The 57,671-nt window shown below is 41.0% G+C and carries 50 protein-coding genes and 2 pseudogenes (1 of these 52 only partly in view); 29 read left to right on the forward strand and 23 right to left on the reverse strand.

All coding sequences use genetic code 11. The annotated features are described in order from the left end of the window. A protein-coding gene (locus HCR01_RS22045) for a ferrochelatase (protein ID WP_193198305.1) crosses the window boundary here: on the forward strand, positions 1–1,043 show its 3' portion. The gene continues 82 nt to the left of window position 1, outside the view; 1,043 of the gene's 1,125 nt are visible here — the last part of the coding sequence; its start codon lies beyond the left edge, outside the window; its stop codon occupies positions 1,041–1,043. 242 nt (positions 1,044–1,285) lie between these two features. Here the strand turns inward: HCR01_RS22045 and HCR01_RS22050 are convergent, their stop codons facing one another. Next, a complete protein-coding gene (locus HCR01_RS22050; RefSeq protein ID WP_193198213.1) occupies positions 1,286–1,831 on the reverse strand; it encodes an NADPH-dependent FMN reductase in 546 nt (181 codons plus the stop codon). Between the two features lie 416 nt (positions 1,832–2,247). On the opposite strand from HCR01_RS22050, the gene ftsH reads away from it, so the two are divergent. Then, the gene (ftsH, locus tag HCR01_RS22055; protein ID WP_320073155.1) at positions 2,248–4,164 is read left to right on the forward strand and encodes an ATP-dependent zinc metalloprotease FtsH; all 1,917 of its coding nucleotides are present in this window, start codon (positions 2,248–2,250) and stop codon (positions 4,162–4,164) included. A gap of 99 nt (positions 4,165–4,263) precedes the next feature. Here ftsH and HCR01_RS22060 read toward each other — a convergent pair whose 3' ends face one another. Together HCR01_RS22060 and HCR01_RS22065 are read right to left on the reverse strand one after the other, a co-directional pair. Continuing rightward, the gene (locus HCR01_RS22060) at positions 4,264–5,178 is read right to left on the reverse strand and encodes a hypothetical protein (RefSeq protein WP_193198215.1); all 915 of its coding nucleotides are present in this window, start codon (positions 5,176–5,178) and stop codon (positions 4,264–4,266) included. Positions 5,179–5,944: 766 nt separating this feature from the next. After that, positions 5,945–6,733 (reverse strand): M23 family metallopeptidase, encoded by a 789-nt coding sequence (locus HCR01_RS22065; protein WP_226889538.1) that lies wholly within the window; start codon positions 6,731–6,733, stop codon positions 5,945–5,947. Positions 6,734–7,288: 555 nt separating this feature from the next. Between HCR01_RS22065 and HCR01_RS22070 the strand changes: the two genes are divergently transcribed. Beyond that, positions 7,289–7,675 (forward strand): hypothetical protein, encoded by a 387-nt coding sequence (locus HCR01_RS22070; RefSeq protein ID WP_193198308.1) that lies wholly within the window; start codon positions 7,289–7,291, stop codon positions 7,673–7,675. Positions 7,676–7,873: 198 nt separating this feature from the next. Here HCR01_RS22070 and HCR01_RS22075 read toward each other — a convergent pair whose 3' ends face one another. Then, positions 7,874–9,175: a lipid-A-disaccharide synthase gene (locus HCR01_RS22075; RefSeq protein WP_193198217.1), complete on the reverse strand. Its 1,302-nt coding sequence runs from the start codon at positions 9,173–9,175 to the stop codon at positions 7,874–7,876. Between the two features lie 290 nt (positions 9,176–9,465). Between HCR01_RS22075 and HCR01_RS22080 the strand changes: the two genes are divergently transcribed. The 4 genes from HCR01_RS22080 (at position 9,466) to HCR01_RS38955 (ending at position 16,387) form a co-directional block, all read left to right on the forward strand. Further along, positions 9,466–13,452, forward strand: coding sequence for a magnesium chelatase subunit H (locus tag HCR01_RS22080; protein WP_193198218.1), 3,987 nt, complete (start codon positions 9,466–9,468; stop codon positions 13,450–13,452). A 470-nt stretch (positions 13,453–13,922) separates the two neighbouring features. Then, positions 13,923–15,668: an AIPR family protein gene (locus tag HCR01_RS22085; RefSeq protein WP_193198220.1), complete on the forward strand. Its 1,746-nt coding sequence runs from the start codon at positions 13,923–13,925 to the stop codon at positions 15,666–15,668. Between the two features lie 259 nt (positions 15,669–15,927). Then, positions 15,928–16,152, forward strand: coding sequence for an addiction module protein (locus HCR01_RS22090; RefSeq protein ID WP_193198222.1), 225 nt, complete (start codon positions 15,928–15,930; stop codon positions 16,150–16,152). Between the two features lie 55 nt (positions 16,153–16,207). Continuing rightward, entirely contained in the window at positions 16,208–16,387 is a 180-nt protein-coding gene (locus HCR01_RS38955) for a hypothetical protein (protein WP_226889539.1), read from the forward strand. 97 nt (positions 16,388–16,484) lie between these two features. Here HCR01_RS38955 and HCR01_RS40085 read toward each other — a convergent pair whose 3' ends face one another. From HCR01_RS40085 to HCR01_RS22130, 8 genes are all read right to left on the reverse strand, one after another. Continuing rightward, entirely contained in the window at positions 16,485–16,619 is a 135-nt protein-coding gene (locus HCR01_RS40085; RefSeq protein WP_264299933.1) for a hypothetical protein, read from the reverse strand. A 138-nt stretch (positions 16,620–16,757) separates the two neighbouring features. Beyond that, positions 16,758–17,498 (reverse strand): phytochelatin synthase family protein, encoded by a 741-nt coding sequence (locus HCR01_RS22100; protein WP_193198223.1) that lies wholly within the window; start codon positions 17,496–17,498, stop codon positions 16,758–16,760. A 168-nt stretch (positions 17,499–17,666) separates the two neighbouring features. Further along, on the reverse strand, positions 17,667–18,605 hold the full coding sequence (locus HCR01_RS22105; protein WP_193198225.1) for a glycine betaine ABC transporter substrate-binding protein: 939 nt from the start codon (positions 18,603–18,605) through the stop codon (positions 17,667–17,669). Between the two features lie 7 nt (positions 18,606–18,612). After that, positions 18,613–19,236 (reverse strand): ABC transporter permease, encoded by a 624-nt coding sequence (locus HCR01_RS22110; RefSeq protein ID WP_193198227.1) that lies wholly within the window; start codon positions 19,234–19,236, stop codon positions 18,613–18,615. Beyond that, a complete protein-coding gene (locus HCR01_RS22115; RefSeq protein WP_193198228.1) occupies positions 19,233–19,991 on the reverse strand; it encodes an ATP-binding cassette domain-containing protein in 759 nt (252 codons plus the stop codon). The genes HCR01_RS22110 and HCR01_RS22115 overlap by 4 nt, the downstream gene beginning before the upstream one ends. Positions 19,992–20,497: 506 nt before the next feature. Then, the gene (locus HCR01_RS22120) at positions 20,498–20,893 is read right to left on the reverse strand and encodes a hypothetical protein (protein WP_193198230.1); all 396 of its coding nucleotides are present in this window, start codon (positions 20,891–20,893) and stop codon (positions 20,498–20,500) included. Between the two features lie 431 nt (positions 20,894–21,324). Beyond that, entirely contained in the window at positions 21,325–22,011 is a 687-nt protein-coding gene (locus tag HCR01_RS22125; RefSeq protein WP_193198232.1) for a response regulator transcription factor, read from the reverse strand. A gap of 1 nt (position 22,012) precedes the next feature. After that, a complete protein-coding gene (locus HCR01_RS22130) occupies positions 22,013–23,116 on the reverse strand; it encodes a sensor histidine kinase (RefSeq protein WP_193198309.1) in 1,104 nt (367 codons plus the stop codon). Positions 23,117–23,541: 425 nt separating this feature from the next. Here HCR01_RS22130 and kdpA point away from each other — a divergent pair, with 425 nt between their 5' ends. The 4 genes from kdpA to kdpC are packed head-to-tail and all read left to right on the forward strand — an operon-like array spanning position 23,542 to position 28,248. Beyond that, positions 23,542–25,299, forward strand: coding sequence for a potassium-transporting ATPase subunit KdpA (gene kdpA, locus HCR01_RS22135; protein WP_193198234.1), 1,758 nt, complete (start codon positions 23,542–23,544; stop codon positions 25,297–25,299). 24 nt (positions 25,300–25,323) lie between these two features. Continuing rightward, positions 25,324–27,393, forward strand: a complete 2,070-nt coding sequence (kdpB, locus tag HCR01_RS22140; protein ID WP_193198236.1) for a potassium-transporting ATPase subunit KdpB — start codon at positions 25,324–25,326, stop codon at positions 27,391–27,393. Between the two features lie 21 nt (positions 27,394–27,414). Further along, positions 27,415–27,657, forward strand: a complete 243-nt coding sequence (locus HCR01_RS22145) for a potassium-transporting ATPase subunit F (protein ID WP_193198238.1) — start codon at positions 27,415–27,417, stop codon at positions 27,655–27,657. Further along, positions 27,658–28,248 carry a K(+)-transporting ATPase subunit C gene (gene kdpC / locus HCR01_RS22150; RefSeq protein WP_193198240.1) on the forward strand — a complete coding sequence of 197 codons (591 nt, stop codon included), beginning with the start codon at positions 27,658–27,660 and terminating at the stop codon, positions 28,246–28,248. A gap of 33 nt (positions 28,249–28,281) precedes the next feature. Here kdpC and HCR01_RS22155 read toward each other — a convergent pair whose 3' ends face one another. From HCR01_RS22155 to HCR01_RS22165, 3 genes are all read right to left on the reverse strand, one after another. Continuing rightward, positions 28,282–30,210, reverse strand: coding sequence for an ABC-F family ATP-binding cassette domain-containing protein (locus HCR01_RS22155; protein WP_193198241.1), 1,929 nt, complete (start codon positions 30,208–30,210; stop codon positions 28,282–28,284). 72 nt (positions 30,211–30,282) lie between these two features. Continuing rightward, on the reverse strand, positions 30,283–30,699 hold the full coding sequence (locus HCR01_RS22160) for a DUF1824 family protein (RefSeq protein ID WP_193198243.1): 417 nt from the start codon (positions 30,697–30,699) through the stop codon (positions 30,283–30,285). Positions 30,700–30,783: 84 nt separating this feature from the next. Next, positions 30,784–31,632, reverse strand: a complete 849-nt coding sequence (locus HCR01_RS22165; protein WP_193198244.1) for a prohibitin family protein — start codon at positions 31,630–31,632, stop codon at positions 30,784–30,786. Positions 31,633–31,823: 191 nt separating this feature from the next. On the opposite strand from HCR01_RS22165, the gene HCR01_RS22170 reads away from it, so the two are divergent. Both HCR01_RS22170 and HCR01_RS22175 read left to right on the forward strand, forming a co-directional pair. Further along, entirely contained in the window at positions 31,824–33,632 is a 1,809-nt protein-coding gene (locus HCR01_RS22170) for an ABC transporter ATP-binding protein (RefSeq protein WP_193198245.1), read from the forward strand. A gap of 39 nt (positions 33,633–33,671) precedes the next feature. After that, positions 33,672–34,100: a hypothetical protein gene (locus HCR01_RS22175; RefSeq protein WP_193198247.1), complete on the forward strand. Its 429-nt coding sequence runs from the start codon at positions 33,672–33,674 to the stop codon at positions 34,098–34,100. A 10-nt stretch (positions 34,101–34,110) separates the two neighbouring features. Here the strand turns inward: HCR01_RS22175 and HCR01_RS22180 are convergent, their stop codons facing one another. Beyond that, the gene (locus HCR01_RS22180) at positions 34,111–34,455 is read right to left on the reverse strand and encodes a hypothetical protein (protein WP_193198248.1); all 345 of its coding nucleotides are present in this window, start codon (positions 34,453–34,455) and stop codon (positions 34,111–34,113) included. A 24-nt stretch (positions 34,456–34,479) separates the two neighbouring features. Beyond that, on the reverse strand, positions 34,480–35,346 hold the full coding sequence (locus HCR01_RS22185) for a hypothetical protein (protein WP_193198249.1): 867 nt from the start codon (positions 35,344–35,346) through the stop codon (positions 34,480–34,482). 241 nt (positions 35,347–35,587) lie between these two features. Here HCR01_RS22185 and HCR01_RS40090 point away from each other — a divergent pair, with 241 nt between their 5' ends. Both HCR01_RS40090 and HCR01_RS22190 read left to right on the forward strand, forming a co-directional pair. Continuing rightward, a complete protein-coding gene (locus HCR01_RS40090; RefSeq protein WP_264299934.1) occupies positions 35,588–35,722 on the forward strand; it encodes a hypothetical protein in 135 nt (44 codons plus the stop codon). Between the two features lie 198 nt (positions 35,723–35,920). Next, a complete protein-coding gene (locus HCR01_RS22190) occupies positions 35,921–36,529 on the forward strand; it encodes an acyltransferase (protein ID WP_193198251.1) in 609 nt (202 codons plus the stop codon). 38 nt (positions 36,530–36,567) lie between these two features. Here the strand turns inward: HCR01_RS22190 and HCR01_RS22195 are convergent, their stop codons facing one another. Next, positions 36,568–37,950 carry a cytochrome P450 gene (locus HCR01_RS22195; RefSeq protein ID WP_193198253.1) on the reverse strand — a complete coding sequence of 461 codons (1,383 nt, stop codon included), beginning with the start codon at positions 37,948–37,950 and terminating at the stop codon, positions 36,568–36,570. 108 nt (positions 37,951–38,058) lie between these two features. On the opposite strand from HCR01_RS22195, the gene HCR01_RS22200 reads away from it, so the two are divergent. Together HCR01_RS22200 and HCR01_RS22205 are read left to right on the forward strand one after the other, a co-directional pair. Further along, positions 38,059–38,691 (forward strand): ParA family protein, encoded by a 633-nt coding sequence (locus HCR01_RS22200; protein WP_193198255.1) that lies wholly within the window; start codon positions 38,059–38,061, stop codon positions 38,689–38,691. Then, positions 38,691–39,407, forward strand: coding sequence for a hypothetical protein (locus HCR01_RS22205; protein ID WP_193198257.1), 717 nt, complete (start codon positions 38,691–38,693; stop codon positions 39,405–39,407). The genes HCR01_RS22200 and HCR01_RS22205 overlap by 1 nt, the downstream gene beginning before the upstream one ends. 44 nt (positions 39,408–39,451) lie before the next feature. Here HCR01_RS22205 and HCR01_RS22210 read toward each other — a convergent pair whose 3' ends face one another. Further along, positions 39,452–40,339: an alpha/beta fold hydrolase gene (locus HCR01_RS22210; protein ID WP_193198259.1), complete on the reverse strand. Its 888-nt coding sequence runs from the start codon at positions 40,337–40,339 to the stop codon at positions 39,452–39,454. Positions 40,340–40,648: 309 nt separating this feature from the next. Here HCR01_RS22210 and HCR01_RS22215 point away from each other — a divergent pair, with 309 nt between their 5' ends. The 8 genes and pseudogenes from HCR01_RS22215 to HCR01_RS22245 all read left to right on the forward strand — a co-directional run bounded on the left by HCR01_RS22215 (position 40,649) and on the right by HCR01_RS22245 (position 48,562). Further along, positions 40,649–40,960 (forward strand): carbon dioxide-concentrating mechanism protein CcmK, encoded by a 312-nt coding sequence (locus HCR01_RS22215; RefSeq protein ID WP_193198261.1) that lies wholly within the window; start codon positions 40,649–40,651, stop codon positions 40,958–40,960. A gap of 86 nt (positions 40,961–41,046) precedes the next feature. Beyond that, positions 41,047–41,394 carry a carbon dioxide-concentrating mechanism protein CcmK gene (locus tag HCR01_RS22220; protein WP_193198263.1) on the forward strand — a complete coding sequence of 116 codons (348 nt, stop codon included), beginning with the start codon at positions 41,047–41,049 and terminating at the stop codon, positions 41,392–41,394. A 1,360-nt stretch (positions 41,395–42,754) separates the two neighbouring features. Beyond that, positions 42,755–43,942: a HetZ-related protein 2 gene (locus tag HCR01_RS22225; protein ID WP_193198265.1), complete on the forward strand. Its 1,188-nt coding sequence runs from the start codon at positions 42,755–42,757 to the stop codon at positions 43,940–43,942. Positions 43,943–43,998: 56 nt separating this feature from the next. Further along, positions 43,999–44,148, forward strand: coding sequence for a hypothetical protein (locus HCR01_RS22230; RefSeq protein ID WP_193198267.1), 150 nt, complete (start codon positions 43,999–44,001; stop codon positions 44,146–44,148). A 332-nt stretch (positions 44,149–44,480) separates the two neighbouring features. Beyond that, positions 44,481–44,669: pseudogene (locus tag HCR01_RS40840) on the forward strand (hypothetical protein); the annotation flags it as partial. A 498-nt stretch (positions 44,670–45,167) separates the two neighbouring features. Next, positions 45,168–45,716: pseudogene (locus HCR01_RS40845) on the forward strand (pilus assembly protein PilB); the annotation flags it as partial. A 199-nt stretch (positions 45,717–45,915) separates the two neighbouring features. Next, on the forward strand, positions 45,916–46,599 hold the full coding sequence (locus HCR01_RS22240) for a Crp/Fnr family transcriptional regulator (RefSeq protein ID WP_193198270.1): 684 nt from the start codon (positions 45,916–45,918) through the stop codon (positions 46,597–46,599). A 181-nt stretch (positions 46,600–46,780) separates the two neighbouring features. Beyond that, a complete protein-coding gene (locus tag HCR01_RS22245) occupies positions 46,781–48,562 on the forward strand; it encodes a M61 family metallopeptidase (protein WP_193198272.1) in 1,782 nt (593 codons plus the stop codon). A gap of 93 nt (positions 48,563–48,655) precedes the next feature. Here the strand turns inward: HCR01_RS22245 and pyk are convergent, their stop codons facing one another. Continuing rightward, complete coding sequence (gene pyk / locus HCR01_RS22250; RefSeq protein WP_193198274.1) at positions 48,656–50,425, reverse strand: pyruvate kinase; 1,770 nt, start codon at positions 50,423–50,425, stop codon at positions 48,656–48,658. 462 nt (positions 50,426–50,887) lie between these two features. Between pyk and crtR the strand changes: the two genes are divergently transcribed. After that, positions 50,888–51,775: a beta-carotene hydroxylase gene (crtR, locus tag HCR01_RS22255; protein ID WP_193198276.1), complete on the forward strand. Its 888-nt coding sequence runs from the start codon at positions 50,888–50,890 to the stop codon at positions 51,773–51,775. A gap of 489 nt (positions 51,776–52,264) precedes the next feature. Here crtR and aroH read toward each other — a convergent pair whose 3' ends face one another. The 3 genes from aroH to HCR01_RS22275 form a co-directional block, all read right to left on the reverse strand. Next, complete coding sequence (gene aroH, locus HCR01_RS22265; protein WP_193198310.1) at positions 52,265–52,666, reverse strand: chorismate mutase; 402 nt, start codon at positions 52,664–52,666, stop codon at positions 52,265–52,267. 110 nt (positions 52,667–52,776) lie between these two features. After that, positions 52,777–53,598, reverse strand: a complete 822-nt coding sequence (gene sppA / locus HCR01_RS22270) for a signal peptide peptidase SppA (RefSeq protein WP_193198278.1) — start codon at positions 53,596–53,598, stop codon at positions 52,777–52,779. Positions 53,599–54,067: 469 nt separating this feature from the next. Beyond that, the gene (locus HCR01_RS22275) at positions 54,068–54,364 is read right to left on the reverse strand and encodes a hypothetical protein (RefSeq protein WP_193198280.1); all 297 of its coding nucleotides are present in this window, start codon (positions 54,362–54,364) and stop codon (positions 54,068–54,070) included. Between the two features lie 425 nt (positions 54,365–54,789). Between HCR01_RS22275 and HCR01_RS22280 the strand changes: the two genes are divergently transcribed. The 3 genes from HCR01_RS22280 (at position 54,790) to HCR01_RS22290 (ending at position 57,624) form a co-directional block, all read left to right on the forward strand. Next, a complete protein-coding gene (locus tag HCR01_RS22280) occupies positions 54,790–55,587 on the forward strand; it encodes an MlaE family lipid ABC transporter permease subunit (protein WP_193198282.1) in 798 nt (265 codons plus the stop codon). Positions 55,588–55,663: 76 nt separating this feature from the next. After that, positions 55,664–56,080 carry a DUF3119 family protein gene (locus HCR01_RS22285; RefSeq protein WP_193198284.1) on the forward strand — a complete coding sequence of 139 codons (417 nt, stop codon included), beginning with the start codon at positions 55,664–55,666 and terminating at the stop codon, positions 56,078–56,080. 254 nt (positions 56,081–56,334) lie between these two features. Then, positions 56,335–57,624, forward strand: a complete 1,290-nt coding sequence (locus HCR01_RS22290) for a DUF3086 domain-containing protein (RefSeq protein WP_193198287.1) — start codon at positions 56,335–56,337, stop codon at positions 57,622–57,624. The last annotated feature ends 47 nt before the right edge of the window (positions 57,625–57,671 follow it).

Below are 57,671 nucleotides of genomic sequence, written 5' to 3' on the forward strand. Positions count from 1 at the left end.
ATGGCGAAGTTGAAAGCTACGAAGACTTCGCTAACTATAACGAACAAGCTTTAAATCTACTCACAGCAAAATTTGCACCAGTACCAACCTGGGTTTATCCTCCCCTGGCAAAGCTTCTGGCGTTATTTGATCGCCATGAGTGGGGACACACACATCATGATTTTATTTCTCCACATAACGCCATATTTGAACAGCAACGCGCTGGGATCGAGAAGAATTTACAAGCAAAGTGGGGTGATGGTGTCCAAGTTTTCAAAGCCTTCAACTTTTGCGCCCCTTTTCTACCAAACCAAGTCTTGACAGAAATTAAAAGCCAAGGCTTTGATAAAGTTTTAATTTACCCGCTGTTAGTTGTCGATTCCATTTTTACCAGTGGTATTGCGATCGAGCAAGTTAACAACGCTCTTGCCGAGTTGGATGATGGTGAAGAACACTGGGTTAAAGGACTGCGCTATATTCCTTCTTTCTTCAACGAACCAGCCTATATCGATTTGATGGCTCATTTAGTTGAGGAGAAAATTAACGCTGATTTAGCAGCAACTTACCTACCTTCGCAAATCGGCATTGTGTTAATGAATCACGGCTGTCCTCACAAAGCCAAAGGATTCACCTCTGGAATTACCGAAAGTCAAGCGCTATATGATTTAGTACGGGATCAGTTGATCAACCGCTATCCTTTAATCTCGGTGGGTTGGCTCAATCATGATACACCCTTAATTGAATGGACAGTGCCAAACGCGGAGCAAGCTGCTAATAACCTCATTCAATTGGGTGCAAAAGTAGTTATATTTATGCCAATTGGTTTTGCCACAGAAAACCACGAAACTCTATTGGATGTACACCACATCATCCACGCTTTAGAGAAAAAGCATTCTGGTGTAAACTACGTGCAAATGGCTTGCGTTAACGACCATCCAGAGTTTTTAGAGATGGCTGCTGAATGGGCGAATGCTCACATTGCTGAGTTGAAGAATGAGCAAGCTGTGACAGTTAACCCCCAACTATCTGGGGGTCACCATCACCATCACCACCATCATCATTAAGTTGATTAGGGTAGACAAAGCTTTGTCTACCCTACGTTTATGGTGTACTCATCTTTTGATTGTTGTTGATCTAGAAAGTATTCCCTATCGCTTTGGGAACTTGGTTCAACCCTTAGCTGAGTGGATAGTTGATGATCACAAAGACAATAGCCTATGCAAAAGCTCCTCATGTCTTTGTTGCACCTTTACCAAGGCGTTTACTGAGTCTTCCAATAGAACCGCTCTGGCTGTTATTTCCTAAACTAATTCACACCCCGCAGCTTACGAGTGTTATCAACTAAGCTCTGAGCAAATTGATCAAATCTTTGAGAAAGTTTCTCATCTTTAAGTTTACCTTCAGGACTGAAAGCACCCCAAGCTTGTCCGATCGCAATTTGTTCTGGAATTACCCAGCCGTGTACCCAGCGAACGATTAGCCGTAGTTCATTCAAAGCGTTACTATTAGACTGACCACCCAACACGCTAATTAGTCCTGTCACTTTATCAGATAATTCCTCAAAGCTCATCAAATCTAAGGCATTTTTCAGGACACCACTAACGCCGCCATGATACTCAGGTGTCGCTAAAATTAACCCATCAGCGTGACTAACAGCATTTCGTAACCGCTGAACATCTGGGTACTCTGCATACTCTTTTTCACCATTGCAAAATGGTAGCTGCAACTGCCGCAAATCGAGAATTTCGATCTCTGCACCTAGGGCTTCTACACGTTGCGCTGCTACCTGCAAAGCGATCTGTGTGTAGGAGTTCGGCCTTAAACTACCACCAATACCAACAATTTTTACCATAATTAACCCACAAACTACTAACTAACTACTATCACCAGATTTTTTAAAAACGAAGTCATTACGACTATGTTTATCTTAACGATTTGTATCGTAATATGTCAAATTACAATTCACCGGAAAATTTTATGATTAACGTGTGAAGCGAATAGAAAAGAAAAAATTTTGTCACAATAGTTACTAAATGCCTAACCTAATAATGAGTGTTATACCAGGCTTGCTTGCTTGTCATCCCACTGAGGAGTATATTTATCCGAACTGATCGAGTTCATACCAGAACTGAGATAGATTTGGGAATGGTTTTGTATGGAAGTTAGACTAGATAAGAAAACTGTAATTTCCAGTTATTGGAATTTTTGCTAGAAGAATAGGCATAAAACCAGCCCTCAGCTTATGCCATCAGAAAAAAGGTAATTATTATGACAAATTTGGAAAAAAAGGCATTGATGAAACAGCGATGTCAAGCGACAAGCCGCTCCGCGTCTACGCCAAAACGCCTTGCTTGGGCTGGTGCGCTAGCAGCCAGTTTAATCATGTTGCCAGGTATGTTTGGAGATGCTCCCGCTTTTGCACAAAAAGCAGAGCGCGACTCTCTAAATTATGGCGAGTTGATCACAAAAGCGAAGGCAGGAGAAGTTAAAAGAGTAGAGTTGGACGAAACTGAACAAATAGCAAGGGTGTATCTACAGGGGCAAAAGCCGGATGCACAACCCCTAGAAGTAAGACTTTTGGCACAAAACACAGAGTTAATTAATATTCTTAAAGAAAAGAATGTTGATTTTGGTGAGGTTTCTTCTGCTAACAGTCGAGCTGCTGTAGGGCTATTGATCAACCTGATGTGGATTTTGCCACTTGTTGCTTTAATGTTATTGTTCCTCCGCCGCTCTACCAATGCCTCTAGCCAAGCGATGAACTTTGGCAAATCCAGAGCACGCTTCCAAATGGAGGCGAAAACTGGAGTGAAGTTTGAAGACGTAGCAGGAGTTGAAGAAGCGAAAGAAGAACTCGAAGAAGTCGTTACTTTTCTCAAGCAGCCAGAAAGATTTACCGCTGTAGGCGCACGTATTCCCAAGGGAGTGCTATTGATCGGCCCCCCTGGTACAGGTAAAACTCTCCTAGCAAAAGCGATCGCCGGGGAAGCAGGCGTACCCTTCTTCAGCATTTCCGGTTCAGAATTTGTAGAAATGTTTGTTGGTGTGGGTGCATCCCGTGTACGCGATCTGTTCAAGAAAGCCAAGGATAATGCTCCCTGTCTAATATTTATCGATGAAATTGATGCTGTAGGACGCCAGCGGGGTGCTGGTATCGGTGGCGGTAATGATGAGCGAGAACAAACCCTTAATCAACTGCTGACTGAAATGGATGGGTTTGAAGGTAATACTGGCATCATTATTATTGCTGCTACCAACCGCCCAGATGTACTAGATGCAGCACTACTCAGGCCAGGACGCTTTGACCGACAAGTAATGGTAGATGCACCGGATCTCAAAGGACGACTGGACATCTTAAAAGTCCATGCGCGGAATAAGAAAATTGATCCTAGTGTGTCATTAGAAGCGATCGCTCGCCGTACTCCTGGTTTTACTGGGGCAGATTTAGCCAACTTACTCAACGAAGCTGCCATTCTCACCGCCAGAAGGCGCAAAGAAGCTGTCACCCTCCTTGAAATTGATGATGCTGTAGATCGGGTAGTTGCAGGGATGGAAGGCACAGCCTTGGTAGATAGTAAGAGCAAGCGCTTGATTGCTTACCACGAAGTTGGACACGCCTTAGTAGGCACATTGCTCAAAGACCATGACCCTGTGCAGAAAGTCACACTCATCCCACGGGGACAAGCACTAGGATTAACTTGGTTTACTCCCAACGAAGAACAGGGATTAGTTTCTCGTTCCCAACTCAAAGCCAGGATTACTGCAACTTTGGGCGGTCGCGCTGCCGAGGAAATTGTTTTTGGTAAGCCGGAAGTGACCACAGGTGCAGGCAATGACTTGCAACAAGTGACAGGAATGGCACGGCAAATGGTGACACGGTTCGGGATGTCTGAATTAGGCCCATTGTCTCTAGAAAACCAGAGTGGAGAGGTATTTTTAGGACGTGATTGGATGAATAAATCAGAATATTCTGAGGAAATTGCCGCCAAAATTGACTCTCAAGTGCGCGAAATTGTCAATAGCTCTTACATAAAAGCAAAAGAACTGTTGGAAGAACATCGCACAGTTTTGGAACGTTTAGTAGATTTGTTAATAGAACAGGAAACAATTGAAGGCGAACTATTCCGCAAAATTGTTGTTGAAAATACCCAAGTAGTTGATGAGAAATTAGCTGTACCTCATTAAAGATTTATACAACAATAGATTCCCGACTTTTATAAAAAGCCGGGAATCTAAGCTTTGCTATAAAAGTCGGGAATCTAAATTTTCTTAAAGTTATTTTTATCAAGATGACAAACATCTTTTTAGTAAAATCGGATCTACTATATCAGTCTGTTCACCATAGTTATGCAAATTAAATTGGATTTGCAGTAAGAGACGATCTTTAGAGATTGGAGGTGTTGCTTTATGGAAACAAAATACATCTTCAGCAAAACCAAAACCCGCTGCCCCACAAACAGTTAAACTATTTTCTGCTCCATAATAATCCAGTAGTTCTGCTTCAGGTTGTCGTCTAATTAAAGAGAAAAGATAAGTAAGTTTCTTCCGCTTGTGACTCCCACGGATACAGACATGAGGGCCACTCAATAAATCTACATCGGTTAAATAAAAGAAAAATCTTAAGCTGCGATAGTCGTTTAAATCGTAATGAAAATTCATAGCAGCTTTATTTAAATCATATCTAGCTTCTTTGACTACGAAAATCCAGTGTAACCGACTGCCTGTAAATACAGTAGTTTTACCTAAATATTTAGTAGCAATATCTAATAACTTTGGATCACTGGCTAGTTTTTTAATTGCTGGACAAAGCATAGCAGTATTGTAATACTCACCCCGGATAAAGGGTTTTCCATGCTGCTTTATTGCTTTATCTTTTTCAGAATACAAGAACCCACACATATAGTCTGCATCTCCGTAACAATTATTGGTATTAGCAAAGCTAAGAATTTCTTGAAGAATAGATTTCGGTATCTGAAGTCCTAAGTAGACTCCATCTTTTTCTAGAGAGTCAACGGCATCATCAACTTTAAGATCTACAAAACTGGAGAACCTGAGATCATAATTCTTCGGCTTAGAGTTTTTATAAAAGGAGATGATAAAAGAATAAACAATTCTAAATCGACCTATTAAAAACATTACAAGCCAAAGAGGATTTGTCTTGACTTTTACGTAATATGGATAAAGTTTTGAGTGGATCATTGACGTGACCTTTAATAGTATATAAGTTGAGTATGTTTTTGGCTTTTTTATGTCATCTGGCCATTGCAATAACTCTCATTAACTGTGAATTAATGAGAAAGCAATGGTGTATAAATTAGTTTTTGAGACTGTGGTTTTAAATGAGATGCCACAGCCCAAAGTGATGCTATAAAAAGTTAGAAGTTTCCAATGCAAACTTCTATCCTTTGAACTAAGTTTTGGGAATGTTGTCTAAGCTCTAGAATTTGTGGATAGAAGCCTGCAACATATATTCAGTTAAGGTAGTCAAGAGCCTTTTATTATCAGTTAAAAGGCTCTTGTATGTTTGATAATTACTGAGAAATCAAGCCGAAGAATGTAATAAGTTTGGCAAATTTGCCGAGTCAAAGGGCAACACTTACTTCGATGCGCTACTATATTTGGCTAGCGCTTTTTTGAAAAGCGACTTTCAATAATACGGTTATTTAAACAATACGTTTATTTAATTGATAATGCAATACTTTTTTCAGTAATTTTACTGTTTAAAAAATATATTGATATCAGTACCACACATAAAATAAAAGTGTGTGATTTATTTTTTTGTAAATCTTACAGTTTTTTATGTTTATTAAATTAAAAACGAAATTATCTTTATAAATGCAGTTGATATTTTTCTAATTAAGACAATTTTTGCTGTAACTACTATAGGAATCTGCCTAATTTATAAATATGCCAAAATGGCAACAAAAATTCCACATCGAATGCTTTAATTAAATATTTTACTTAATTAATAACCAGAATCGCGAATAAATTTTGACTCTTGAATGATGACTTGTGACTGTTGAGGCTGAACTCTTGAACCTGTTCTTTTAGCAACCCGCTGCTGAGAATACATTTCCCGCAGAACCATTGCTGGGTCTACATAGTTGTTGGCATATTTAAGTCCCCAGTGGAGATGAGGCCCAGTGGTACGTCCAGTCATCCCTACCCTGCCAATTCTGACTCCAGTTGGTATCTGCTGACCTTCCCAGATTTGTATTCCACCTGCGTGGTCGATTAGATAGCGACGACTATGTGCAGTTTCGACGTATCCTTCCAGATGGCAATAAGTGTGTTCCCATTCTCCTGATTTAATTACCATGTGAGTGCCACAGGCATCGCGGTCGCCAACTTTAACTACTGTACCTGCCCACCAATTGCGAATGTAACTACCTTGTGAGGCAGCGATATCTAAGCCTCCGTGAAATTCCAAATTAGAACCGCCAATAGCAGAACGGCGATAGCCAAAAGGAGATGTATAAGCTTGAAAGTTTTCTACAGGGAAAGAAGCTGCTAAACAACTATTAGCTCTGATTACTTTTGGCTGTAGTTCTCTAGCTTTAGCTTTAGTGTTTTTTGGCTTAGGCAATAAAGGATCTGCTAACCAACTATTAGCTACCACTACTTTGTCTGGCTGCACTTCTTTAGCTTTAATGCTTTTTGGCTTAGGTAACTGAGTCATTAAACTTGTAATACTCAATCCTAATATAAATAGAATAACTCCAAAAATTCCTGCTCTTTTGTCTTGCTTATTCATTATTTCTATCTTTCATTCGTAAAATATGTATATTTTTTCAATTTCTGTCTAAAACCATTTTAAATATATAACAGGAATTTAAATTCAGTAATACAAATCAATCAGAATTTTTAATTTATTTATTCTTATCATTTGTTTGTGATGCAATATTTTACTTCAATATAACAGTGTTTTAAGTCATTAAGTATACGACAATAAACTTTTGCAATGTCAAATTTATTGATTAATTAATGAAATCATAAAATTATTTTGGAATAACAATTTTGAATCTATTTAAGTAGTGTGCTTGTTTATTATTTAATATGCTTTAATACTTAAAACAATTAAATAATTATAGTTAATTATACAGCTATACTGAATATGTAAAATACATGCATATAACTAAAAAAATTAACTAAACATAGCTTAGAAGTAAGTTAGATAGAGTTAAGCTTTGTAGGAAAAAATTTATCAATTAGTCGAAATCTTGTTAACCTTTATGCTTAAAATTGCTTAAGAGGTCGATTGAGTATTAATGAAAAATCAAATCGACCATTTGTAGGACGCACCCAAGCTATGCTGACCGAAATTTTACCTTTCAGTTTTGAGTTGGACACGATCGCGATCGCTGGAGCGAGTTTCTGGTCTCTGGCACTATATTTAGCTTTTTCCCCAGTTAGTGAATGGGTAATCAAGCAACTAGACCGCTGGTTTAATTTCGCCGAGCGATCGCTTTATACCAGTCAATCAGAATTTGAAAAAACTCGTAAGGCCAGAGAATCCCAAAATGCTTTTTACGCCTCACTGTTTAGCATTGTGCCTTTCTTGATAGTCGGCGCTTTATTTAACTGGGGTCTGGAAATTAGTCTAGGTGATAGCTGGGGAATTAGTACAGGTATATTAGCTTGTATGGGTGCTGGTATTTATGAACTTGGGCGCAGGGATGGGGAGTCTTCGGATTAGTCAGTTGTCATTTGTCATTTGTTAAGAGTCAAGGGTCAAGGGTCAAGGGTCAAGAGTCATTTGTCATTTGTTAAGAGTTAAGAGTCAAGGACCATTAATCTTCTCTTCCCCTGCTCCTCCAATTCAATTTTCGATTTTGAATTTGGGATTTTAGATTGTTTAATCCAAAATCTAAAATCTAAAATTCCTCTGCTTTTGCTACTTCTCAATTTCCTCGTACACAATCTGTGCAATCTTACTTGCTGCTCCGCTTTCGCCACGAATGCTACGCAGCTTGGCTCGCATATCGTCCAATTTTTCTGGATGAGCCAAAAAATCTAAAACCATTTCCCCTATTTCTTGCGGTTGGAGTTTGCCCACAAGTTCTGGCACAATCTCTGACTGCGCCCAGATATTCGGCCATGCCAATAGACCTTTGCGTTTTAAGAAAAACCAGTTAATTAACTTGGCAAAGGTAGAACCCACTCCCGGCAAGTTTGCTAATAGCCCTGGTAAGCCATCCCAAGAACGCATAGCATCTAGTTGTTGTGTTGGCAGCAAAACAATCATCGGCACGGCTAAGGAACCGAGTTCGGCCGTGTTTGCCCCAACTGTAGTTAAGCAGATGCAGCACTGAGATAATAAATGATATGCAGGCGTTTCTTCCAACAATTCCACAACAAGATTAGTTTCTGTTTTGAGGGTAGGAAGTTTGTAGGTGGAAGGTAATGCCGTGTTCTCCTGTGGGAAAATTAAGGAAGCACCAGTAAAGTCAAAAGTTTCAACAAAAGGGTTTTTCTGTGGATCGGCAAAACTAGCTAAAGTTTGTAAATCTAAAGTTGGGGCTACAGGAATCACAAATCTGGTGTGTGGCCTTTTTGCGTGAACGTATTCAGCAATGGCTAAAGTTAATGGCACTCCTTGAGCTAATTTTGCTGCTTTTGATCCAGGTAAAATGCCAATCAAATCAGTTTTTTGTGCTTTGTCATTTGTCATTTGCCCTTTGTCCTTTGCTAAGGACGAATGACTATTAGTTTCTAGCATTAAGTCTCCCACAACAGTCAGTTTGTGGGCATATTTTTGGTTTATGCGGGCAGCGACTTCGGGTTTCATGACTGCAAATCGGTCAATCAAGTTATGCCAACGAGCTTCCCATTCAGCGTAAACAACCGTTTTATATCCCAGTCTTTTGCCGATCGCTACAGGAAAAATTTGATCACCACCGAGGAAAACAATTACACCGCGACTTCTCCAGTCCCAATTCTCAAATGTTTTTCCCCAAAGCAAAAATTGCCAAAAATGCTCTGCTCCCTGCACTCTGTCTACTTCTGGGTAAGAAAGGGCGATCGCTGCTTCTTTGCCACTGGCATTTGGGCAAGGTGATAACACTACAGAAATCCTGACAACAGAACGGTCATCCCCTAACTTTTGTCGCAATGCTCTTACTACCGGGCGTACCCAAGTCGTTACCTCACCAGGGCCATTCGAGAGAATCAAAATATCAGATGGTTGGTTTGTCATTTGTCATTTGGCCATTTGTCATTAGTTAAAAATCGTAAGTTCCCCATTCCCCAGCCCAAATATTACATTTTCGTTACATAAACCAAAGTAATCACTCTTATTAATTGTCAATATGCGTTAATAAATGTTGCTTTTTTTATATCGATTTGTGTCATATAGACGACAAAATCACCAGTGGGTAAGCGTTTTCTGATAAAAAGTTCATATTGCCGAAGAGAATAAGTCACTTGTGGCAGCATCAGCCACTAAGAACTTCCAGTAGAGAACGCGCATCAAAGGAGCCTACCTGCATGTTCACCCACGTCAAGTCCACCATTAGACACATTGCGCCTGATAACCTGCGCGGACGTAATTTAATTAAGGTGGTCTATGTCGTGCTTGAGTCCCAGTACCAGAGTGCATTGTCGCAAGCGGTTCGCACGATTAACGAGAGCAATCCCAACTTGGCGATTGAAATCAGCGGGTACTTAATTGAGGAACTCCGCGACCCAGAGAACTACGAGGAGTTCAAACGGGAAATTGAGAGTGCGAATATCTTCATCGCTTCACTCATTTTCATCGAAGACTTAGCACAGAAAGTAGTAGCAGCTGTAGAACCACACCGCGATCACCTTGACGTTTCCGTTGTCTTTCCCTCCATGCCAGAAGTAATGCGCCTAAACAAAATGGGCAGCTTTTCTCTAGCACAGTTGGGTCAGTCGAAGAGTGCGATCGCCCAATTCATGCGGAAACGCAAAGAAAAATCCGGTGCGGGATTCCAGGATGGAATGCTGAAGCTTTTGCGAACTTTGCCGCAAGTGCTGAAATTCCTGCCAATGGACAAGGCACAAGATGCCCGAAATTTCATGCTCAGCTTTCAGTATTGGCTGGGAGGTTCTCCAGAAAACCTGGAAAACTTCTTGCTGATGCTAGCTGATAAATATGTATTTAAAGGTTTAGAGAAACAAAATTTTGCATCTACTACATATCAACAGCCAGTAGTTTATCCCGATTTAGGGATTTGGCATCCTTTGGCTCCCAATATGTTTGAGGATGTTAGAGAGTACCTCAATTGGTACACAGCCCGTAAGGATATATCCAGCGATCTTAAAGATCCCCTAGCTCCCTGTGTTGGGTTGGTATTGCAGCGCACCCATCTCGTTACAGGCGATGATGCCCATTATGTGGCGATGGTGCAAGAGTTGGAAGCATTAGGCGCACGGGTACTTCCCGTATTTGCTGGTGGTTTGGATTTCTCCAAGCCTGTAGATGCTTACTTCTACGAACCAACTACCAACATACAGTTAGTAGATGCAGTGGTATCGCTGACTGGTTTTGCCCTCGTTGGTGGCCCAGCTAGACAAGACCATCCCAAAGCAATTGAGTCGCTCAAACGCTTAAATCGTCCTTACATGGTAGCGTTGCCCTTAGTATTCCAAACCACAGAAGAGTGGATGGATAGCGATTTGGGTTTACATCCGATTCAAGTAGCTTTGCAAATTGCGATTCCTGAATTGGATGGAGCAATTGAGCCGATAATTTTATCAGGTAGAGATGGGACTACAGGCAAAGCGATCGCACTGCGCGATCGGGTCGAAGCTGTAGCGGAACGCGCTTTAAGATGGGCGAACCTCCGCCGCAAGCCGAAGCTTGATAAAAAAGTTGCGATCACCGTTTTCAGCTTCCCGCCAGATAAAGGCAACGTGGGAACCGCCGCTTATTTAGATGTTTTCGGCTCCATTTATGAGGTAATGAAAGCCCTCAAAAATAACGGCTACGACTTACCAGAATTGCCCGAATCCGCCGAAGCGCTGATGCAAGAAGTCATCCACGATGCTCAAGCGCAGTACAGCAGCCCCGAACTCAACATCGCTTACAAGATGTCAGTGCCAGAATATGAGGCACTCACACCCTACTCTCAACGCCTAGAAGAAAACTGGGGCCCACCTCCTGGACATCTCAACAGCGATGGGCAAAACCTGCTAGTATACGGTAAACAATTCGGTAACGTCTTCATTGGAGTACAACCCACCTTTGGTTACGAAGGTGATCCGATGCGGCTATTGTTCTCCCGTTCAGCCAGTCCTCACCACGGTTTTGCAGCCTACTACACCTACCTAGAGCAAATTTGGGGAGCTGATGCCGTACTTCACTTTGGTACACACGGTTCCTTGGAATTCATGCCAGGTAAGCAAATGGGGATGTCTGGGGATTGCTATCCAGATAACTTGATTGGCTCAATTCCCAACCTGTATTACTACGCAGCAAATAATCCTAGTGAGGCGACAATTGCCAAGCGTCGGAGTTATGCCGAGACAATTTCCTACCTGACACCTCCGGCGGAGAATGCTGGTTTATATAAAGGTTTGAAGGAACTTAGCGAGTTAATTGCTTCTTACCAAACCTTGAAAGATACCGGGCGGGGCATTCCCATTGTTAACAGCATCATGGATAAATGTCGGATCGTGAATCTGGATAAGGATATCAACCTGCCAGAAACCGATGCTAAAGATATGACTGCCGAGGAGCGGGATAATATTGTTGGCAATGTCTACCGGAAGTTGATGGAGATTGAGTCGAGATTATTGCCTTGTGGGTTGCATGTTATTGGTAAACCACCGAGTGCAGAAGAAGCGATCGCAACTCTCGTCAATATCGCCAGCTTAGATCGTCAAGAAGAAGGACTTCAAGGCTTACCCGGAATTATCGCCAACAGCATTGAGCGCAATATTGACGATATTTACCAAAATAACGACCGAGGTATTTTAGAAGATGTCCAACTATTGCAAGACATCACCTTAGCCACCCGCACCGCAGTTAGTGCCCTTGTTCAAGAGCAAACCGACGCTGAAGGGCGAGTTTCGCTGGTTTCCCGTTTGAATTTCTTCAACATGGGTAAAAAAGAACCTTGGGTAGAAGCATTGCATAAGGCAGGTTATCCCAAAGTTGACACAGCCACACTCAAACCTCTGTTTGAATATTTGGAATTCTGCTTGCAGCAAGTTTGTGCTGACAACGAACTCGGAGCATTACTTAAAGGCTTAGAAGGCGAGTATATCCTACCTGGGCCTGGTGGCGATCCCATCCGCAACCCGGATGTATTGCCCACAGGTAAAAATATCCATGCACTTGATCCCCAATCCATCCCCACAACAGCAGCAGTACAATCAGCCAAAATTGTCGTAGACAGGCTTTTGGCACGTAACAAAGCCGAAAACGATGGAAAATGGCCAGAAACCATCGCCTGCGTCCTTTGGGGAACCGATAACATCAAAACTTACGGTGAATCCCTAGCACAAATCATGTGGATGGTAGGCGTGCGTCCGGTTCCCGATGCCTTGGGACGGGTGAACAAGTTGGAGTTAATTCCTTTAGAAGAGTTGGGACGCCCCAGAATTGACGTGGTAATCAACTGTTCTGGTGTATTCCGCGACTTGTTCATCAACCAAATGAACCTGCTAGACCAAGGGGTGAAGATGGCAGCTGAAGCGGATGAACCTTTAGAAATGAACTTTGTCCGCAAACATGCTTTGCAACAAGCTGAGGACATGGGGATTAATCTGCGTCAAGCAGCTACGCGCGTTTTCTCCAACGCTTCCGGTTCCTATTCGTCAAATATCAACTTGGCAGTAGAAAACAGCACTTGGGACAGCGAAGCTGAGTTACAGGAAATGTATCTCAACCGGAAATCCTTCTCCTTCAATTCCGATAACCCCGGAATGATGGACGAATCCCGGCAGATTTTTGAAAGCACGCTGAAAACTGCTGATGCAACTTTCCAAAATCTCGACTCTTCCGAGATTAGCTTAACGGATGTTTCTCATTACTTCGACTCAGATCCCACCAAGCTTGTGGCAAGTCTGCGGGGTGATGGTAAAACACCAGCATCTTATATTGCAGACACCACCACAGCTAATGCCCAAGTGCGGACATTATCAGAAACCGTGCGCTTGGATGCTCGTACCAAATTGTTAAATCCCAAGTGGTATGAGGGGATGCTGAATCATGGTTACGAAGGTGTGCGCGAACTCTCCAAGCGATTGGTAAATACAATGGGTTGGAGTGCAACAGCCGGCGCTGTAGATAACTGGATTTACGAGGATACCAACGAAACCTTCATCAAAGATGAAGAAATGCAAAAACGTTTGATGAACCTCAATCCCCATTCTTTCCGCAAGGTTGTATCAACTTTATTAGAAGTAAATGGACGCGGTTATTGGAAGACTAGCGAGGAGAATTTAGATCGTCTACGCGAGTTGTACCAAGAGGTTGAAGACCGGATTGAAGGAATAGACTAGGATTACACGGGCAGGCATAAAGCCTGCCTTAACAATGAGATAAGGTTAAAAAATGAAATATAAATGATTCAAACATTTCACAAGAAAGCATTAGAAAATTTGTTTAGAAAAAATTTGAATAAAGGAGTTCCTGCAAACTTAGAAAAGAAAATTAGAATCAGACTTGAAGTTATAGACTCAGCGTTAATTTTAGAAGATATTAGATTGATTTTGTCTTAACCTGTCACGAATGAACGAGGATAATTTAGATCGTCTGCACAAATTTTACTAAGAGGTTGAAGACCGGATTGAAGGGATAGAATAAAACATAATTTTGTAGAAAAGCGAAATCAAAATGTAGATACACTATAAATAATGTCTCTACATTTTTTATGAGTTTCTATAAAGCTACAGTATAATTTATAACTAAGTTAGTTATTTACTAATTTACACAACTAAATCTATTAGTCCTAATAGTTAAGAAAAAATACATGGCTGGAAACGATAGCATAGTTCTCGATAACATTATCAAGCAAAAGATCAATAAAAGTGACAATACATTAGCTGATGATGAATTCTTTGAAATATTTACATTTGAACAAATATTAAAAAAATACGACCTTTCGTATGACGAGCTAAATTATGGAAAAATAGGAGGAGGTGATGATGGTGGAATCGATGGATTTTTCATTTTTATTAATAATAATTTTGTTAGTGAGGATACAGAGCTAGACAACTTTAAAAAAAGTCCTCGCATACAATTATTTTTAATTCAATCAAAACGGTCTGATTCTTTTTCTGAGAAAGCTATTGAGAAATGGCTTTCAACTACAATGAATATTTTTAATTTAGAAAAGAATATTGAGCAAATTCAAAAATATTATAATTCTGATTTACTTAATAAAGTAACTTTTTTCCGTGAATTGTATCTCAACTTAGCATCACAACATCCTTCTATTGAAATAACATATGTATATGCAAGTAAAGGTGACGTATCAGCTATCAATCAAAAGATATACAATCACTCTGAAGTTTTAAAAGAAAATACTGTTAAATATTTTTCTGGAGCCAAGGTTAATGTTAACTTTGTTGGCGCACGAGAACTAATAGATTCTTCTCGGCTTGAGAAAAGCTATACTTTACAGTTAAAGTTTATTGAAAATTACATTTCGAGAGGTGAAGATAATTACGTTATTTTAGCGTCTTTAAAAGATTATTATAATTTTGTTACTTATGATAATGATGAGTTACGCACATATATATTTGCGTTTAATGTTCGAGATTATCAGGGTAGTAATGTAGAAGTTAATAAAGATATAAAAATAACTTTAGAATCAAATGAAAAAGTAGACTTTTGGTGGCTCAATAATGGGATTACTATTTTATCTTCTAGAGCAAGTGTTGCGGGTAAAACTATTAGCTTAGATGATGTACAAGTTGTAAATGGGTTACAAACAACAAATACAATTTATCATTATATAAAGAATAGAGAAGCTGATAACGACGCATTAAAGGAAGAAAGAGCTGTTCTCATAAAAATAGTTGTCACAAATGATCCAGAAACTAGAGATCGTGTTATCAAAGCAACAAATTTCCAAACTCCTATTCCACCAGCCTCTTTAAAAGCTACAGATCCAATACAGTTAGACATAGAAAATTTCTTTCTAAATCATGAATGGTTTTATGACCGAAGAAAAAATTATTACAAAAACACAGGTAAACAACTTGATAGAATTATTAGTATTCCATACCTAGCTCAAGCGGTCATAGCAATAGTTTTTCATGAGCCAGATATTGCACGGTCTAGACCATCGTCAATACTTAAGAAAGATAATGATTACAAACGTGTTTTCAGTCAAAAAATTAGTCTTGAAGTGTATCTGCTTTGTGCGAGAACGATGAAAAACTTAGAAAGCTCTATTCGTATTCTTACGTCGGGTAAATCAAACAATGTGGCTATTAATGAACAGTGGAAACATGCATCACCAATTCGTATATTGATGTTTCATTTAGGGATGTTACTAGTAGTAAAAACACTTCAAAAACGTGATTACAAACCGAAAGATGTAGAATCAATTAAAAATATTGATTTTTCTAATGAGCTTATTATGAACATATTAGCTGAGTTAATTCAATTAACTAATGATTATGTAATCCCCAAAGAAATACCTATAAACATTGGGATTAAACAAAAAGATTTTGTCACATTTATATTAGAAAATGTTTTGCTAGAGTAATCTAAAAAGTGCGATTTTGGGAGTATGGTAGCGTGATCGCACTTTGGAAGATTTTGGGTATGTAAGGTGCGATCGCACTCACTCTTACACAACAGGCGATCGCTTTATTTTTAAGGTTTTCTGTAAGGCGTAGGCGTAGCCCGTCGTAGACATCGCTCTATTAGGCATCAAAGCAGATGTAGCGTTTGATTTGATGGACAAAATCTTGTCCGCTATATTTGAGGTGCACCAGTTGCTTCCTCACTCCAAATTAATCAGCATGGACATCACAGCTACTTTGAACGAAATCACAACTCTCAGTGTTGAAGATAGAATCCGTATTGTGCAGGCAATTTGGGATACCATCGCAGCGGAGCAAGTTTACCCTGATTTAACCGATGCACAAAAGCAAGAGCTTGATCGTCGAATTGCTGACTATGATTCAAATCCAGATAATGTACTGACTTGGGAGGAAATCAAAGCATCGATTAAGAGACAGCAATGAATTATGTCTTGGTGTTTCGCCCAGAAGTTCGAGAAGAACTCAATGATGCACACAGTTGATACGAGACGAGAGTCAGAAACCGGGTCTGGGTGACGAGTTTTTAGACTGTGTAGACGAAACGGTGAATCGAATTTCTCAGATGCCAGAATCTTATGTAATTGTCTACGGTGATATTCGACGAGCAGTACTGCGACGATTTCCCTATGCTGTGTATTATTGGATTGTTTCGAGCTGAGTAATAGTGACGGCAATTTTTCATGGTCGCAGAGATCCAAAATCGTGGCAGACGCGAACCTAACACTACAATTACGGGCGATGTCTAACGACAAGCCCTACGGGTGACGCTCATACCTTGCTACCGCTACGCTGACGCCAGTTCCTTTATACCGACGGCACACGGCACTTCCTACAAGTCGGCGTAGCCGCCCAACGGAGTGCTTGGGAACCCGTCCACCTGACTGGCTCATCGCTACGCGTCTACGCTTTGTTTTTCAGGTTTTCTGCAAGACGATACCTCAGGTAAGCTCTGCTAACACACTTTTATTAACTATCAAAACTTTTCAAGCTAGATAAATTCGTACCTCAACAGATTAAGAAACGCTATATTAAAATCCTTTACTCACAAATACAAAACCGCGTGTTTTACCTGAAACAGAATCAGTGGTTGCCATTGCCTTCCATAGATCGGTTGTCTTTACCCAAACTGGCGGATATTTGTAACGAGAAACATCCATAATTAAAAATCTATCTGTCTGCTCATTATATGCTGCTAATGGGGAGATATGCCCGCCTCTTTCTTGACCAATTTCTTTACGTAAATAGTTAATTAAAACAAAGTTTTTCGGTTGTTTTAAATTCTCTGCTGCTAATTTACGAAACTGTTCTAAATTAGTGTTAGCTGCGTGGTAAACATTAACCTTAACACCGTAGCTAGTTAATAATCCTCCCAATTGCTCTAGAGTCATCCCTTGACGAGAAACAACTTCAGGAGTTAGCACTTTTTTTGTAGCTTCATTATTAAAAAAGTTCTCTTGAGTGAATACTCGATAAGGCTTATATTGTGGTGCTTCCGGTGCAGGAATTTGCAAGCCATTCAGCACCATAACAATACTAGCAACACCACAATATGTCTGATTGTTTTGGGTAATAAACTGCATACTCAGTGGAAAAAAATCTTCTCTTGATTTACTGTCAACTAATAAATTTTCTCCCTCATCGGAATTAAAACCAATCAAATTAGGCGAAAGAGATAATGTTTGAGATAAAACAGTCCCACTAGAAATACACAGCCCAATAATCGAAGCTTGAAGTAATGTTTTGGTAGTTTTTAAGAAAGTGTTATTCATAACTAAATCAATTAAATAAATTCATATCATACCAGTATCAATACAGTTGAGTTAAAGGGAAAAGTAACTCATGTTTTAAATACATCCTTTACCCTTTACCCCTTAACCTTTTCCCAGATTCCTCGAAAAGTGAAAAGCGTTTATGCGAACCGGATTGAAACGACCATGCTAAGCAGAAAGAGATTTTTTAGTCTTTTTGAAAGAATCTAATCCTTTTAATTTGCGGAACTCCTGAACAACATCTTTAATATTGCGTAATTCACCCTCAACTAAATTATTTAATTGTCGCATTTCATCTGCTGAGATTTTACCAGCAAGTTGAGCGATCACCTTTCTCAATTCTGGATATTTCTGTAAAGTTTCTTGACGGACAATTGGTGCAGCTTCATAAGGAGGAAAATACTGTTTATCATCTTTTAAGACCACTACACCCAAGCGAGAAATCTGACCATCTGTAGAACTACCCGCCACCATATCTACCTGTTTTTGAACCAGAGCACGATATACTAAACCCAAGTCCATAATTTGGGGTGGTTTGGCAAAACGTAAGTCATAAGTTTTAGCTAATCCCGGAAAACCATCTTCTCGCTCCAAAAATTCATAGCCAAAACCGCCACGCCACTGCGGTGTATATTGACTAACTTGGGAGAGAGTTTGAATGTTGTAACGCTTAGCATCTTCACCGCGAATAATCATCGCAAAAGTGTTTTCAAAACCCAAAGATGGCATTACTTCCAAATTGAATTGCTGGGCATAAGCTTGTTTTAACTTCTCATAAACTTCTCTGGGATCACTAACTCCTTTTTGTTTTAAAATCCCATTAAAAGCTGTGCCTGTATATTCAATATATGCATCAATTTTACCGGAAGTAATTGCACTATGACAAATAAAAGAACCACCCAAGCGAGGACGACGATCTACTTTTAAATTAGTTGTCGCTTCGATTTGCTGTGCTAAGAGTTCTCCTAAAATATCTTGTTCAGTAAAATCTTTGGAAGCAACGATAATATTACCACCACTGCTACTACTACTTAAATTAGGTTTACAACTAGCGATTAGCAGTAACAAAGCAAAACTTAAAAAGCAAAATGCCAAAAATCTTTTCATGACTTGCTTAATTTTTAACTTTTAATTTATTCTCTATCCATCCAATTATTAAGTCAGCCAGTAAGGCAATTACCGCCGCCGGAAACGCTCCAGCTAAAATTAACTGATCATTTACTACTGATATACCGCGAAAAATAAACACTCCCAAACCACCAGCACCAATTGCAGCTGCAATAGTTGCAATGCCAATGGCAATTACAGTTGCTACTCGTACCCCTGCTAAAATCACTCCCATTGCCAAGGGAATCTCAACTTGCAACAATAATTGTATATCTGTCATTCCCATGCCTTTACCAGCTTCTCGAATAGCTGGATCTACACTAGTGATACCTGTGTAAGTGTTGCGAATTATTGGTAAAAAAGAATATAAAGTTAAGGCAACAATCGCTGGTACTACACCAATTCCGGCAATGGGGATGAGTAAGCCAAACAGTGCTAAACTGGGGATAGTTTGCAAAACATTTGCTATCCCAAGAATTGGTTGGCGGAGGTAGGTTTTGCGGGTAATCAAAATACCTAGTGGAATGCCTACAGATATGGCAATACTGATAGCAATACCCACCAAAAATAAATGTTCTAGAGTATGCTGAAGGATTTCTGGAGCATACTTGACTAGGAAGAAATCTTTCATAAAGTATCTTTCAGGGAACGCAGACATTGAAGAAAGGCTAGGCTTTCTGGATGTTGCGATCGCATAAATTCATCTGTTGTCCCCAATACTACCAATTCTCCCCCATACATTAAACCAATTCTCGATGCCAAAACAAAGGCTTCTTGAATATCGTGGGTGACAAAAACAACTGTCTTGCCTAATTCCTGTTGCAGACGCCGAAACTCTTGTTGCAGTTCTAGGCGTGTAATCGGATCGAGTGCGCCAAAGGGTTCATCCATCAATAATACTGGTGGGTCTGCGGCTAAAGCCCTGGCGACACCGACTCTTTGCTTTTGCCCTCCTGAAAGTTCATGAGGGTAACGCTGGGCAAATTGTGCTGGTTCTAAGCCTACCAATTGCAACAATTCATAAACCCGCGTTTTAATTTGTTTAGGTTGCCAACCTTCTAACGCGGGGACTAAACCTACATTCCGTTCAACACTAAAATGGGGAAATAAACCAGTTTCTTGAATTACATAACCAATTTTTCGCCGCAATTTAATTTCGTTCCATTGAGTTGTAGGAACACCATCAAATAAAACTTCGCCTTGTGTGGGTGTAAACAGACGATTAATTAACTTCATTGTTGTAGTTTTGCCGCTACCACTGCGTCCGAGTAATACTAGTGCTTCTCCTTGACGAATGGTGAAATTGAGATTTGATACTAAGGGGCGATGATTGCGGCTAAACGTGACATCTCGGAATTCAACAGCAATTTGGTTACTTTGCGGCATGAGTGGCTTTTGGTGGACGCTAGCTGGTTACTGGTTATATGTAATTATGTGCTAATTTTGCTAGCGAACACCCGATTTGCCTTTCCCAATTAGCTTACAAGCTAAAATTCCGCAGCGTGTAAAAGAGAAGACATTGCAGCAGTGTACACACAAGTCAAAAATTTTCACGCTGAACCCTGATCCTGCCTAGAACACCGATTCAGTATTCAAGATAGGGGCGAGAAAAACCGATTATTTCGTAGAGACGTTGCATTGCAACGTCTCTACAGTCAATGAGAATTGGTCGTTTTACCGAAAAGAAATCGGGTTTTTGCGATTACTGAATCGATGCTCCAGAACTTAAGTTCTAGGCTAATAACAAAAGTCCACTCAAGTGGACTGGATTGAATTTTTTATTGAGTCCTCTTTAGATGACTTGCGTTATGAGACTCGGAATAAATTCCGAAGCGGGACAGATACACTGTGCCAGGATTTGTGTGTACACCGGAGCCTGCTTCCCCTACTTTCTATGCAGTTTTACCATTTTCCTCTGATGCTTGTCCTGCACCAGCTTTCAAGCGAGTTAATCTGCTTTTGCGTACACGTTCGCTGTCACGAATACCGCCCGCTATCTCATATTCGCTGCTGTTTCTGCCGTACTTAAAAGCAACTCCCCTCAGCAATTTGTCTGAAAGATTGCTTAAGTTTTTTTCTATCTCATCAATCTTAGTTTTGGAAGAGTCAACCACAGCAAGAGCAGCGTTATAAGCATCAAGCATAGTGCGTAACTGCTCAATTGATTGAGTCAGGTTTTGCAAATTGCAATTATCATCAAAATTCATATTTGGATCAATTGCTTTTAGTCCAGCAGATCTAAATTCAGCTTTTTCTAGAACACGGGATGTGCGTTTCTGACGGGTCATAAATATATTCCTTAAAGGACGATTAAGAACTATTTTGACCTAATAAAGCTGTTTTCCGGTGTAGTAGAATTAGTGAATAAATGTATTGTATAAAACAAACTTATTCAATATGTCTGGGTAATTTCTCTTAAGCGGTATTTTGTACTTGATTTTATTCGCATAAGCGTAGCTCGTTGTAGACATCGCTTTCATGTTAGTAACGAAAACCGCAAGGTTAAGCATGAATATCGCGATATCGATAATTAAAATTGTAATGTTGATAATGAATATTGCAATATTGCTTATGAATATCGCGATATCGATAATTAAAATTGTAATGTTGATAATGAATATTGCGATATTGCTTATGAATATTGCGATGTTAAGGATAAATATCGTTTAATTTCCACTTCTTTTGTTATGCAAGAAGTTTAGAAAGAGTTTTGAGATTACTACTCTTCTGCAATTAAGTCGCTTTTAATCAACCGTTTCTGTAAAGCAACAACAACAGCAGTCTGGCGATCGCCTACTTCTAGCTTATGTAAAATGGTATGAACATGCACCCTGACTGTTCCAGGTGTAATGTAGAGTGCAAGAGCAATTTCTTGATTAGTTTTTCCTGCTGCCAACAGCGATAAGATTTCCTGTTCGCGGTGGGTTAGAGGATTTGCAGGTGTTAAAAGGTTTGTCATCTGAGACTGAGACGGAGTAGACGCAAAAGCAGAGCGAATTTCATTGGTTGCGGTTTCATCCCACCACGATGCACCAGCAGCAACAGAACGGAGTGCCAAAACCAATTTTTCAGCAGCAATTCCTTTAAGGCAATAGCCTTGAGCGCCTGCCTCAATCAAACGTGCAATCAGAGATTTTTGAGAATGGGAAGTTAAAACTAAGATTGGTAGACGAGGATTTTGCTGCTTGATTTGTTTACACGCCTCAATTCCTCCAATTCCTGGCAATCCGACATCTAACAGTACTAAATCAACAGGGGTATGATTGACTAACTCAATAGCTGTTTCACCATCTTCAGCCTCAGCCATAATCTCTAACCCAGTCTCTTGTTGCAACCGCACACGCAAGCCTAACCGGAAGAGTTCATCATCCTCAACTAGGAGAATTTTGATTGGGGTAAGGGGCATCTCACAAAGTTAGAGAGGATTGAAATGGATAAACGGGAAGCTTAAAAGCAAAGATAGCACCACTGGGTACTCTGTTCTCTGCCCAGATTATACCGCCATGCGCTTCAATAATTTGGCGAGATAGGTAAAGCCCTAACCCAGAGCCTTTGCCTTGGCGGTCGCTACTTCCCTGGTAAAATCGCTCAAATAAGTAGGGGAACTCTTCAGGCTGGATACCCGCACCCGTATCTAAAATTTTGACAACTTGATAGGACGTTTGGCCTGTTAAGACGATTTCAACATGATCACTACGCCGGGAATGGTTAATAGCATTCACCAGAAGATTGATAAAAACTCGTTTTAGTTGTAGGACATCACCCTTAACCCATAGCGTTCGCCGCCAATCAGAGTCACCATAACTAAACGAGAAATAAACCCGACGATTTGCAGCTAATTCAGTGAGGGTACTAGCTGTTTCCTCAGCCAAAACAACTAAATCTACAGGTACTAAATCAAGCTTTAAGCCTTCAGTATCATTACGATAGACATCCAACAACGTTTCTAGGAGTTGTAGGGAAGTCTCATGGCTACGTGCCATCGTTGCTAAAACTTTCTGCTGTGCTGGTAAGACTGCACCAAATTTTTCTTGTTGAAAGGCCTTAAGAGCTTCAATTGCTCCCAGTAGCGGTGTTTTCAGATCGTGAGTAAGTGTGGAAGCAAAATCTTCTCGCAATCTGACTAATTCTTCTTGTGCTTCTAACTTTGCCTTAGTCAGGGCGATCGCTTCTTGTGAGCACCGAATGCGATCGCTCAAAAACCCTGTTACAATCAATGCCATCGCTGCGATCGCTCTACTTGCAACTATGGAAGCCTTGATCACTTCACCTCCTGGTACTACAAGATTCAGCATCGTTAAGCACACAGCCACGAGTGTAGCTTGAAAGGTGGCAAGCCGCCCCAGCCAAAAATTTGCCAATAAAATTGGCCCCGTGTAGAGATACCCAAACACGTATTCATTTGGCGTAGAAAACTCTACAGTCAAAACAACTATAAACAGACTAGCAATGAGCAAAGATTTGCCCAAAGGCGATTTTTTATTAGGTAATTTAGCTTTCAAAGACACTATTTATAAAATGGTTATTTTTATGCATTATATATTAACTAAAAAACTCAAACTTTCTTTTATATATTTATCTAATTTTACCTAGCCTATTATTAATTTGGTTAAATATAGTTTATCCAAAAATATAAACATATATAGAAGCTAGCTAAACACCTTAAACACTTATCTATATAGAAATAAACGTCATGCATAAACAAATAAACTTTATTTTATATCCTCATAACACTTGTTTTAATTGTCAAATTAACTAATGATATAAATTGAAATTAATTAGAGAACCTTATTTTCTGGGATAAACGTAAAAATGCAATTATGTCACTTAGTTACTACGCTCAAAATTTCCTTTAACAAAACGCATCCAGTTCGCTGTTCGCCCAAAGAGTGTTTAATCAAAAGTTAGAAAATAATGTCTTGGGATTTCTAAATTCATGTTACAAGGATGGATTCAAATTGTTCTAACGTTACTCATCGTCATAGTAACTACTCCCTTGTTCGGAAGATATATGGCTAACGTTTTTATGGGAGAGAGGACGTTACTCGACCCGGTGATAACTCCGATAGAACGAGTCATTTATAGCTTTAGTGTGGTGCGATCACCAAAGGCGGGGCGAAGCCCATCGCGTAGCGTCTCCGTAGGAGAATCGCCTAGGTTGGGGCGTAGCCCATCGCCAGATGAAATGACTGGGTGGCAATATGCTAAAGCTGTGCTGTATAGCAATCTCGTCATGGGGATTTTGGTTTACCTCATCCTCATAACTCAAGGATGGCTACCACTCAATCCCACAAGGCTAGGTGCGCCAAGTTGGGATTTAGCACTGCACACCACTCTTTCTTTTCTCACCAATACAGATCAGCAGCACTACTCTGGTGAGACAACTCTTAGCTATGCCAGTCAAACTTTTGCGCTTGGTTTTCTGATGTTCACTTCTGCTGCAACGGGTTTATCTGTTGGTATCGCCTTCATTCGCGGTTTAACTGGCAGACCTTTGGGCAACTTTTACACTGACCTCACAAGGTCAATTACACGAATATTACTACCCATGTCCATCATTGGGGGCTTGTTGTTAATCTTGGCAGGTGTACCAGAAACCTTGGCAGGCCCAGCAACAGCAGCCACCTTAGAGGGGGCGACTCAGGTAATTGCCCGTGGCCCAGTTGCCCACTTCGAGATTATTAAACAAATTGGAGAGAACGGCGGCGGTTTCTTTGGCATCAACTCTGCCCATCCCTTTGAAAATCCCAATGGTTTCTCTAACTTGCTAGAGACTTGGGCAATGATTTCCATCCCCTCAGCGTTGATTTATACCTACGGTTTATTTGCCAACAACCGCAAACAGGCATGGTTAGTGTTTTGGATGGTGTTTGTGATCTTTGCCTTTTTAGTAGGTATTGCAGCAGTAGGTGAGTTTCAAGGAAATCCTCTTGTTAATCCCCTGTTGGGAGGACAGCAACCCAACTTAGAAGGAAAAGAAGTTCGATTTGGTTGGGCGCAAACAGCACTTTGGGCGGTAATGACTACAGCAACAATGTGTGGTGCTGTAAATGGGATGCACGATTCCTTAATGCCGCCAGGTGGGTTTGCCACTCTATTTAATATGTTCTTGCAAATCATCTGGGGAGGCCAGGGAACTGGCACGGCGTACTTATTTATCTACTTGATTTTGGCGGTGTTCCTCACTGGTTTAATGGTGGGACGAACCCCGGAATTTTTAGGACGCAAAATCGAGAAAAAAGAAATCGTCCTTGCCAGCGTCATCTTGTTAGTTCACCCCTTTGCCATTCTCATCCCTTGGGCGATCGTCTTTGGCTTTCCTGATACTCTGTCAGGCATTAGTAACCCAGGTTTCCACGGCGTTTCGCAGGTGGTGTACGAATATGCTTCCGCAGCAGCTAACAACGGTTCTGGCTTTGAAGGGTTAGGAGATAACACCCTCTGGTGGAACCTCAGCGCCAGTGTCAGCATTTTAGCAGGACGTTATATCCCCATCATCGCCCTGCTGCTGCTAGCAGATAGTATGTCCCGCAAGCAAGCCGTTCCTATGACCTCTGGTACTTTGAGAACCGATACCAGACTTTTCACCGGAGTTACAGGGGGCGTGATTTTAATTCTTGGTGCTCTTACCTTCTTCCCCGTATTAGTTTTAGGCCCTCTGGCAGAAGCATTTCAAATTGCCAGAGGCGGATAAACAATTCAAATTTGCTCATTCAAAATGGAATCATCAACTAAACTTCGACAAGAACGCAAACATACGCCCAAAGTCAAAAATACTGGACTCTACTCTAGGGCTTTTCGGCAAGCATTTGTCAAGCTACATCCGCGCAATATGCTTAAGAATCCAGTGATGTTTTTGGTATGGGTAGGCACAATTATCACAGCGCTGGTAACGATCGCCCCTAACCTGTTTGGCAACATTCCCGGAGATAACCCACGACTGTTTAATGGGCTGATTACTTTAATTTTGTTCTTTACCGTTGTGTTTGCTAACTTTGCCGAAGCGATCGCCGAAGGACGGGGCAAAGCTCAGGCAGATGCTTTAAGAGCGACAAAATCCGATGTCACCGCACGTAAACTTCTCCCCGATGGCTCTATCCAAGAAATTAGCTCTACAGCCTTACGTCGCGGCGACCAAATCAAAGTAATTTCAGGCGACATCATCCCCGCCGATGGCGAGGTAATTGCGGGGGTGGCTTCCGTGGATGAATCTGCCATCACTGGGGAATCTGCACCAGTATTGAAAGAACCAGGGTCAGACATTGCCAGTTCCGTTACTGGGGGAACGCGCATCACCTCTGATGAGTTGGTAATTCGCGTTACGGCTGACCCTGGCAAAGGCTTTATTGACCGGATGATATCTCTAGTAGAAGGGGCTTCCCGCAGTAAAACTCCTAATGAAATCGCTTTGACGGTCTTGCTAGCAGTCCTTACTCAAGTATTTTTAGTGGTGATTGCAACTCTGCCTACGGTTTCAGTCTACGTTAAATCACCAGTAAGTATTGCCATGTTGATAGCCTTGTTGGTGGCGCTGATTCCGACCACAATTGGGGGATTATTAAGTGCGATCGGGATTGCTGGCATGGATAGAGTCGCCCAGTTTAACGTGATTGCTACTTCCGGGCGCGCGGTAGAAGTTTGCGGGGATATTAATACGTTGGTATTAGATAAAACAGGCACAATTACTTTAGGGAACCGTTTGGCAGAAGAATTTATTCCTGTTAATGGTCATTCCCTAGATGATGTGGCGAAAGTGGCGCTGGCATCTAGTGTGTTTGATGAAACACCAGAAGGAAAATCTATCATCAAACTTGCAGAGAAATTAGGAGCAACATTAGATTTCGACCCGAAACAAGCAGAAGGTATCGAATTTTCTGCCAAAACTCGCATGAGCGGCACTGACTTACCTAATGGCATCCAAATTCGCAAGGGTGCTGTAGATGCAATTAAAGGATTTGTCCGCTCCCGAAATGGAAAATTAACTCCCGAACTTGATGCAGCCTACGAGCGAATTTCCAGATTGGGCGGAACTCCATTAGCTATATGTCAAAACGACGAAATCTATGGTGTGATTTATCTTAAAGACATCATTAAACCAGGTATCCGAGAACGGTTTGATCAAATGCGGCGTATGGGGATCAAAACCGTTATGCTTACCGGAGATAACCGCATAACTGCATCTGTGATTGCTCAAGAAGCTGGAGTCGATGACTTTATTGCTGAAGCTACTCCAGAAGACAAAATTGAGGTGATTCGTTCTGAACAAGGACAAGGCAAGTTAGTTGCGATGACTGGAGATGGTACTAACGATGCTCCAGCTTTGGCTCAGGCAAATGTCGGAGTGGCAATGAATTCTGGCACGCAAGCGGCAAAAGAAGCTGCTAATATGGTAGACCTGGATTCTGACCCCACCAAATTAATTGATATCGTCACTATTGGTAAGCAATTACTGATTACTCGTGGCGCACTTACTACCTTTTCAATTGCTAACGATGTCGCCAAGTATTTCGCTATCATTCCCGCTATCTTCGCGGGAATTGGTGTTGGCAGTCTCAATATTATGGGTTTGGCAAGCCCTCAATCTGCGGTATTGTCAGCACTGATTTACAATGCCTTGATTATTCCGGCGCTTATTCCCTTAGCGCTAACTGGTATCAAGTTTCGACCGTTAACAGCTGATCAACTTTTACAACGCAATATTTTCATTTATGGACTCGGTGGCGTTATTGCTCCCTTCATTGCCGTCAAAGTGATTGATGTGCTGATTACTGCGGTTGGTTTAGCATAATACGATTTTGGATTTTGAACTATGGAATATTTACCACACAATTTTTCTGAAGTATTTACCTTCGTAACTTGCAAACGAAATCGCATTCCGCTAAATCTATTTTTGCTTTTGTGCTTTAACGTGCTGCTAGCACCAGCAGTACAGGCAGCGACTCCGGTCGAACTATCACGCTCTGCATCTTATGCCATTGCGCTTTTAGGACTTGTCACCCTCAGCCTATGCGTTTATTTATTTGTTGTGATTTTTCAACCGGAGAAATTTTAAATGAGTCAGCTACGCCAAATCAATAAAGCTATTCGTTCTACTGTTGCTCTGTGGGTGCTAACAGCATTACTGTATCCCCTGTTTATGCTGCTGTCTGGACAGATAGCGTTTTCCTTTCAGGCAAACGGTAGCTTACTTACCAATTCTCAAGGAACAGTCGTTGGTTCGGCATTGATTGGTCAACCGTTTAGGAGCGATCGCTATTTCTGGAGTCGTCCTAGCAGCATTGACTATAGTACTAAACCTGAAGTTGCCACCACAGGAACTTCAGGAGCCAGCAACCTAGCACCTAGCAATCCTGAACTCCTCAAACGCATTCAAGGAGAAGTAACACGGCTCAAACAAGCTAATATTCAACCTACCGCTGATTTAGTTTATGCCTCTGGCTCTGGTCTAGATCCACATATCAGCCCTGAAGCAGCCCAAGCACAGGCTCAGCGTGTTGCTACCTCTCGCCGTATTGATCCAAACCAAATTCAAAAGCTGATAAATGAAAACACTGATGGCAGATTCCTGGGTATTTTTGGCGAACCTGGAGTCAACGTCCTGAAGCTGAATTTGGCATTAGACGTTTTGCAATCCAACCTTTAGCTTTCCAAGTTTGGATTAGTAAATCTGAAGATTTTAAGACTCTATCTCAGCTAATTCTAACCAGCGCTCAGTCGCCACATCGATTGCTTGCTTGAGCGATTCTACCTGTTCATAGAGTTTTTGCACTTGGCTATAATTTCCCGGAGAAACGTTTGCTAGGGTTTTCTCGGTTTCTGTTTTCTCAGCTTCTAACTGAGCAATTTTACCTTCCAACTGCACCCATTCTTTTTTTTCCCAATTTGATAGCCCGCGCCGCTTTTTATTCTCTACTTCTTTAGGCACAGATGCAGCTTTCTGAACTTCTACATTTTTTTGCTTATCCTTTGTATTAGCAGCTTGTTGCTGTGCTTCTTCGGCTTTTTTATAGTCCAGATAAACTGAGTAATTACCTGGATATTGCCGGAGATTACCGCCCTCTTCAAAGGAAAAGATTGTGTCTATAGTGCGGTCGAGAAAGTAGCGATCGTGAGAAACTGCAATTACACACCCTGCAAAATCTTCTAAATAGTCCTCTAAAACTGCCAACGTCTGCACATCTAAATCATTTGTTGGTTCATCTAAAATCAAAACATTGGGCGCACTCATGAGAACCCGCAATAGAAATAAACGGCGTTTTTCTCCACCAGAAAGTTTATGAATTGGTGCATATTGCTGGTTTCCCGGAAACAGAAACCGCTCCAGCATTTGAGAAGCAGTAATTTGAGTACCGTCAGTTATTTTGACAAATTCTCCTTCTTCTTTGATATAGTCAATCACGCGCTGATCTTCGTTCAATGCTGTCAGTAATTCTTCAGAATGCTGGTCAAAATAACCGATATGAACTGTACCACCAATTTCTACACTGCCAGAATCAGGCTGAACCCGCCCGGTAATCATATCCATTAATGTGGATTTACCTGCACCGTTACCGCCGATAATGCCAATGCGGTCTTCTGGACTAAATTCGTAGGTAAAATTATTAATTAGAGTGCGCCCATCGTAAGCTTTAGAAACTTGATTTAGTTCAATAACTTTTTTGCCTATACGACGACCAACTGTAGAAATATCAACTTTACCCTGAACTTGCTTAAACTCAGTGTCTCGCAGAGCGTGAGCGCGGTCAATTCTCGCTTTTTGCTTAGTACTCCTGGCTTTCGGCCCTTTTTTGAGCCATTCCAACTCGCGCCGCAACACGCCTTGATGTTTGCGTTGACTACTGACGGCAGATTCTTCAGCTAAAGCTTTCTTTTCGAGGTAATATGAATAATTACCTGTGTAAGTATAAATGTCGCCTCGGTCAATTTCAACGATACGATTGGTGACACGATCCAAAAAGTAGCGATCGTGAGTTATCAGAAAAAGTGCACCACGATAACGGTTCAAATAACTTTGTAACCATTCCACAGAAAGAGCATCAAGATGGTTTGTAGGCTCATCCATGAGTAAAACATCGGGTTCTGATAGCAGTGCTGATGCTAAAGCGATGCGCTTGCGATAGCCTCCAGACAAAGTACCTATTTTGGCGTCAAAGTCAGAGATTCCTAATTTCGTAAGGATGATTTTGGCGTTGGTTTCTAGTTCCCAAGCGCCGCTTGCATCCATACGTTGCATCACCTCAGAAAGGCGAGACATTAGCTGACTGTCATCTGGATAATGAGCTAGTTTATCTGAAATTTCTTCGTACTCACGCACCAAAGCCATGTGTTCGCCACTGTCAGCAAAAACTTGCTCTAAAACTGTGTGATTTTCATCCAAATCTGGTTGTTGGGGTAAATAGATGATTTTAGAACCAGAGTTGACTAAAATTTGACCACTATCAATTGGTTCTAGCCCTGCTATCATCTTTAATAATGTTGATTTACCAGAACCGTTAGTACCAATTAAACCAACTTTATCGGTAGCATCAAGGCTAAAGCTAGCATCTATGAGAATTTCTTTGATGCCAAAGTCTTTTTTGACTGATTGTAGTGTAATAATACTCATAAGATTTAGTAATTTTTTATTAGTTATTAGTTCGGTAGGCAAGACATACGCCCTACCTACATTTGCCAAATTCTATACAAATAAATCCAAAGGTAAGTGTCCATACATTTCGTTGACTCCTCCTTCTTCGTAAGATTGGCAAGATACAAGTACGCCTCGATGATGTCCGAGATAGGAATCTAGATAGCACAAGCCATTTTTGCCATTTAATTTTATATAAACTGGCCCTTCAGATGTAGGTAGATTGTTGGGTGCTTCATAACCAAAAGCCAGAGAATAGGTTTTCATAGCCAAAATTCCTTCCTCTGCTGTATCAGCACAAATTCCTAAAATTTGATAATCAGAAAGGCTGCTAAGTAAAATTAAAGCATTACGAGTTATAGCTTTTTCTAATGGCTTGAGAACAGGCGCAATGTCTAGACAGTTGAATTTGTTCAGAATTTTTTTCGCTTCTTCAGCGGTGAGAGTGTGATCATTATGGGTTGACATAAACTTGGATTATTCCCTGGATGATGTTTCTTTTGTGTCTAAGTTGGGCTATACCCAACTTACTAATATTATTATTTACTCGAATTAAGGTTGATTTGAAACATTCCCTAGGTTGAAAATGAAAGGAACACTGCCTTTCGAGTCAGCACCCATAACGAGAACTTTTGGCATCTGAGCGCCGCCAGTCTTCCAAGCTTCGATTGCTTCTTTTTGCAGAACTAACTGTCCTCCTTGGGCTTTGAGAGTCTCTGCTAATAGTCTTTGAGCTTCTGCTTTACCCTTAGCGCGATTAACTTCTGCTTGAGCTTCTTGTTCAGCTTCCCGCGCCACATAAACGGCTCTTTGTGCTCGTTGTTCAGCAATTTGTTTTTCTTCAACTGCTCTAGCAAATTCCGGTGAGAACGTCAAGTCAACTACGCTAGTATCTAACACTATTATTCCATATTTGTCTAAGCGATCGCCTAACGCATTATCAAAGTCTTCCTTCAATTCACTTCTTTTGGTAATTGCTTCTTCTACTGTTCTTCTAGCAGCTGCAATTTTAAATGCTTCTTGTGTCTGAGGTGCAATGATTTTTGATACAATATTTTCCAAGGTTCCTTGTTTTCTTCTTACTTGAACTACTTGTGTGGGATCAAGGCGAAAATTAATTGCAAACCTTGCAGATAAATTTTGTAGATCTTTAGTAGAACTTTCTGCTGGTACTTCAAACTTTTGTACAGTCAAATCATACACATCTATCACTGAGATAAAAGGTGGTTTCAGGTGGATACCTTCCAATAAAGCACCATCTCTAGCTTTACCCAAGATGCTGATTACTCCTGCTTGTCCTGGATTAATGATAATAAAGGCATTTAGTCCAATAATTACCAGTATTGCCAACACAATTCCGAGAACTGTGGTTTGCCAATTTCCTAATTGCTGATCTTTCAAGTTATTATCTCCATGTGAGTCCTGAGTCTGAATTCTTGTGTAAAATAGTACGGGCAAATCTGAAGGTAGTAAATAGTCAAAAGTTTTGCTTAGACTTAAGTAAAATTAGTAAGTCTGAATCAAGTCTTCAATCTTTTAGGCTCAAGACTTTGTTCCGTGGTAATATCATTCACACGCAACTGCAAAAAGCCGTGGCTACAGTATTTAAATCTCATCGAGTACCAAGAAGGCGTAAACATTCAGTACATCCCCTCCAGCGCCTACTTGAGTATGGACACCAGTATCGTAAACAAATTTGGCTAGCAACTACTTATTCTATCCTGAATAAACTTTTTGACTTAGCACCACCTGGATTAATTGGGATTGCGGTGGATGTAGTAGTAAAGCAGCAGGATTCCATCATTGCACAGTTAGGGGTGAAAGATGTCTTTCAGCAATTTTTGATTCTTTCTTTCCTCACTGTTATTGTTTGGATACTAGAATCAATTTTTGAGTATGCCTACGCTCGACTTTGGCGCAATTTGGCGCAGAATATTCAACATGATTTGCGTTTGGATGCATACAAACATTTGCAAGATTTAGAATTAGCTTATTTTGAAGAACGTAGCACTGGCGGTTTAATGTCTATCCTCAGTGATGATATTAACCAATTAGAGCGGTTTTTGGATGTAGGGGCAAATGATATCATCCAAGTTGCCACAACTGTTGTAATTATTGGTGGTGCTTTCTTTATTTTGGCTCCTAGTGTAGCGTGGATGGCGATGTCGCCGATGCCATTTATCCTCTGGGGTTCGTTAGCTTATCAACGCTTGCTTGCACCTCGCTACGCTGATGTCCGCGAAAAAGTCGGCTTTCTCAATTCACGTTTGGCAAATAATATTAGCGGAATTACTACTATTAAAAGTTTTACTGCTGAATCTCATGAAGCCTCACGTTTAGAAGTAGATAGTGAAGCTTATCGCCAAAGTAATGGCAAAGCAATTAAACTTTCTGCTGCCTTTATACCTTTAATTCGGATGTTGATTCTGGTAGGTTTTACTGCCTTACTATTGTATGGAGGGATGGCCGCTGTTTCAGGAGAAATGTCTGTAGGCACTTACAGTGTATTAGTATTTCTAATTCAGCGCTTACTGTGGCCTTTAACCAGATTAGGCGAAACCTTTGACCAATATCAACGAGCAATGGCTTCTACTAATCGAGTGATGGATTTGTTGGATACTCCCATCGCTATTCATCCAGGAAATATAGGATTGCCTGTAGATGAAGTGCGTGGTGAAGTAGAATTTAAAAATGTCTATTTTGCTTATAAAGATAGATTACCAGTAATTAAAAATCTGTCTTTAGATATTCCAGTAGGAAAAACGATCGCAATTGTCGGTTCAACTGGTTCGGGTAAAAGCACTTTAGTTAAACTTTTGTTACGGTTGTACGAAGTGCAAACGGGAAGCATTACGCTGGATGGCATTGACTTACAAAATTTGAATTTGCAAGATTTACGCCGCTGCATTGGCTTAGTAAGTCAGGATGTGTTCTTATTTCATGGCACTGTCGCAGAGAATATTGCTTATGGTAGCTTTGACGCCACAGCTCAAGAAATTGTCATGGCGGCTAAGGTAGCTGAGGCGCACGAATTTATTATGCACCTGCCCCAAGGTTATGAGACAATTGTGGGAGAAAGAGGACAAAAGTTATCTGGTGGACAAAGACAACGGATTGCGATCGCCCGCGCAGTATTAAAGAATCCACCCATTTTGATTTTAGATGAAGCTACCTCAGCAGTAGATAATGAAACAGAAGCCGCAATCCAGCGATCGCTCGAACGGATTACCGTAAATAGAACTACAATTGCGATCGCTCATCGTCTTTCCACTATCCGCAACGCCGATTGCATTTATGTCATGGAACATGGGAAATTAGTAGAGTCTGGAACCCATGAACAACTGCTAGAGAAAAATGGTACTTACGCCAGTCTTTGGTTTGTACAGAGTGGGTTGAGATAAATATCACCCATTCTTTGATATCTGAATTACGAATTATTTATGATGTTTGGTAGTACACAGCCGGAATCAGGAGATAACAAGTGGCGTCGCCAGTTAGATAAATTTGTCAAAGCAAATCAGCCAGAATTGGCGGCGCTGTTTTGGGGATTGTGGTTAGAGAATGGTGATAGCCAGGGTACTATTGGTATTGATTTGCAACCAACACCGCATTTTGTGTATTGTCCTAAAGAGGCAATAGAAAAGTTAAATACTCAGGTTGAGAATCGGCTTCAGGAAATTTTGGGAATAGTCGAGAATCATAAACCAGAAATTGAAGTTGTGATGATTGGCATTGGTAATGGTGAAATCAAATTAATTCAGTTTGCACCAGAACCATCACCACCCGCTTATTTTGAGCAATTAGGTAAGGATGTTGATAGCTTATTAGAACTACTGGAACAGCGTATGAATGAGCAGTTACAAAGCTGATTAAAATTACTTAGAGAAATGGTATCCAAGGAATAATTATGCTGAGAAATTCGTTGACTTCTTCAGTGAGTCTAGCGATATCCTCAAAGTTGTTTATTTTTTCTTCTAAGTTTTTAATTCCTTTTTTGAAAGAAGATTCATTCTGCTGTAGTTTTATTAAAAATCCGGTAAGAACATCCCCCTCTAGTTGATTAATGCAATGGTCAATTTTATCTCGGACTGTTTCAAAAGCCCTTTTTTTATTTTGATCTGGTTCTAGACGAAGTGCTTCCTGAATCCTGATACTATTAAGCGCTTTGCGAACTTCTCTTAATCTATTAAGTTCTGCATTGCTATCTTCAGATTGTGTAACCATAATAGGTATACTCTTAATTTATAGTTATTTTTTGTTTGAAACTAGGGTTAAAAAGGAATTAGCATCTTGCAAAACAGTTTTGACTTCTTCAGAAGAAACTTCTTCTGTTAATGAAGCTCTAAAAAGATTTTTAAAATCTCCTAATAATTTATTTGCATTTTCGATTTCTTCTATCTTGCTATATTTCATTGTGAGAATCTGCTTTCGATTCTCAATCCATTCATTTATACTTCCTATTTGATCTGTCTCTTTTAGAGGTAAAAAAACAAGACGATATTCCTGTAGCTGCTGTATTTCGTCAAGATCTGATTTCATGGATTTACCCAGGAAATCTAGCAATTCTTCTTGTAGTGCTATTTCCTTAAAAATTGTCTCTTGGCGTTTATTTAACTCTTCTCTGAGTGCGCCTTGAATTTCAGCACGAAGTTGGATTTTCGTCCCTTCTGAAATTAGTTTTTTAATAGGAGTATGTAATCTACCGAGTGTTAAACCACTATCTTCTAAGTTGTTTGCAATATTATCAATTTGTTTTTTAGTTCTACCGGGAGCATCAGATTCAGCTAAATCTAAAAGTTTAGAAAAGTATTGTAATAAAAGTTGGTTATGTTTACGAAGTTCATTAATAAGTTCCAGCCTTTCTTTGGCATCATTAGCATTATTGTCGTATGCAGTCTGATCAAAAGGCGTATTGGTTACTATTTTACGTAATAAATTCTCTGATGTTAAATCAATTTTAATATCACCAGCTTCTATGAATACCTTGTCAGCAGCTTTAGCATATTGATCACCAGCATCAGCAAGTTTTTTATACTCTTCAGCAGACTGACAGCCAGTTGTTAATGCTGCGATCGCAGAAAAGATTGCAACTATTTTGTAAACTTGTTTCATCATAAATATCTCTATCAAAGTTCAAGAAGTACTAATTTATGTCAACTCAATATATTTTTTCAAAATTACATGAATTGCCTAAAAACAATTTATTTCTGTAAATAAAATATTATCTTGAATTTTATAGTTAATATACTTTTAAAACTCATGCAAAAACTAATATAAAAACTCATAATAATTTTTATATATCTGAGTATTGATAAAATTATCAACTATGAAAAAAGGTTTGAAAATATAAAAATATTTGTTTCGTAATGCAACAAAATATTCAACTTGTACTTTAGCGATCGCCCCTGGGGTGCTGGAAGCGATCGCATCTATCGTCGTAAAAAATAAGAGTGTAAATAAAATAGAAAGCTGTCAAGTCTGCACGCGGTGAATGTCTATAAACTTTTCCTTTCACACTGACTCAAAAAAAGCGGCGGGAGAAATGTGAAAGAACGAGAAACTCTATTTACATAAGAGCAAATACTCTCATCAGGGAAACCTAATAAATATGACTTGTGCTATAAAGTACCCGCGTCCTTTTTCCTTCCTGGGTTCAAGCTACAGGATTGTCAAACTCTCATGAGGTATTATGAAACAGATCAAAGATAAAATTACGAATAAGTTAGAGAGACTATTAGAACAACATTTAGTACCTCGTTTAATACAGTGGGAAGAATACCTACAAACAAAAATCAGGCGGTATAAGCATCTGGAACTAAAGGGTAAATTGAAATTTTGTGGTTCAGGTGTTCGGTTCAAGAGAGATATTAAAATTGATAACCCTCAAAACATCTCCTTGGGAAATAAAGTGTATATTGGCCCAGATGTCTTACTAGATGGTCGTGGCGGAATTACAATTGGCGATAACACAACACTTGGATTTAATGTTGTCATCCTATCTGCAAACCACGACTATCAAAGTAATGATCTTCCTTATGAACATAATATCTACATTCAGAAACCTGTTATTATCGGTCGCAATGTTTGGATTGGTGGAAATGTCCTAATTATTCCAGGAGTTTCCATAGGAGACGGTGCAATTGTGGCGGCTGGTACAGTTGTAACTGCTAATGTAGAACCTTTAGCAATTGTCGGTAATCAACCGATGAGAATAATTAAATACCGCAACAAAGAACATTATGAAAAACTCGCTAACAAGCAAGAAATTCAATCTCCTTCTGAAGTAATTCAAAATTAAGTTGGTAGGGTGGGCATTACAATACCCACCCTACTTGTCTAAACTAGGGCTGGTGTAGTTGCACGCTTTACCTGGGGCGTTGCTATCATCCGCATTCCTGCTGGTGTAGCTAGGGTTAAACCACGACGCACAGGATGCACAGGACGCTTATTCGCTAGGCATACCTGAAAATCTGACAAAATAGTTGCCAAGACGATTTTCATTTCATACTGAGCAAATGCCATACCAATACAACGACGGCTACCCCCACCAAAGGGTAAGTACTCGTATGGGGAAAATTGCCTTTCTAAAAAGCGTTCTGGTTTAAACTGCTTGGGCTGTGGGTAGACTTCTTCTCTATGGTGCGCTAAATAAATACTGGGGATTATTGCTGTTCCCTGTGGCAGTTTGTAACCCATAATTTCAATTGGAGTTTTCACAATCCGCAAGAAAGCATTCATAGCAATTGGGTAAATCCGCAACGTTTCTTGGCAAACTGCTGTTAAATAGGGTAATTTAGCTATACTACTTGGGTCTGGGTTAACACCAAGGGTATTGAGTTCCTGTAGTAACTTCTCACGCACCTCTGGTAAGTGGTCAATCCAATAAAAAGCCCATGTCAATGCAGAAGCGGTAGTTTCATGTCCCGCTACTAACACTGTCATCAACTCGTCGTGTAATTCTTCATCTGACATCCCTTGACCATCGTCATAACGAGCAGCCATCATCAAACTCAGGATATCTTGGCGATTTTGCTGAGATTCAGCCCGACGTTCCTGAAGTAAAGCATAAATAAGTTGATCAATTTTTTGCCGTTGTCGCAGAATCCAGCCCCAAGGACTCCAAGCACCTAAATCTTTTTGCATAAACCCGAAAAAGAAGGCACTGGACATTACAGGCGAACTGATAAAGTTGAGTAAGTCACTTAGCGATCGCCTCAGTTCCTCAAAAAGTTGTCCCTCATCCAAACCAAATACAACCTGTAAAATGACACGCAAGGTAATTTCTTGCATCGACTCACGGATATCAAAAGGCTTACCAATTAGCCACTCGTCACTTACTTGTTGGGTTATTTTACGGATATCCTGACCGTAAGCCCGCATCCTTTCCCCATGAAAGGGAGGCGCTAATAGTTGACGCTGGCGCTGGTGGCGATCGCCATCCGCTAACATAAAAGAGCGATCACCAAGCAAAAATCTTAGTCCTGCATTCCCCCTCCCAACCTCGAAATGACTAGAATCAGCAGTAAAAATCTGCTCAAGTGCTTGGGGTTGACTAAAGTACACAATATGGTTATCCCCGCGACTACTCCTGATAGCAAAGGTATCACCATAGAGTTTGGCAAAATCATCCACATATTTCACTGGCTGACCAATAAACTTGAGCAGCCGCAGGAAACGCGGCATTTTTGGCCCATCGGGTAAATTAGAAATGGCTGTCATAGAAGTTTGTAGAATTGACGGCTTCTGAATTTTATTGTTACGAGTTTTCATGTTCTTGAGGGTTACACAAAGCGGTATATTCTTGTAAGGCAGCATCGGAAGCAAGCAGTGCCAAAAATCATCGCTATTCTTAACGGTAAAGGAGGAGTCGGTAAAACGACTACCGCAGTCAATCTGGCTGCAAACTTTGCAAAGAAAAAAAAGGTGATTCTGATTGACGCAGATATTCAAGGTTCTGCAAGTTGGTGGATTGGGCGCAATCAACAGGAAATAGGATTTGATCTATCTCAAGAGACTGATCCTACACTTTTAGGTGATTTAGGAAAGATAAAAGGTTACGATTTAGTAGTGGTGGATACACCTCCGGCACTGCGCTCTGAAGCATTGGCGGCGGTAGTTGCGATCGCAGATTATCTAGTTTTGCCTACACCCCCAGCAGCAATGGATTTAGCAGTGCTCGTGGAGACAGTAAAGGCAGCCATTATCCCTGTGGGAACCCCTCATCGGGTACTGCTAACTAAAGTTGATACGCGGAGTATGGGAGAAGCACTAGAAGCTAAAAACACCCTCACAAAGCTAGGTATTCCAGCTTTTAATACCTTTATCCGTGCCTACAAAGCTCATGAACGAGCCGCCCTTGAGGGTGTAGCGATTACTCAATGGCGAGGAGGAAATGCCCGCGAGGCGGAGTTAGACTACCGCCGCGTGGCTGACGAATTACAGCGTGAATGGAGGAAATAATGGTTAAGAAACGTCTCACCGACTTAATACAAGAGGAGGCACAAAAATTTACACCTCCCGAAGGTGAAGATGCAATTGAAATCGCATCTGAAGTAGTTGTGGAAGAAAATGCTGCCGCAACTGAAGAAACGCCAGCACAAGAAACTGAACCAACTTCTACTAAGCGCACAAATCCAACTAAGGCTGATTTAGAAGCAACTGTCAAAGAATTGATAGAAACCCTAGAAAAAAACAATAAAAAAGAAGCTGAACTTCAGCAGCAAATTATTGATTTGCAATCAAATTTATCTGAACAACAAACATTAGCAGAACGGCTAACAAAAGAATTGTACGAAACTAAAAAAACAGCATTACAACTTGCAGAAGCTAATTCTCAGCTGATCGAAGAAAAGAAGGCTGCAAAACCCGCAGAAAAATCTAACTCTAAGCTAATAGAAGAAAGCAGTGCTGCAAAACCCGCAGAAAAATCTAACTCTAAGCTAATAGAAGAAAGCAGTGCTGTGAAATCCGCAGAAAAATCTAACTCTAAGCTAATAGAAGAAAGAAGTGCTTTAAAACCAGTAAAGGAAAGCTACAACCCACTGAACTACAAAAAGTCACACCGCTCATCTGACAAACTGGCTCAATATCAACCAGACAATCAACATCAATCAGACAATCAACCAAACAACTCTGCTGATGGTTCTAATAATAATGAGATGTGGTTACTTGATTAGACTTTAAATCCAGCTTTTACCGAAAAAGTCGTTATGTTTGGGAGTTACCCCCGAAACTGTAAAATATGCTGGGCAGTGATATGTGGTTGTTCCAAGTGAGGGAGATGACCACAATCTTGTATCCAAGTTAAAGTACTGTGTGGAATTGCCCTTTGAAATCGTATGGCATCCCCAGTACCCAAAATCTTATCAGAATCACCCCACAAAATCAGCGTTGGTTGCACAATTTCTGCTAGTTTCTTAAACCTAAAAGCACTATAGCCACCACTTTTAGTAAAAGCAATCAACGCTTGATGCCAACTTGGCATTTGTAGATGTAATGCTCCACAATATAAAGCATCGATAGAGGCAAGACTTTGATTTTTATATCCTATACGGGAAACGCGATCGCGCACTTTCAGATTACTCAAAAACTGAGTTGCTAAATAATCTAACGGGGGAAACATTAATTTGCTTAAAGGTGAACCACCCGCCAAACCAGCACTGTCAATTAACACCAGTTTTTTTACCACTTCCGGGTAACTCAGCGTGAAATCAATTGCCGTTGCACCCCCCATCGAAGCGCCCACCAAAATTATAGGTTGATTAATTAGGCTTTTCCAGAAATAATAAAGATGAGTCTTAATGGCAGTTGGGTTATAGGCAATTCCTGCGAGTCTGTCTGTAAAGCCAAAACCCAGCAAATCTACTGCCCAAGTTTCATTATCTTCAGAAAGCAGTGGTAAAAGCCGACGAAATTCTAATACAGAACTATCAAAACCGTGAATTAATAATATAGGAGTTCCACCACTTCCTAAATGCACATAGGTTGTGGTGATTGATTGATTACTTAGAGGGGTAGCGATCGCTGACGATTGAATACTCTTAGCTAATGCGATCGACGCAAGTTCAGTCAGTTGACTAACTGCTGTAGGAAGAAAATTAGGAAACATAGATTTTAGTCTACCGTATTAACCGCCTTCTGCATAACGCTACTTACACTAGCCCAATACAGTTCAGTTAAGCCCAAAAAAATTAAATTATGTAGGTTGGGTTGAGGAACGAAACCCAACGTTTGCAGGCCTTTTTTGGGTTTCACTGCGTTCAACCCAACCTACAATTATTCTTAACTGAACCGTATTGTGCACTAGCCGGCGCTCTTTCAGCTATTGGTATCAAAGAAAGTTTGCCAAAATGTCAAAATTGGGACTAAAGCCACGTACAATTGATATCGCCTATTCCTTGATTTAGGAGTTGATGCCATGCCAATGGCGGTTGGCGTAATTGAAACTTTGGGTTTTCCTAGTGTGTTAGCCGCGGCAGATGCTATGGTCAAATCTGCCGCAGTCACAATTGTGTATTATGGTCAAGCTGAAAGCGCTCGTTTGTTAGTCGCCGTCAGAGGACATGTTGCTGAAGTCAAAAGAGCAGTTGAAGCAGGAATCGACGCCGGAGAGAAAGTAAAGGTTGGTACAGTAATCACCCATTACATCGTTCCTAATCCCCCGGAAAATGTAGAAAGTATTTTACCAATCCACTTTACTGAAGAATCAGAACCTTTCCGCATGTTCTAAGCAATTTCGCCATCAAAATCTGTAGCGAAGCTTCGTACAATTAACTTATAGCGCCACATACAGTTTATTCCTAAAGGAGATTACTAATGTCACTACAGGCAGTTGGAGCACTGGAAACTAAAGGCTTTCCTGCTGTACTAGCAGCAGCCGATGCTATGGTAAAAGCCGGTCGAGTCACCCTCGTTGGTTATATCAGAGTAGGTAGCGCTCGCTTTACAGTTAATATTCGTGGCGATGTTTCTGAGGTTAAAACAGCTATGGCTGCTGGTGTTGAAGCCGCAGAAAATGTTTATGGCGGTACGCTAGAATCCTGGGTGATTATTCCCCGTCCTCATGAAAATGTCGAAGCTGTTCTGCCAATAGCTTACACAGAAGCAGTCCAACAGTATCGAGAATCTGTAGAAAATCCCATCGTCAGATCTAACGGACGATAAAGTCAAGGTCAATAGTCAAAATCAATATTGACTATTGATTTTTGCGAATATCAGGTTTTGAAAGAAACTTTCCAATGATAAAGGCGGATTTGCCCGTGAAGCTAGTTTGGCTATTTAGCTCTACTATTTAAAATAGCGATCGCAATTTAGCACATTAGAATACATTTTATACTTATATCTAAATCGTAGTTTCTTTTCATAACATCTTAATAAGTTTTATAAAAATATTTGGTTTTCTGACTATAAACCTATCCAATCAAACTTGGCCAATTATTAGGAATATAAAACAAGCCCTTTCAAGGCGACTCGTAAAAGCTCATTTTTTCTCTCTGCGCTCTCTAACTTGAAAAGTTCAGATGTCTCCGACAAGCCTTCTGGTGGACGTCTACAGCGGGAGCCGCCACCGCGATTTTTCGCTACGTCTCTGCGGTTTATAAATTATTTATTTAACCACGCACAGAAGTCAAAGCGGTAGCTTCCGAAAACTTTGAGCGCCAGCGAAGAAGCTCGGTGGCCAAACAGAACTTCTCCTAAACGAGACGTTGCGCGTAGCTTGCTTCCTTAATAGAGATAATGTGGGTGCGGAGAACACAGAGAGTTGAGCGCAGTAAAACCCAATAAAGGCTTGAAAACTACATATTAAGTTGTTTATGAGTTTTTATATGAGATTTCTATGAGTTATATAGGTTTAATTAATATTAAATTTAGGCTAATATTTTTTAGTTAAATTAAAAGCAATAAAAACAAGTGTTTTACTCTTTAAATGACATAGCAACCAATAACAATCAAAGATAGTTTCAACTAGGGCTTTACTCACAAAATTAGATTTTTGTCAATACATTAAGTCCTGAACAATCAATACCACATCAATATTTTTAGTTATTTTATACTAACTACCAATAACTATACAGACACTATCTCATATAGAATGCAAAAACAAGTATAAAATACTACTAAAATTTCGCTTTTTCAGTGATGTTTCGTAGAAATGAAACTTATACTGTTAAAACAACGTCTGAACATTGAGTTAAATTATATTCGTTTCTTAAAATTGGGTGCGAAATGTTCAGATTTTTCCAACCCATATCCAGCAAAAGTCTATCCCTTTCTTGATTCTGGGAAGATTGCTATTCTTAGTTCAACAAAACATAACTTTACAAAAAATCGAAATTAACAGAATTGACAAAAATGCCTTAGAGACAGTGATTTCCGGTACTTGAAAATTAAAAGCAAAATGCAATGCAAAAATTTCTGCATAAATCTAGTAACTCAAGACGTAATAAAAGTGGAATCACTGAGATGTTTTCATGAAATTCATGAAATCGGGGGCAACTGCCAGTTAAAAAATTAAGTGGGAGAAATGGGGGTTGTGATGCAAACTTTAAAATCGAGTTTCGAGGAGCGCAATCTCGCTATGGCAACGGATGTGGAAAAACTGGCGTTATATTGGCGAAAGCGGCTAGCTGCTGAATGTCCAGAACAAAGTGAGGCTGCTAGGCAAAGTATTCTTCTATGGTTGTTGGGAGCTGACTCCAAGCGGTTTGATCTGCTCAATCCCAAGGAACTTGATATCGCCAAGCAAGCGATGGAATATCGCTGGAGGATTTTACGCCAACGCTACTTAGGGATGGGGCGAGAACGCGCTTATCGCAACTTGATAACTCGGCTGGGAAGTATAGTGACGTTACGTAATAAAATCCAGACTTGGATTGCTCTCAGCCGCGATCGCCAGCGCAGTGTTATGGATGTGTTGCAAGAAGTACTCCAAGAATTGCTGCAAAGCGATACCTACATGCAGCAGCAAATGGCTGACATTGCAGAATGTACCACCGATAAACGATTGCGGGATACTCTGCTGTTCGCCAGTGTAGAAGAGTATTGTTTACGGCCAGTACGCAATCAACCCCTATTGGTTTACCGCTTTGTAAATTATTTGCGTCGCACCCAGCGTGGCGGTTTAACCCAAGTGCCAAGCCGGGACTTAATTAGGTTAGTTTCAGAAGAAATTTTAACAGACGACACTGACAACCGAGTTAACTTAGTGGACAGTCAGGCGATCGTAGAATATCAAGAAGCACAACACCTAGAAGAACAGCAAGTGCTACGTCAGGGAGTACAAAAAGAATTTGAAAATTATTTACAAGAAAACTTGGGAACAGAGGCAGTAGAGTGGCTACGACTGTATCTGCAAGGTAAGTCTCAAGAAGAAATCGCCAAAAGGCTGAACAAGCCCATTAAGGACGTATATCGACTGCGAGAAAAAATTAGTTACCACGCCGTGCGTGTTTTTGCTCTAAAAAGTAAACCAGAACTCGTGGAGAGTTGGCTTTCAATTTCTTTGCAAGAAAATAACTTGGGGCTAACACAAAACCAATGGCAGCAACTTTATGAACAATTAACTCATCTTGGGCGACAGATCCTTGATTTGCGGAGAGCAGGTAACTCAATAGAAGCAACAGCTCAACAGTTAAAACTCAAAACCCATCAAGTAATGGGCGAATGGACAAAAGTCTATCTTACAGCCCAAACTTTAAGAACCCAAGAATAACTAGATTTATCAAAAGTTGGTAGGAAATTCCAGAGAGCAAGTGGCGTAGAGAAGCTATGGCGTTAGCGCAGCCTCTCGTAGAGAAGGAAGGCTTACGCTGCGCTATGGGTTGTAGCAATTGGCATCGAACTGGCGTCATTGGTGACTTTTTCCCATGCCTCATCACATTGTGGATGGAATTTTTCATTGAAGATTTTTGGATTTAGGTTGATCCACATCTAAAATTCATCTTCTACCCACCTCTACTTATGTGTAGTTTTATGTGTACTTATGGCAGTACTCGTTTAAATAAAATACAACGAGGTGATAGGAAGTGTATTCTGTAGCTCATACTTATCAGTATTCAAGTTTTTGATACGACTAGGCTTGGTATTCGTCTTCATCAGGAATGGAAATAGTTTAATTTTTAACAACTCAACAAAGTATCTTTATTAACAGCCTACTAAATTAAAGGCAAGATATATAGTATAAGAGCAAACACCAAGTAATCATACTTATGTTGTCTTCAGAGGGCAAACCAACTCATACCGCAGCAACCATGAAGCAAGTACTAACCACCACTCAAACTAAGTGGGAACAAGGAGGCGATACTCCAAGAGAGTTACTAAGCGATCGCCAGCAAATATTCCAGCTAATTGATACTTTGTTGTCATTTGAAGCTTGCCTATACCACCAGATTTTGCCCTTTGCATTAAAAGACAACAGCCTCTTGCTGGGTATGGTTCATCCACAAGACAGTGAGGCCTTAGATTATGTTAAGCGCATTTTGTCTTATATCAATTGCTCAATGGTATCTAAGGCGATCGCATCTGACACCCACCGCACAATACTGTCAGCCTACCTCAACCACAAAAACACATCCGTGCCAGCCAAACCAGCAGAATTTTCCTTAAAAAATAGCGCAGCTACATTTGCTAACCAACCTATTCCTTCTAAAAATACGGACTCTGAATCACATCAGCCACCGATATTGATGATGCCTCAGACACAAAATCCTAAACATTCTTGGCAACGGGTAGATTTACCCCCAATCCCAGCCTCTCCAATCTCAGACCTAAATAACTTGTCTAAAATTAGCAACTTCTTGATTCCTGACAACAGTGAGCAAGAGAAGAATACTTTTGAGATAGCACTGCCAGATAATTTACCTATTTTACCAGCACAAGTTCCCGATTTATTTAGTCCTATTGCAGTACTTCCAACACTACCACCCAAGAAATTACTAGAAGAATTATTAGGGCGCATTTTAGCTGGAGGAATTGGGCGGCTGTATTTAGAAAGACAGCCTTACGAAGGCAAAATACTGTGGAGTGACAATGGAGTCTTGCAGTCTGTTTTAGACAAGCTGCCACTCTCTGTTTTCCAAGGAGTACTCAATGAATTAAAGCGGTTTGCTTCTCTACCTGTTACCACGGTTGCAGAACCAAAGCAAGTAGAAAAAGAATGCGTATATCAACAAAACCGCCTATTATTACGCTTGCGAATCATGCCGGGAATTTACGGCGAAGAGGCTACACTACAAGTATTGCGGGGAGCAGCATTAAAGTTTTATCAACAACAACAGTTGACGCGTTTAGGCCGCGACGCTTTGGGAATTGCTCAGCAACTAAGCTTCAAATTACATGAACTACAAGAACGGCTTCTCTTGAATCCTAGCCTTGACTTTCAACAATTAGAGGCTTTAGTAGCCTTAAATCAACTGGTAGAAAATTTAGACCAACAAATCAAAATACTCTCACTAGATAGCGACTCAATAACAATCAGCAAATCATAGCTCTGTCAGTGAAACCGCTGATTTCGATCCTATACATAGTTGTTATTTTGTAATGGAACCCTAGAGCGACTGACCTTAGAGGTTCAGATCAAATATCTACGAATTTTGCGCCCGTATTCTGCATAAGATTACGGTTTAAACAAACTTATAGTAGCAAAGTTAGTTTTCCGCTCTTGAATCCATTTCTTGCTAATATTTCATGCAGACTGAGGTTTTTAGTGAACTTTTCCCCTTAATGAGTACAGCCAATCCACAGACATTGGAATGGCTGCTCAATGTTGCAATTGAACACGAATATCCATCTGGGCGAGCCGTTGTGATGGAAGATGCCTGGGGTAATGCCGTTTACTTAGTGGTTTCTGGTTGGGTCAAAGTCCGGCGCACCTCTGGGGAAGATTCAGTAGCTCTGGCAATTTTTGGTCGGGGCGATTTTTTTGGCGAAATGGCGATTTTAGATGAATCTCCCCGTTCAACTGATGTTATTGCCCTTTCACCCGTAAAGTTGCTGAGCATTTCCAGAGAGCGCTTTATTCAAATATTGTTTAAAGACCCACAGTTACATCACCGGATGCTGCAATTAATGGTGCGGCGATTGCGGCAAATTAACCTGCGTTTGCAAATGCGGTCTTCACCACCAGCGGTCAAACTTGCCCATACCCTAGTTACTTTAAGCGAAAGCTATGGTCAAGAATCAAATTTAGGAAGAGAAATTTTTAACATTCCCTTCAAAGATTTGGCAGAGGTTACAGAAATTGGTGTTGAAGAAACCACGAAAATCATGGAAAAGCTCCACGAAAAAGGGTGGATCAAAATTGACAACGCCAACAACATTATTTATCTTGTAAATTTCAAACAGTTGATGAATTTGGCTGGGAAAGTTTAATGAGTGCTGAAGCGCGGTAGCAGTGTGTTTAGCCCGTTCTGAGTATTTAGTCCTGTTAGCATAGTAGGGCGTAGCCCGTGCTAAGTATTGAGTGTTGCGTCAACAGTCCAAAGTTTTTGACTATTGACTAATGACTGTTGACTAATGACTATTAACTAATAACTCAGAACTCAGTACCAAGATGACTGAAGCAACAGCACCTCGTTCTAACACCCACATCCAGCAAACTGGGCCGACTATTCATTATCAGGTAGCAATGCCCTCACCAGAAACTCATTTGTTTGAGGTGACTTTAAGCCTTGGGGATTATCCCTCATCGATTCTCGATTTAAAATTGCCAGTATGGACACCCGGCTCCTATTTAGTCCGAGAATATGCCAAAAACTTACAGGAATTTACAGCTTTTAGAGGAAATGAACCTTTACCTTGGCGGAAGATCAGTAAGAATCACTGGCAAGTAGAGAAAATTGATGTTTCAGAATTAACTGTACGTTACCGCATTTTTGCGAATGAGTTATCGGTACGGACAAATCATTTGGATACAACTCATGCTTATTTCAACGGTGCTGCACTATTTTTGAGGATACCTGGTTGGGAGAAACAACCCATTCACGTTACCATCGTGCCACCACACCCAGAATGGCAAATAACTACTCCTCTGCCACTAGTTGAGCAGGAAGCGAATACTTTCCTGGCTGGCGATTTTGATACTCTTGTCGATAGTCCGTTTGAGATTGGTCGCCATCAGTTGTATAAATTTGAAGTGTTGGGAAAACCCCACGAACTTGCAATCTGGGGAGAGGGTAACTGCCATGCTCAGCGGATGATTGCTGATATTCAGAAAATCATCCAAGCAGAAGCGCAGATGTTTGACGGTTTGCCCTATGAACGATACGTATTTCTACTACATTTATTTAGCCAAGCTTTTGGCGGTTTGGAGCATAAAAACTCCTGTTCCTTAATTTACCAGCGTTTTGGGTTTCGCGCTCAGGACAAGTACGATCGCTTTCTCCAATTAGTGGCACATGAGTTCTTTCACTTGTGGAATGTCAAGCGAATTCGCCCAAAAGCACTAGAGGTTTTTGATTACGACCAGGAAAATTACACACCCTCTTTATGGTTTTGTGAGGGGACTACTAGTTACTACGACTTGCTAATTCCTTTGCGGGCTGGAATTTATGATGCTAAGTCGTATTTGAATAATCTGGGTAAGGAAATTACTAGATATGAAACTACACCAGGGCGTAAGGTACAACCCGTTGCTGAGTCGAGTTTTGATGCTTGGATTAAACTCTATCGCCCAGATGCTAATAGCGGCAATTCTCAGATTTCCTACTATTTGAAAGGAGAAATGGTATCGTTGTTGCTAGATTTACTCATTCGCTCTACTCATAACAATCAGCGTTCCCTTGATGATGTCATGCGGAAAATGTGGCGACAATTTGGGCAAGCTGAAATTGGCTATACCCCCGAACAGTTGCAGGAAGTCATAGAATCGGTAGCGGGAATCGATTTGACTGATTTCTTTAAACGCTACATTCATAGCAATGACGATTTACCCTTCAATCATTATCTGGAACCGTTTGGCTTGCAGTTAATAGCTGAACAAGAGGAAGAACCTTATTTGGGTGTGAAAACAAATGCCGAGAATGGGCGAGAGATAATTAAGTTTGTTGAGACGGGTTCCCCTGCACAAGTAGGGGGAATTGACCCAGGCGATGAGCTGCTTGCAATTAATGGGATTAAGGTGACAGTGAGTAGCTTAAGCGATCGCCTCAAAGATTATCAACCAAGCGATACCATTCAAGTCGCAGTTTTTCACCAAGATGAACTGCGTACCTACTCTATCACCCTAGCTCCACCACGTCCCACTCGGTATCAGGTAAAACCTGTTGAGCATCCTAACTCTACTCAACAGCAAAACTTTGCTGGATGGCTTGGCGTAACACTCACAACTCTCTAATGAAAACGATTGGGGATTGGGTATTGGGTATTGAGAATTAGGGATTAGGTATTAGAACACTCTTTCCCAGTCCCTAGTCCCCAGCCCCCAGCCTTAAGGCGTTCCCACCGCTCCAGAGTAAACTAAACCCCGTTGTAAATCCAGCGTCAGAATCGCTCCATCTCGAATTACTTGCGTCGCCTGTTTCACACCAACAATCACTGGTACACCGAGACGCAAACCAATCACTGCTGCGTGACTTGTAAGACTCTCGTCTTCAGTAATAATCCCGGCAGCTTTACGAATTACCTCTACAAAATCGGCATTAGTGCGGGAGGCAACCAAAATATCTCCGGGATTAAAGTTACTAACATCCATGCTAGTTTGAGCCACCCGTGCGCGACCACTCACCGAACCTTGCCCCAGCCCAATTCCGTGACCTAGTACCGCCGTCACCACTTCAACCTTAATTAAATCCGTTGAACCGGAAATTCCTTGGAGTGTGCCGGCAGTCATCACCACTAAATCGCCCTCAGACAATAACTGATTTTCCTGAGCTACGTTGATAGCAGCTTGAAACGTCTGACCTGTGGAAGGTAGTCCGAGTACTAACAAGGGTTTCACTCCCCACACCATCTGTAGCTGCCGTGCCACATTCACATGTGGTGTCACGGCCAAAATCGGTGTCTGAGGACGGAACTTGGAAACGTTACGAGCTGTTGCGCCTGTTTGCGTGAGGGTCATAATTGCCGCTGCGCCCAGTTGCTCAGCAATTTGACCTACAGCTTGACTAATAGCATTAGGAATGGAACGCCTAGTATCTTTTAAAGAACGTAATTTTGAGTTTTGGGATTCCTCCTGCTCCATACGCTCGGCAATACGTGCCATCGTTGCTACTGCTTCCACTGGGTAGCTACCGACAGCGGTTTCATTAGAGAGCATCACTGCATCTGTGCCATCTAAAATCGCATTTGCTACATCCGACACTTCGGCGCGAGTTGGACGCGGGTTACTCACCATACTGTCTAACATTTGGGTAGCTGTGATGATCGGAATCCCTAAGCGATTTGCAGTGGCAATCAATCGCTTTTGCAGCACCGGGACATCCTCGGCTGGTAGTTCCACGCCCAAGTCGCCTCTGGCAACCATTACACCGTCACACAAAGCCAGAACTGCTTCCATTTGTTCAATGGCTTCGTGCTTTTCAATTTTGGCAATCACTGGTACTTGTTTGCCTGTGCTAGAAATTAGCTCTTTAATTTCTATCATATCCAGCGGATTGCGGACAAAAGACAGTGCTACCCAATCTACACCCTGGTCTAGACCAAACATTAGATCTTCTCGGTCTTTGTCGGTCATCGCCTTAATCGATAAGTAAACTCCGGGAAAGTTTACACCTTTGTTGTTAGAAAGCTTACCAGCCACGGTGATCCGACAATGCAAATCACCTTTATCGCGGTTAATTTCTTCCACCAACATTTCTACTCGCCCATCATCGAGAAGGATTTTTGCGCCAACCGGGACTTCTTCGGCCAAATAATCGTAGGTGACGCAGCTAATTTCCTCTGTGCCGATAATCGGGCGATTAGTCAAGGTGAAGCGATCGCCTTTTGCCACGACTATATACCCGTTTTCAAACTTTCCCAAGCGAATTTTTGGCCCTTGCAAGTCTTGGAGAATAGCTACTGGCTGATTTAGCTCAAAAGCAGTTTGCCGAATTAAGCGAATATTACGTTGATGGTCAGCATGAGTTCCGTGGGAAAAGTTGAGCCGCAGTGTTGTTGCTCCCGCTTCGATGATCGCCTTGAGCATTTCTGGGCTGCTGGTGGCGGGGCCAATAGTAGCGACAATTTTTGTCCGGCGTAGAGAATCTTTTAATTGCATATTTATTGCATAGGGGCTGAAGTTAGGGAGCTATCTAGGAAGTCATCGTAACTTTAAGTGGCATCTCCTTTTCAGTCACAGCTATATCAATGATTTAAACAGTTAGAGAGGGGACTGGTGGGGGATAAGGAAGGATTCGCTTATTCCTGCATTCAAATGAGAGTTCTAACTCACCCTTTGATGAAAAACCTACACCTGTAAACCTCTTGTCTCTCTCTTGCTTGGTGGGTGTGAGATAGACTGGATATTGTAAATAGATCTTCGTAAAGGGAGGTTTTTCCCATTAACTCTTTGACACTGGTCATACCCCACTCATCAGCAAAGACTTAGGTCTCGTCTGGAATCATAACGTTATTCATCTGCTGATTATGCAAACCAGAGATAAATATTGCTATACAAAACTTTATTATTTCCTAGTCTTTATCGTATATTCGTAATGCTTTGATAAAAAAGGAGTCAAGAATGCTCACGTCGGAGGCAAAAAAGCCACTGACTATCCCGCCCAAGGAATTTTTAGCGCCTCCCGGTGATTTTAATCCAACGCTGCTGCTATTTTTAGCAGCCGTAGGGATGCTGGTGTTATCTAACTTTGGTTACTGGCTTTGGCAATGGCCACACTGGCTGTGCTTTAGCGTTAATACTCTTGCCTTGCATTGTAGTGGGACGGTAATTCATGACGCTTGTCACCAATCTGCCCATCGCAACCGATTGATAAACGCGATGTTAGGGCATGGCAGTGCGTTGATGTTAGCTTTTGCTTTTCCGGTGTTTACACGGGTACATTTACAGCACCATGCCTATGTTAACCATCCTAAAGACGACCCAGATCATTATGTTTCTACAGGTGGGCCGCTATGGCTGATTGCGGTCAGGTTTTTGTATCATGAGGTGTTTTTCTTTCAAAGGCAACTGTGGCGTAAATATGAGCTACTCGAATGGTTCATTAGCCGCTTGATTGTGGTTTTAATTTTTTATATCTCAGTTCAATACCACTTTTTGGGTTACATTCTCAATTTTTGGTTTATACCAACATTTGTAGTAGGGATAACACTGGGGTTATTTTTTGATTATTTACCTCATCGTCCCTTTGGGGAGCGCGATCGCTGGAAAAATGCTCGTGTTTATCCCCACCCAATTCTGAATATTCTGATTTTAGGGCAGAACTACCACTTAATTCACCATTTATGGCCTTCTGTTCCGTGGTACAATTACCAGCCCACCTATTACCTGATGAAGCCTCTTTTAGATGAAAAAGGCTGTTATCAAACTTCAGGATTATTACAAAAAAAAGACTTTTTTGAGTTCGTTTACGACATTTTTTTAGGAATTCGGTTTCATCATAAAGAATAAGGTTGTTGCATAAAGCGATGCCTAGTGGCGTGGCACAGCTAAAGTGGTGCATTATATTCCATTGTCCTTTTGCAGAGTGCGATCGCTGGAAAAATGCTCGCGTCCACCACAACCAATTCTCAATATCCTGATTCTGGGACAGAATGACCACTTAATTCATCATTTGTCGTCTTCTATTTGCAACAAAACATACTGGATAAATAACCTATACTGCCCTGCCCAAGATTTAGGCGAAACTAATAACTTGATAGTAGTTTCAGGCACTCAAGAGTGAAAAAGACTACTCTAGAAGCCGACTAGCGACACTGGTATCCAAGAGGAAACTTGCTAATTGAAACACTATTCAAAGTTAGCTTGAACATAGAACCAAATACGACATCTTGTTGTGAAAACTTGAATTACTGTCCTGCCAATTGCAACAGGTTGAGCAGCCGTATCACCACCGTAGTAGATCATTGTGTGCTACTTTTTACATAAGTTTAAGTGATTTTACACCTTTGACCTAACTGCTGGCTGCGATGCTTGTAACGACTGAGGTAAACTCCAGTCAGGACGCAAGCTAGCAGCGTTACGCAAATAGATATGGTGAATTGGGGCGGAGGTTGGCAGATAGGCGTGGACTAACAACCGAATGCAGCACTCTAAGCTGCCTTCGACATGCATTTGCTGCACATCCAACATTGCCACATTATCCCAGTCTGGACGCGTTCTGGCGATCGCAGCTGGAAAAATAGCATCCAAATCGCGTGTTACTGAGAAAGTAACACTAATAATCTCCGTTGGCTGGAGTTGATTCCGGTTTTCTAGTTCATCTAGTAGTTCTGTAACCACCTCTCGGATTGCCTTATCGGTATTTTCTGAAACAGTTGTTGCTCCACGAATAGCCCGCATTTGCCACTCCACGCCAAAATCCTCCTTATATTTAGTCATTAGTCATTGGTCATTGGTCATTGGTCATTAATCAAAGGACAAATGACAAACGACAAATGACAAACAAACATTTATGGTCTATACAACCACAAAGGTAAACCGCTGGTGGACATTTCAAATTCCAGCCAATCAATACTCGCTCCAATTCCTGATGAAATCTGACGACTTCCAGGTAAAACTCGACTCAATAAAGGTTTTCGTTCTTCTAGGGTGTAGCAGAGGGTTTTTTCAGGGTCGAGACCCACTAATTCTGCTGTCCAACGACGGGCATCTTCTTCTGTTCCCAGACGGTCTATAACACCCAACTCTAAGGCTTGCTGACCAGTAAAAATCCGACCATCGGCGAAACTTTTGACAGTTTCCACTCCTAAAGAACGCGCCTCAGCTACAGTTTGCACAAACTGCTGATAACTTATGTCAATCAATTCTTGTAGGATATTTTCTTCTGGTGCAGTCAGTTCCCGGTCGAAAGCTAAAATGTCTTTGTAAGGGCCAGACTTAATCACCTTGAAAGAAACGCCAATTTTTTCTAGCAAGCGTTCTAAGTTATTTCCACGCAGAATCACACCAATGCTACCTGTAATCGTACCGGGGTTAGCGATGATGTGTTCAGCTCCCATACCAATGTAGACGCCTCCAGAAGCCGAAATATTACCAAAGCTGGCAACAATTTTGATTTTTTCGCGCAAACGCTTGAGGGCACTGTAGATTTCTTGGGAATCTCCCACTGTACCGCCAGGACTATCGATGCGTAGCAGTAATGCTGGAAATTTTTTTTCCTCTACAGTTTTTAGGGCTTCTAACACGCGTTTGCGAGTAGCACTGGCGATCGCACCAGTAATTTCAATCCGCGCAATTTGTTTACGAAACTTGGGCTTAAACGGCCAAACCATGAGTGTTAAAATACCTCGTAATAAACTCAATATAAAATGCCTAGCGGTCAGACTACCTGCTTTGCTTTGTTAAGAAACATGAGCAGGCATTATACCAATCAGCATTTTAATGAAATTTTTATGTTTTGCTATCTTCGTAAATGTCAATTAAGTCATAGAAGATGTTAGCTAGAACAAAATGCTCTGCTAGAGCTTATTGTCCAGCGCTATAGTTTAACACACCTGACTTTGGCTATTACAGTTTAATAAATTTATCAGCCTGAGTAAGTTCCTTAGTCATTAGTAACTAATAGCTAATGATTTATAGTTAATAAGTATTTAATTAATTCGGCACTCAGTTTAATTAATAAAAATTTATTCAGCAGTAGCAATCCTTAACTAGGTTAGAACTAGTAAAACTTACACTTTCTGGAATATCACTTTTTCATCTATTGTGCAGTCTATGAGTACCTCACGAAACTGTTGCTACTTAGGAATCTATGCGTAAAATTTGACAGCGATAATAAGCATACATATCAAACAGTGCTCCAACGAAACTACAAGTCAAACTAATCACAAATAGTCCCCGTAGAGAAGTCCCACTGCCAAAGGTGGCAAGAAAATGTAATATCTGAGTTGCGATCGCTTCAGTCAATTCTTCTAAGCCAGGAAAGTAACCTATCAGGGATAAAAGCAGTAATACAGCCCCAACCAGGAACATGGGAGCAACAAAACTGAAAATGATCGTTAGCAGCAGGGAGCGGAGAAAATTAGTAAAAATGGTCATCTAGGACAAGCTCCGTGAGTAAAGATGACAATAGCTGGATAGCTTTATGTCATTTTCTACAATACGTGCGATCGCTTCGGAGCAGACAAACTGTCAAAAATCTTAAGTTTTCATTAAAAGAAATGGCAAGCTGTGACATCAGATGCAAAGGACATCAAAAAGACCCAAAATCTACAAAACCCTTGAAAAATCAAGGTTAGAACCAGAGGTAGTCATTATTTATTGCGTCAAAGCCCGCTTGAAAATAGCTTAATTTTCTGAGAGAAGCTTTAAACTAAGTTAATGTTTCACCGTGCAATCAAGCAGGATAGCAGGGAAGTAGGAGGAGAAAAACTATTGATTATTGACTAATGCTCAATGCCCTATTCCCTATTTTCAACGACTTTCGCTATTCTTAAGGCAGTTACCGAGTTAGCTATAGAACATTGAGCGAGACTACATCCAAATCCAGTTTAGGAGAATGGAGTCAGCGGTTGCTGGCGGCGATTTTTTTAGGTGGACAAGTACTAGTTCACCTCTTGAGAGGCAAAATCCACAGGCGCAATACTTTAGATCAAATGGCAGCAGTTGGGCCAGATTCCCTATTTATTGCCCTATTGACGGCTATTTTTGTTGGGGCAGTGTTTACCATTCAGGTGGCGCGGGAATTTATTAACTTTGGCGCAGGAAATATCGTTGGTGGAGTGCTGTCCGTAGCATTGACACGGGAACTCTCACCCGTGCTAACAGCAGTGATTTTGGCGGGGCGAGTTGGTTCCGCTTTTGCAGCAGAAATCGGCACTATGCGGGTAACAGAACAAATCGATGCCATGTTGATGTTAAAAACTGACCCAATTGATTACCTAGTTATCCCCCGCGTTCTAGCTTGCTGCTTAATGCTGCCAGTTTTAACTCTCCTGTCTTTGGTAACAGGGATGTTGGGGGGATTGATAATTGCAACGAATATCTACAACCTCTCCGACACGGTATTTCTAGACTCAGCCCGTAACTTTCTCGACATTTGGGATATTTTCAGCGCCATGATTAAGGCGTGTTGTTTCGGCACTTTTATTGCCGTAATTGGTTGCAGTTGGGGCTTGACGACAACCGGAGGAGCCAAAGGAGTGGGACAATCAACTACAACAGCTGTTGTTACCGCCTTACTAATTATATTTATTAGTAACTTCTTTCTTTCTTGGTTAATGTTTCAAGGGGCTGGCAGTGCATTTGTACCAGAGTTCTAGTTGCTGTGCGACAGTGATGAATCATGCTGATCACTGCTTCGCGCTTCCTAACCCTTGAAATCCTAGAATAGGAGAAATGTCTAGTAACAAAGCAGGATTTAAGACTGTGACAAGTTCATTTGCTCCTGACTCCACATCAACCGTGGAACTTAAGCCTAGTTACAATATACCTGTAGTGTTGGCGATCGCCGCTATTCCAATGCTGATATTACAACCTTGGGTAGGCTTTGCTTTAGCACTGTTTGGTTTGTTTCTCATGTTTCAGGCATTAACACTGCGTTTACAATTTACCGCCACCGACTTAGATCTTTATAGAGGCGAAAAATTAATTCGCCGCTTTCCTTACCAAGAATGGCAAAACTGGCGGATCTTCTGGAATGGAGTTCCCATCTTGTTTTATTTTAAAGAAATTAAAAGCATTCACTTTTTGCCGATTTTATTTGACCCCAACACTCTGAAAACTTGCCTGGAACAACGTTGTCCACGTATTTAGTGCCGAGTAATTAGTGCTGAGTTATGAATCTAGATTCGGAACTACCCAAGACGAGCGCGAGAAGTTTGTAGCTTGCTTCCCGCAGGGTGCGGCGGCTTTCTCTGTTCTTTGACCAATTAAAATCTTCCCCCAAAGGGAGATGTCCGTCGTAGGATGCCCAAAGAGCTATAGGGCGATTTGTGACTCAAAACTCAAAACTCTTGTAATATTTCTGAAAGTTATTTATTCGCGTCATAGGAATTACACTATTGTTTATGAACCCAGAGGAATCTCAAACCCCAGAACCAATTGATGAATGGTTGCCAGAAAAACAAGAACAGAGCAATGCTATTGAACATCCAGAAAATCCACCTGTTGAGTCAGTAGTGGAAACAGAAACCTTGAGTTTATCAGTTGACAATCAAGATGACGCAACTTTTGAACAACCTATCTTCAATGCAGAAGTTACAAAATCTACAACTGAGCTAACAGAAGACTCAACTGGCGAACTTGTAGCGCAGTTAGAAGCAGAAACCGCTGCGCTGGAGTCAGAAATAGAATCAGAATCACAAAATAATTTACTATACGCACAAGCTGAGCAACGACTAGCAGAGTTGCAAAGTACTGAAGCAGCCCTTAAAGAAGAAATAGCTACACTGCAAGCATCCTACAAAACACTTCAGACACAAATCGGTGAAACTCAAACTGCACTAGGACGGCTTGTACAAGAATCGTTGGCGCAGTTAGAACAGCGCAAACAAGCACTACAAATTTCTGTAGAACAGCTAGAACGCCGTCAAGACCGTATCCGCAACGAGATGCGAACCACTTTTGCAGGAGCATCCCAAGATTTAGCAATTCGAGTGCAAGGTTTTAAAGACTATCTCACGGGTAGTTTACAAGATTTGGCAGCAGCAGCAGAGCAGTTGCAGTTAGTACCTGCTGTAACAGAACGAGAAAAACCAATTGCTAGAGAAGCTAAACCAGTTGAATCCCAGCCTGGTACACCACAATTTGCCCAACAGCAGTTTCAAGACACTACAAAGCAAATTCGTCGCCTAATTGACCAATATCGTACTAAACCAGATTACTACGGCCCCGCATGGCAACTGCGCCGTACCTTTGAACCAGTTCACGCTGAACGAGTCTCTAACTGGTTTTTCAGCCAAGGGGGACGGGGTGCTTTACGAACAATGGGTAGCCGCTTGCAGAATATCCTGATTGCCTCAGCAGCGATTTCGATATTACACAAACTGTATGGCGATCGCGTCCGCACGTTAGTATTAGCAAATACACCAGAACGTTTGGGCGAATGGCGGCGCGGCTTGCAAGACTGTCTAGGAATTGGTCGCCCAGATTTTGGCCCCGACCGAGGATTGGTATTATTTGAAGCACCTGAAGCCGCAGCTCAAAAAGCAGACCGATTGGTAAAAGCAAATCAACTCCCCTTGATTATCATTGATGATTCAGAGGAGCAAATCAGTTTATCTCTGCTGCAATTTCCTCTCTGGTTAGCTTTTGCTCCTGACCCCAAAACAGTGAGAAACTATGATGATGACTTTTAATTAGTCATTAGTCATTAGTCATTAGTCCACAGGTACGACTCTGGACT

Source organism: Nostoc sp. MG11 (assembly GCF_014904695.1).
GTDB lineage: Bacteria > Cyanobacteriota > Cyanobacteriia > Cyanobacteriales > Nostocaceae > Komarekiella.

Excerpts from the sequence above, each read along its gene's own strand:
- HCR01_RS22210 (WP_193198259.1), bottom strand. The coding sequence starts at position 40,339 with ATGTTTCCTAATTTTCTTCCTACAGCAGTTAGTCAACTGACTGAACTT.
- HCR01_RS22085 (WP_193198220.1), top strand. The coding sequence starts at position 13,923 with ATGGCTGGAAACGATAGCATAGTTCTCGATAACATTATCAAGCAAAAG.
- HCR01_RS22120 (WP_193198230.1), bottom strand. The coding sequence starts at position 20,893 with ATGACCCGTCAGAAACGCACATCCCGTGTTCTAGAAAAAGCTGAATTT.
- HCR01_RS22290 (WP_193198287.1), top strand. The coding sequence starts at position 56,335 with ATGAACCCAGAGGAATCTCAAACCCCAGAACCAATTGATGAATGGTTG.
- HCR01_RS22075 (WP_193198217.1), bottom strand. The coding sequence starts at position 9,175 with ATGACAAACCAACCATCTGATATTTTGATTCTCTCGAATGGCCCTGGT.
- HCR01_RS22240 (WP_193198270.1), top strand. The coding sequence starts at position 45,916 with ATGCAGACTGAGGTTTTTAGTGAACTTTTCCCCTTAATGAGTACAGCC.
- kdpA (WP_193198234.1), top strand. The coding sequence starts at position 23,542 with ATGTTACAAGGATGGATTCAAATTGTTCTAACGTTACTCATCGTCATA.
- HCR01_RS22080 (WP_193198218.1), top strand. The coding sequence starts at position 9,466 with ATGTTCACCCACGTCAAGTCCACCATTAGACACATTGCGCCTGATAAC.
- HCR01_RS22115 (WP_193198228.1), bottom strand. The coding sequence starts at position 19,991 with ATGCCGCAAAGTAACCAAATTGCTGTTGAATTCCGAGATGTCACGTTT.
- HCR01_RS22275 (WP_193198280.1), bottom strand. The coding sequence starts at position 54,364 with ATGACCATTTTTACTAATTTTCTCCGCTCCCTGCTGCTAACGATCATT.
- HCR01_RS40085 (WP_264299933.1), bottom strand. The coding sequence starts at position 16,619 with ATGAGCCAGTCAGGTGGACGGGTTCCCAAGCACTCCGTTGGGCGGCTA.
- HCR01_RS22125 (WP_193198232.1), bottom strand. The coding sequence starts at position 22,011 with ATGCCCCTTACCCCAATCAAAATTCTCCTAGTTGAGGATGATGAACTC.
- HCR01_RS22110 (WP_193198227.1), bottom strand. The coding sequence starts at position 19,236 with ATGAAAGATTTCTTCCTAGTCAAGTATGCTCCAGAAATCCTTCAGCAT.
- ftsH (WP_320073155.1), top strand. The coding sequence starts at position 2,248 with ATGACAAATTTGGAAAAAAAGGCATTGATGAAACAGCGATGTCAAGCG.
- HCR01_RS22195 (WP_193198253.1), bottom strand. The coding sequence starts at position 37,950 with ATGACAGCCATTTCTAATTTACCCGATGGGCCAAAAATGCCGCGTTTC.
- kdpC (WP_193198240.1), top strand. The coding sequence starts at position 27,658 with ATGAGTCAGCTACGCCAAATCAATAAAGCTATTCGTTCTACTGTTGCT.
- pyk (WP_193198274.1), bottom strand. The coding sequence starts at position 50,425 with ATGCAATTAAAAGATTCTCTACGCCGGACAAAAATTGTCGCTACTATT.
- HCR01_RS22105 (WP_193198225.1), bottom strand. The coding sequence starts at position 18,605 with ATGAAAAGATTTTTGGCATTTTGCTTTTTAAGTTTTGCTTTGTTACTG.
- HCR01_RS22090 (WP_193198222.1), top strand. The coding sequence starts at position 15,928 with ATGGACATCACAGCTACTTTGAACGAAATCACAACTCTCAGTGTTGAA.
- HCR01_RS22160 (WP_193198243.1), bottom strand. The coding sequence starts at position 30,699 with ATGTCAACCCATAATGATCACACTCTCACCGCTGAAGAAGCGAAAAAA.
- HCR01_RS22185 (WP_193198249.1), bottom strand. The coding sequence starts at position 35,346 with ATGATGAAACAAGTTTACAAAATAGTTGCAATCTTTTCTGCGATCGCA.
- HCR01_RS22070 (WP_193198308.1), top strand. The coding sequence starts at position 7,289 with ATGCTGACCGAAATTTTACCTTTCAGTTTTGAGTTGGACACGATCGCG.
- kdpB (WP_193198236.1), top strand. The coding sequence starts at position 25,324 with ATGGAATCATCAACTAAACTTCGACAAGAACGCAAACATACGCCCAAA.
- HCR01_RS22190 (WP_193198251.1), top strand. The coding sequence starts at position 35,921 with ATGAAACAGATCAAAGATAAAATTACGAATAAGTTAGAGAGACTATTA.
- HCR01_RS22060 (WP_193198215.1), bottom strand. The coding sequence starts at position 5,178 with ATGATCCACTCAAAACTTTATCCATATTACGTAAAAGTCAAGACAAAT.
- crtR (WP_193198276.1), top strand. The coding sequence starts at position 50,888 with ATGCTCACGTCGGAGGCAAAAAAGCCACTGACTATCCCGCCCAAGGAA.
- sppA (WP_193198278.1), bottom strand. The coding sequence starts at position 53,598 with ATGGTTTGGCCGTTTAAGCCCAAGTTTCGTAAACAAATTGCGCGGATT.
- HCR01_RS22285 (WP_193198284.1), top strand. The coding sequence starts at position 55,664 with ATGTCTAGTAACAAAGCAGGATTTAAGACTGTGACAAGTTCATTTGCT.
- HCR01_RS22155 (WP_193198241.1), bottom strand. The coding sequence starts at position 30,210 with ATGAGTATTATTACACTACAATCAGTCAAAAAAGACTTTGGCATCAAA.
- HCR01_RS22050 (WP_193198213.1), bottom strand. The coding sequence starts at position 1,831 with ATGGTAAAAATTGTTGGTATTGGTGGTAGTTTAAGGCCGAACTCCTAC.
- HCR01_RS22145 (WP_193198238.1), top strand. The coding sequence starts at position 27,415 with ATGGAATATTTACCACACAATTTTTCTGAAGTATTTACCTTCGTAACT.
- HCR01_RS22230 (WP_193198267.1), top strand. The coding sequence starts at position 43,999 with ATGGCGTTAGCGCAGCCTCTCGTAGAGAAGGAAGGCTTACGCTGCGCT.
- HCR01_RS22215 (WP_193198261.1), top strand. The coding sequence starts at position 40,649 with ATGCCAATGGCGGTTGGCGTAATTGAAACTTTGGGTTTTCCTAGTGTG.
- HCR01_RS22175 (WP_193198247.1), top strand. The coding sequence starts at position 33,672 with ATGATGTTTGGTAGTACACAGCCGGAATCAGGAGATAACAAGTGGCGT.
- aroH (WP_193198310.1), bottom strand. The coding sequence starts at position 52,666 with ATGCGGGCTATTCGTGGAGCAACAACTGTTTCAGAAAATACCGATAAG.
- HCR01_RS22100 (WP_193198223.1), bottom strand. The coding sequence starts at position 17,498 with ATGAATAACACTTTCTTAAAAACTACCAAAACATTACTTCAAGCTTCG.
- HCR01_RS22245 (WP_193198272.1), top strand. The coding sequence starts at position 46,781 with ATGACTGAAGCAACAGCACCTCGTTCTAACACCCACATCCAGCAAACT.
- HCR01_RS22205 (WP_193198257.1), top strand. The coding sequence starts at position 38,691 with ATGGTTAAGAAACGTCTCACCGACTTAATACAAGAGGAGGCACAAAAA.
- HCR01_RS22220 (WP_193198263.1), top strand. The coding sequence starts at position 41,047 with ATGTCACTACAGGCAGTTGGAGCACTGGAAACTAAAGGCTTTCCTGCT.
- HCR01_RS22180 (WP_193198248.1), bottom strand. The coding sequence starts at position 34,455 with ATGGTTACACAATCTGAAGATAGCAATGCAGAACTTAATAGATTAAGA.
- HCR01_RS22065 (WP_226889538.1), bottom strand. The coding sequence starts at position 6,733 with ATGAATAAGCAAGACAAAAGAGCAGGAATTTTTGGAGTTATTCTATTT.
- HCR01_RS22225 (WP_193198265.1), top strand. The coding sequence starts at position 42,755 with ATGGGGGTTGTGATGCAAACTTTAAAATCGAGTTTCGAGGAGCGCAAT.